The 55,198-nt window shown below is 62.6% G+C and carries 54 protein-coding genes and 3 pseudogenes (1 of these 57 cut by a window edge); 36 read left to right on the top strand and 21 right to left on the bottom strand.

Features of this window, described 5'->3' with window-relative positions:
* The 8 genes from JQ574_RS14875 to JQ574_RS14840 all read left to right on the top strand — a co-directional run.
* Positions 1 to 679 carry the 3' portion of a hypothetical protein gene (locus tag JQ574_RS14875; protein ID WP_212206959.1) on the top strand. 497 nt of this gene lie to the left of the window's left edge, so only the last 679 of its 1,176 coding nucleotides appear in the window; the start codon falls outside the window, past its left edge; the stop codon is at positions 677 to 679.
* Between the two features lie 61 nt (positions 680 to 740).
* Positions 741 to 1,619 (top strand): tetratricopeptide repeat protein, encoded by an 879-nt coding sequence (locus JQ574_RS14870; protein ID WP_212206958.1) that lies wholly within the window; start codon positions 741 to 743, stop codon positions 1,617 to 1,619.
* 409 nt (positions 1,620 to 2,028) lie between these two features.
* The gene (locus JQ574_RS14865) at positions 2,029 to 2,292 is read left to right on the top strand and encodes a hypothetical protein (RefSeq protein ID WP_212001595.1); all 264 of its coding nucleotides are present in this window, start codon (positions 2,029 to 2,031) and stop codon (positions 2,290 to 2,292) included.
* 226 nt (positions 2,293 to 2,518) lie between these two features.
* The gene (locus JQ574_RS14860; protein ID WP_192738016.1) at positions 2,519 to 2,776 is read left to right on the top strand and encodes a hypothetical protein; all 258 of its coding nucleotides are present in this window, start codon (positions 2,519 to 2,521) and stop codon (positions 2,774 to 2,776) included.
* A 106-nt stretch (positions 2,777 to 2,882) separates the two neighbouring features.
* Entirely contained in the window at positions 2,883 to 3,797 is a 915-nt protein-coding gene (locus tag JQ574_RS14855) for a DUF692 domain-containing protein (protein ID WP_212206957.1), read from the top strand.
* Positions 3,794 to 4,573: a DNA-binding domain-containing protein gene (locus tag JQ574_RS14850; protein WP_212206956.1), complete on the top strand. Its 780-nt coding sequence runs from the start codon at positions 3,794 to 3,796 to the stop codon at positions 4,571 to 4,573. The genes JQ574_RS14855 and JQ574_RS14850 overlap by 4 nt, the downstream gene beginning before the upstream one ends.
* A 17-nt stretch (positions 4,574 to 4,590) precedes the next feature.
* Positions 4,591 to 5,379 carry a creatininase family protein gene (locus tag JQ574_RS14845; protein ID WP_212206955.1) on the top strand — a complete coding sequence of 263 codons (789 nt, stop codon included), beginning with the start codon at positions 4,591 to 4,593 and terminating at the stop codon, positions 5,377 to 5,379.
* Positions 5,379 to 6,368: a hypothetical protein gene (locus JQ574_RS14840; RefSeq protein WP_249119372.1), complete on the top strand. Its 990-nt coding sequence runs from the start codon at positions 5,379 to 5,381 to the stop codon at positions 6,366 to 6,368. Before JQ574_RS14845 ends, JQ574_RS14840 begins: the two co-directional genes overlap by 1 nt.
* A gap of 8 nt (positions 6,369 to 6,376) precedes the next feature.
* On the opposite strand, the gene JQ574_RS14835 is transcribed toward JQ574_RS14840, so the two are convergent.
* Together JQ574_RS14835 and JQ574_RS14830 are read right to left on the bottom strand one after the other, a co-directional pair.
* Positions 6,377 to 6,763: a hypothetical protein gene (locus JQ574_RS14835; protein ID WP_212206954.1), complete on the bottom strand. Its 387-nt coding sequence runs from the start codon at positions 6,761 to 6,763 to the stop codon at positions 6,377 to 6,379.
* Between the two features lie 326 nt (positions 6,764 to 7,089).
* Positions 7,090 to 8,502, bottom strand: a complete 1,413-nt coding sequence (locus tag JQ574_RS14830) for an FAD-linked oxidase C-terminal domain-containing protein (protein ID WP_249119371.1) — start codon at positions 8,500 to 8,502, stop codon at positions 7,090 to 7,092.
* A gap of 124 nt (positions 8,503 to 8,626) precedes the next feature.
* Here JQ574_RS14830 and JQ574_RS14825 point away from each other — a divergent pair, with 124 nt between their 5' ends.
* On the top strand, positions 8,627 to 9,112 hold the full coding sequence (locus JQ574_RS14825; protein WP_212206952.1) for a thioesterase family protein: 486 nt from the start codon (positions 8,627 to 8,629) through the stop codon (positions 9,110 to 9,112).
* A gap of 44 nt (positions 9,113 to 9,156) precedes the next feature.
* Here the strand turns inward: JQ574_RS14825 and JQ574_RS14820 are convergent, their stop codons facing one another.
* Positions 9,157 to 9,330, bottom strand: coding sequence for a DUF1328 domain-containing protein (locus JQ574_RS14820; protein WP_192738021.1), 174 nt, complete (start codon positions 9,328 to 9,330; stop codon positions 9,157 to 9,159).
* A gap of 279 nt (positions 9,331 to 9,609) precedes the next feature.
* Here JQ574_RS14820 and JQ574_RS14815 point away from each other — a divergent pair, with 279 nt between their 5' ends.
* The 6 genes from JQ574_RS14815 to JQ574_RS14790 all read left to right on the top strand — a co-directional run bounded on the left by JQ574_RS14815 (position 9,610) and on the right by JQ574_RS14790 (position 18,070).
* A complete protein-coding gene (locus JQ574_RS14815) occupies positions 9,610 to 12,252 on the top strand; it encodes an ATP-dependent helicase (protein ID WP_212206951.1) in 2,643 nt (880 codons plus the stop codon).
* Between the two features lie 381 nt (positions 12,253 to 12,633).
* Complete coding sequence (locus JQ574_RS14810; protein WP_212206950.1) at positions 12,634 to 14,223, top strand: ABC transporter substrate-binding protein; 1,590 nt, start codon at positions 12,634 to 12,636, stop codon at positions 14,221 to 14,223.
* Positions 14,224 to 14,318: 95 nt separating this feature from the next.
* A complete protein-coding gene (locus JQ574_RS14805; RefSeq protein ID WP_212206949.1) occupies positions 14,319 to 15,254 on the top strand; it encodes an ABC transporter permease in 936 nt (311 codons plus the stop codon).
* The gene (locus JQ574_RS14800; RefSeq protein ID WP_212206948.1) at positions 15,251 to 16,072 is read left to right on the top strand and encodes an ABC transporter permease; all 822 of its coding nucleotides are present in this window, start codon (positions 15,251 to 15,253) and stop codon (positions 16,070 to 16,072) included. The genes JQ574_RS14805 and JQ574_RS14800 overlap by 4 nt, the downstream gene beginning before the upstream one ends.
* Positions 16,069 to 17,049 carry an ABC transporter ATP-binding protein gene (locus tag JQ574_RS14795; protein WP_212206947.1) on the top strand — a complete coding sequence of 327 codons (981 nt, stop codon included), beginning with the start codon at positions 16,069 to 16,071 and terminating at the stop codon, positions 17,047 to 17,049. Before JQ574_RS14800 ends, JQ574_RS14795 begins: the two co-directional genes overlap by 4 nt.
* Positions 17,042 to 18,070 carry an ABC transporter ATP-binding protein gene (locus tag JQ574_RS14790; RefSeq protein ID WP_212206946.1) on the top strand — a complete coding sequence of 343 codons (1,029 nt, stop codon included), beginning with the start codon at positions 17,042 to 17,044 and terminating at the stop codon, positions 18,068 to 18,070. The genes JQ574_RS14795 and JQ574_RS14790 overlap by 8 nt, the downstream gene beginning before the upstream one ends.
* A 159-nt stretch (positions 18,071 to 18,229) precedes the next feature.
* Here the strand turns inward: JQ574_RS14790 and JQ574_RS14785 are convergent.
* Both JQ574_RS14785 and JQ574_RS14780 read right to left on the bottom strand, forming a co-directional pair.
* Positions 18,230 to 19,834: pseudogene (locus tag JQ574_RS14785) on the bottom strand (FAD-binding oxidoreductase).
* A 55-nt stretch (positions 19,835 to 19,889) separates the two neighbouring features.
* Positions 19,890 to 20,621: a protein-L-isoaspartate(D-aspartate) O-methyltransferase gene (locus tag JQ574_RS14780; RefSeq protein WP_212206945.1), complete on the bottom strand. Its 732-nt coding sequence runs from the start codon at positions 20,619 to 20,621 to the stop codon at positions 19,890 to 19,892.
* Between the two features lie 372 nt (positions 20,622 to 20,993).
* Here JQ574_RS14780 and JQ574_RS14775 point away from each other — a divergent pair, with 372 nt between their 5' ends.
* Positions 20,994 to 21,989, top strand: coding sequence for an ABC transporter substrate-binding protein (locus JQ574_RS14775; RefSeq protein ID WP_212206944.1), 996 nt, complete (start codon positions 20,994 to 20,996; stop codon positions 21,987 to 21,989).
* Positions 21,990 to 22,231: 242 nt separating this feature from the next.
* Here JQ574_RS14775 and JQ574_RS14770 read toward each other — a convergent pair whose 3' ends face one another.
* Positions 22,232 to 22,459 carry a cysteine rich repeat-containing protein gene (locus JQ574_RS14770; protein WP_212206943.1) on the bottom strand — a complete coding sequence of 76 codons (228 nt, stop codon included), beginning with the start codon at positions 22,457 to 22,459 and terminating at the stop codon, positions 22,232 to 22,234.
* 187 nt (positions 22,460 to 22,646) lie between these two features.
* On the opposite strand from JQ574_RS14770, the gene JQ574_RS14765 reads away from it, so the two are divergent.
* The 6 genes from JQ574_RS14765 to JQ574_RS14745 all read left to right on the top strand — a co-directional run bounded on the left by JQ574_RS14765 (position 22,647) and on the right by JQ574_RS14745 (position 29,362).
* Complete coding sequence (locus JQ574_RS14765) at positions 22,647 to 22,856, top strand: hypothetical protein (RefSeq protein ID WP_212206942.1); 210 nt, start codon at positions 22,647 to 22,649, stop codon at positions 22,854 to 22,856.
* Between the two features lie 139 nt (positions 22,857 to 22,995).
* Complete coding sequence (locus tag JQ574_RS35515; RefSeq protein WP_283813732.1) at positions 22,996 to 23,130, top strand: hypothetical protein; 135 nt, start codon at positions 22,996 to 22,998, stop codon at positions 23,128 to 23,130.
* 302 nt (positions 23,131 to 23,432) lie between these two features.
* A complete protein-coding gene (locus tag JQ574_RS14760) occupies positions 23,433 to 25,334 on the top strand; it encodes a Spy/CpxP family protein refolding chaperone (RefSeq protein WP_249119355.1) in 1,902 nt (633 codons plus the stop codon).
* Positions 25,335 to 25,521: 187 nt separating this feature from the next.
* Entirely contained in the window at positions 25,522 to 27,201 is a 1,680-nt protein-coding gene (locus tag JQ574_RS14755; RefSeq protein WP_212206941.1) for a hypothetical protein, read from the top strand.
* A gap of 10 nt (positions 27,202 to 27,211) precedes the next feature.
* Positions 27,212 to 28,705, top strand: coding sequence for a UbiA family prenyltransferase (locus JQ574_RS14750; protein WP_212206940.1), 1,494 nt, complete (start codon positions 27,212 to 27,214; stop codon positions 28,703 to 28,705).
* Between the two features lie 183 nt (positions 28,706 to 28,888).
* Positions 28,889 to 29,362 (top strand): VOC family protein, encoded by a 474-nt coding sequence (locus JQ574_RS14745; RefSeq protein ID WP_212207163.1) that lies wholly within the window; start codon positions 28,889 to 28,891, stop codon positions 29,360 to 29,362.
* A gap of 52 nt (positions 29,363 to 29,414) precedes the next feature.
* Here the strand turns inward: JQ574_RS14745 and JQ574_RS14740 are convergent.
* Positions 29,415 to 30,343: pseudogene (locus JQ574_RS14740) on the bottom strand (LysR substrate-binding domain-containing protein).
* A gap of 182 nt (positions 30,344 to 30,525) precedes the next feature.
* On the opposite strand from JQ574_RS14740, the pseudogene JQ574_RS14735 reads away from it, so the two are divergent.
* A pseudogene (locus JQ574_RS14735) lies at positions 30,526 to 30,971 on the top strand (ester cyclase).
* A 41-nt stretch (positions 30,972 to 31,012) separates the two neighbouring features.
* A complete protein-coding gene (locus tag JQ574_RS14730) occupies positions 31,013 to 31,612 on the top strand; it encodes an NADPH-dependent F420 reductase (RefSeq protein ID WP_212206937.1) in 600 nt (199 codons plus the stop codon).
* Between the two features lie 212 nt (positions 31,613 to 31,824).
* Here JQ574_RS14730 and JQ574_RS14725 read toward each other — a convergent pair whose 3' ends face one another.
* From JQ574_RS14725 to JQ574_RS14715, 3 genes are all read right to left on the bottom strand, one after another.
* Complete coding sequence (locus tag JQ574_RS14725) at positions 31,825 to 32,058, bottom strand: pentapeptide MXKDX repeat protein (protein WP_212206936.1); 234 nt, start codon at positions 32,056 to 32,058, stop codon at positions 31,825 to 31,827.
* 111 nt (positions 32,059 to 32,169) lie between these two features.
* Complete coding sequence (locus JQ574_RS14720) at positions 32,170 to 33,420, bottom strand: MFS transporter (RefSeq protein ID WP_212206935.1); 1,251 nt, start codon at positions 33,418 to 33,420, stop codon at positions 32,170 to 32,172.
* 113 nt (positions 33,421 to 33,533) lie between these two features.
* Positions 33,534 to 34,025 carry a cupin domain-containing protein gene (locus JQ574_RS14715; protein WP_212206934.1) on the bottom strand — a complete coding sequence of 164 codons (492 nt, stop codon included), beginning with the start codon at positions 34,023 to 34,025 and terminating at the stop codon, positions 33,534 to 33,536.
* A gap of 297 nt (positions 34,026 to 34,322) precedes the next feature.
* Between JQ574_RS14715 and JQ574_RS14710 the strand changes: the two genes are divergently transcribed.
* Entirely contained in the window at positions 34,323 to 35,039 is a 717-nt protein-coding gene (locus tag JQ574_RS14710) for a peroxiredoxin-like family protein (protein ID WP_212206933.1), read from the top strand.
* A 13-nt stretch (positions 35,040 to 35,052) separates the two neighbouring features.
* Here JQ574_RS14710 and JQ574_RS14705 read toward each other — a convergent pair whose 3' ends face one another.
* Entirely contained in the window at positions 35,053 to 35,949 is an 897-nt protein-coding gene (locus JQ574_RS14705; RefSeq protein WP_212206932.1) for a LysR family transcriptional regulator, read from the bottom strand.
* A gap of 168 nt (positions 35,950 to 36,117) precedes the next feature.
* Here JQ574_RS14705 and JQ574_RS14700 point away from each other — a divergent pair, with 168 nt between their 5' ends.
* Positions 36,118 to 36,942 carry a 3-hydroxybutyrate dehydrogenase gene (locus JQ574_RS14700; protein ID WP_212206931.1) on the top strand — a complete coding sequence of 275 codons (825 nt, stop codon included), beginning with the start codon at positions 36,118 to 36,120 and terminating at the stop codon, positions 36,940 to 36,942.
* A gap of 33 nt (positions 36,943 to 36,975) precedes the next feature.
* The gene (locus tag JQ574_RS14695; protein WP_212383630.1) at positions 36,976 to 38,163 is read left to right on the top strand and encodes a patatin-like phospholipase family protein; all 1,188 of its coding nucleotides are present in this window, start codon (positions 36,976 to 36,978) and stop codon (positions 38,161 to 38,163) included.
* Here JQ574_RS14695 and JQ574_RS14690 read toward each other — a convergent pair.
* The gene (locus JQ574_RS14690; protein ID WP_212206929.1) at positions 38,154 to 38,786 is read right to left on the bottom strand and encodes a LysE family translocator; all 633 of its coding nucleotides are present in this window, start codon (positions 38,784 to 38,786) and stop codon (positions 38,154 to 38,156) included. The genes JQ574_RS14695 and JQ574_RS14690 overlap by 10 nt on opposite strands.
* Before the next feature lie 372 nt (positions 38,787 to 39,158).
* Here JQ574_RS14690 and JQ574_RS14685 point away from each other — a divergent pair, with 372 nt between their 5' ends.
* The 7 genes from JQ574_RS14685 to JQ574_RS14655 all read left to right on the top strand — a co-directional run bounded on the left by JQ574_RS14685 (position 39,159) and on the right by JQ574_RS14655 (position 45,819).
* Positions 39,159 to 39,380, top strand: coding sequence for a hypothetical protein (locus JQ574_RS14685; protein ID WP_212206928.1), 222 nt, complete (start codon positions 39,159 to 39,161; stop codon positions 39,378 to 39,380).
* Positions 39,381 to 39,386: 6 nt separating this feature from the next.
* Complete coding sequence (locus JQ574_RS14680) at positions 39,387 to 39,806, top strand: hypothetical protein (RefSeq protein WP_249119352.1); 420 nt, start codon at positions 39,387 to 39,389, stop codon at positions 39,804 to 39,806.
* 571 nt (positions 39,807 to 40,377) lie between these two features.
* Positions 40,378 to 40,863: a hypothetical protein gene (locus JQ574_RS14675; protein ID WP_212206927.1), complete on the top strand. Its 486-nt coding sequence runs from the start codon at positions 40,378 to 40,380 to the stop codon at positions 40,861 to 40,863.
* A 738-nt stretch (positions 40,864 to 41,601) separates the two neighbouring features.
* Positions 41,602 to 42,414, top strand: a complete 813-nt coding sequence (locus tag JQ574_RS14670) for a lytic transglycosylase domain-containing protein (RefSeq protein ID WP_312018266.1) — start codon at positions 41,602 to 41,604, stop codon at positions 42,412 to 42,414.
* An 87-nt stretch (positions 42,415 to 42,501) separates the two neighbouring features.
* Positions 42,502 to 43,485 carry an ABC transporter substrate-binding protein gene (locus JQ574_RS14665; RefSeq protein WP_212206925.1) on the top strand — a complete coding sequence of 328 codons (984 nt, stop codon included), beginning with the start codon at positions 42,502 to 42,504 and terminating at the stop codon, positions 43,483 to 43,485.
* Positions 43,486 to 43,652: 167 nt separating this feature from the next.
* Positions 43,653 to 45,242 carry a M48 family metallopeptidase gene (locus tag JQ574_RS14660; protein WP_212206924.1) on the top strand — a complete coding sequence of 530 codons (1,590 nt, stop codon included), beginning with the start codon at positions 43,653 to 43,655 and terminating at the stop codon, positions 45,240 to 45,242.
* A gap of 19 nt (positions 45,243 to 45,261) precedes the next feature.
* Entirely contained in the window at positions 45,262 to 45,819 is a 558-nt protein-coding gene (locus tag JQ574_RS14655) for a hypothetical protein (RefSeq protein WP_212206923.1), read from the top strand.
* A gap of 122 nt (positions 45,820 to 45,941) precedes the next feature.
* Here JQ574_RS14655 and JQ574_RS14650 read toward each other — a convergent pair whose 3' ends face one another.
* Positions 45,942 to 46,196 carry a hypothetical protein gene (locus tag JQ574_RS14650; RefSeq protein ID WP_212206922.1) on the bottom strand — a complete coding sequence of 85 codons (255 nt, stop codon included), beginning with the start codon at positions 46,194 to 46,196 and terminating at the stop codon, positions 45,942 to 45,944.
* A 157-nt stretch (positions 46,197 to 46,353) separates the two neighbouring features.
* Here JQ574_RS14650 and JQ574_RS14645 point away from each other — a divergent pair, with 157 nt between their 5' ends.
* Entirely contained in the window at positions 46,354 to 48,018 is a 1,665-nt protein-coding gene (locus JQ574_RS14645) for a thiamine pyrophosphate-binding protein (protein ID WP_212206921.1), read from the top strand.
* On the opposite strand, the gene JQ574_RS14640 is transcribed toward JQ574_RS14645, so the two are convergent.
* The 4 genes from JQ574_RS14640 to JQ574_RS14625 form a co-directional block, all read right to left on the bottom strand.
* The gene (locus JQ574_RS14640; RefSeq protein WP_212206920.1) at positions 48,015 to 49,226 is read right to left on the bottom strand and encodes an NAD(P)/FAD-dependent oxidoreductase; all 1,212 of its coding nucleotides are present in this window, start codon (positions 49,224 to 49,226) and stop codon (positions 48,015 to 48,017) included. The two genes, JQ574_RS14645 and JQ574_RS14640, sit on opposite strands and share 4 nt — an antisense overlap.
* 324 nt (positions 49,227 to 49,550) lie before the next feature.
* Positions 49,551 to 50,267 (bottom strand): dihydrofolate reductase family protein, encoded by a 717-nt coding sequence (locus JQ574_RS14635; RefSeq protein ID WP_212383628.1) that lies wholly within the window; start codon positions 50,265 to 50,267, stop codon positions 49,551 to 49,553.
* A gap of 86 nt (positions 50,268 to 50,353) precedes the next feature.
* Positions 50,354 to 50,764, bottom strand: coding sequence for a cyclophilin-like fold protein (locus JQ574_RS14630; RefSeq protein ID WP_212206919.1), 411 nt, complete (start codon positions 50,762 to 50,764; stop codon positions 50,354 to 50,356).
* Between the two features lie 141 nt (positions 50,765 to 50,905).
* Positions 50,906 to 51,301 carry a cupin domain-containing protein gene (locus tag JQ574_RS14625; protein WP_212207161.1) on the bottom strand — a complete coding sequence of 132 codons (396 nt, stop codon included), beginning with the start codon at positions 51,299 to 51,301 and terminating at the stop codon, positions 50,906 to 50,908.
* Positions 51,302 to 51,554: 253 nt separating this feature from the next.
* Here JQ574_RS14625 and JQ574_RS14620 point away from each other — a divergent pair, with 253 nt between their 5' ends.
* Positions 51,555 to 52,448, top strand: a complete 894-nt coding sequence (locus JQ574_RS14620) for a LysR family transcriptional regulator (protein ID WP_212206917.1) — start codon at positions 51,555 to 51,557, stop codon at positions 52,446 to 52,448.
* Positions 52,449 to 52,466: 18 nt separating this feature from the next.
* Here JQ574_RS14620 and JQ574_RS14615 read toward each other — a convergent pair whose 3' ends face one another.
* From JQ574_RS14615 to JQ574_RS14600, 4 genes are read right to left on the bottom strand one after another with little or no spacing between them, the layout of a single operon-like run.
* The gene (locus tag JQ574_RS14615) at positions 52,467 to 52,862 is read right to left on the bottom strand and encodes a putative quinol monooxygenase (RefSeq protein WP_249119351.1); all 396 of its coding nucleotides are present in this window, start codon (positions 52,860 to 52,862) and stop codon (positions 52,467 to 52,469) included.
* Between the two features lie 25 nt (positions 52,863 to 52,887).
* Positions 52,888 to 53,265 (bottom strand): cyclophilin-like fold protein, encoded by a 378-nt coding sequence (locus tag JQ574_RS14610; protein ID WP_212206915.1) that lies wholly within the window; start codon positions 53,263 to 53,265, stop codon positions 52,888 to 52,890.
* Entirely contained in the window at positions 53,262 to 53,654 is a 393-nt protein-coding gene (locus tag JQ574_RS14605; protein WP_212206913.1) for a DUF1330 domain-containing protein, read from the bottom strand. The genes JQ574_RS14610 and JQ574_RS14605 overlap by 4 nt, the downstream gene beginning before the upstream one ends.
* 20 nt (positions 53,655 to 53,674) lie before the next feature.
* Positions 53,675 to 54,436, bottom strand: coding sequence for a carboxymuconolactone decarboxylase family protein (locus tag JQ574_RS14600; protein ID WP_212206906.1), 762 nt, complete (start codon positions 54,434 to 54,436; stop codon positions 53,675 to 53,677).
* Between the last annotated feature and the right edge of the window lie 762 nt (positions 54,437 to 55,198).

The following is a 55,198-nucleotide window of genomic DNA, read 5'->3' as shown; positions in this document are numbered from 1 at the left end:
TTTTTCGAAGATGGCGAAGACCACCGCGATCTATCTTGGTCGTATCGGCGTCGAAGGCACCTCCGGCACCCATCTATCACGCAAGACCCTCGTCGAGCTGCACCTGATGGACATGGCGCTCGAGGCGCTCCGGCAACGCTACCAGTTCGAAGGCTTCCATCTGTTCGGGGAGTCCGGCGGAGGCCGGCTGGTGTTCGGCCTCGCGCAAATGCGGCGCGACGTCGCCTGCCTGATTTCCGGCTCGGGACAGATCGTGACCCGGGGTCCCGCACGGCCCGGCGATCCTGCCAGGACTTATTTCGACATCACGGGCAAGGTGCAATGGCTCGCGCAGAACCGCGCCCTGCGCATGATGGTCATTAGCGACCCGTATGACCAGCAGGTGCCGACAGCCGCTCAGCAGACCCCCATGGTACAGACCCTGAGACAGGCCGGGCACGTGGTCCCCCACCTCCTCGTCGAAGCCACCGACCCGAAGCGTCACGCGGTGCTCGACTATGGCGCGATCGCGATGGGCGGCTGCGTGCTCGGCCGGCACGACGACGAAATCGCGCGGGCAATAGGCACGCTCATACGCCGCAACGCCGAGACCAACCGGCGTCTGCAAGACGAAGCCCGTGCCAAGTCCCCGCCGCAGACGGCTTCCGACACGATCGCGCGCCAGCCGGGACGCTCGTGACATGAAAGCGACGCAGCGGCCCCGATCAGCAACGGGACAGTCTCGAAACACGGAGCGCGCGATGCGGGTTCTCGCCAGTGTCCTTCTCACCGCCGTCACGATCATCCTGGCGCCGGCAGGCGCGCAGGCCGAAGCGCAGCAGCGCATCTGCCTGGACAACGCCACCCCGCCCGCCCCGAGGGCTGCGGCCTGCTCATTCGTCATCACGAATGCGCCGCCCGCCGAGGCCAGGGAACTTGCCCGTGTCTATCTCATCCGCGGCAATGCCAATCTGGCTCTCGGCGTCTACGACCGGGCGGTGGCGGATTTCGACGCGGCGACGAAAGCCCACCCGACCGCCCATGGCCCGTTCAACAGCCGCGGTGTCGCGTTCCTGCGCCAGAAGCAGCTCGATCGCGCCATCACGGAGTTCGATTCTGCGATCCGGCTCAATCCCAACGATCCCCTTGCCTTCACCAACCGCGGCGACGCCTACCGGGACAAGGGCCGCATCGACCGCGCGATGCAGGACTACGACGCCGCGATCGTGATCAATCCAAAGTGGGTCAATGCTTACTTCGGCCGGGCAGCGGCGTTGCAGCAGAAGGCCGGCTCCGATTTCGACGCCTTCGTCAACGAGGGCCGCTTCGAAGAGCTGGCCATCGCGGAATACGGCAAGGTGCTGCAGATCGCGCCGCGACACGCCGGCGCCCTCAGCAACCGCGGCCAGCTACATCATATCTTGCGCAGATACGACCTTGCCATCGCCGACTTCACGCAAGCAATCGAGATCAATCCCGCAAATCCTGCCTTTCTGCGCAACCGCGCGCTGACCTACCGAATGATGCGGCGGTTCGACCTTGCGATCGCGGACTATCGCAACGCGCTCGCGATGACGCAGGATGCCGACGGGCGCAAGCTGATCGGAGAACTGCTGGCTCAGCTCGGCGCCGCCGTCTGAGGCCGTGGCTACACGCCGGCGTCTTACGGAGCACACGCTCGCGCAGCAGCCAACACTCCCGTTGTGCAACGCAACCGGTCATTGAAGCTTCCCGATTATCCCGCGCGGACGGCATCTGTTGCCATTCTGCAGCGCAACCAAATACTCCCATGCATCGGGCTTAGACATGGACGGGTCGTCCAAATCCAAAAAAAGAAAAATTTCTTTCGAAACTCTGTAACCAAATCGCCCGATGCCCCGTAGCTGGTTTCGGATGAGCACTCAAATCGCGGAGGCTAACGGCTTTCGCGAGCCGCCGCGATCTGATTGGCATCCGCTGCTCCCTTAGCGTTGTGCGGGTCGATGATATCAAGGTCATCGAACGCTCACGGCGTCCTATTATCGTCAAGCAATCATCGAGGAGAACGTCATGAAGTTGAATACGAAATCCGGTGCGACGCTCGCGGCCGCCGCTGCCACTTTGTTCCTCGCCGGCGCGGTTGTGTCGACCGGGTCGACATCTGCAAACGCCGCCGCCGGCAAGTGCATGGTCGGCAACGCCTGCAAGGGCCAGAGCGCCTGCAAGGGCGGCTCGAGCGCCTGCAAGGGCCAGAATGCCTGCAAGGGTCAGGGCTTCTCGATGACCACCGAGAAGGCGTGCACCGCCATGGGCGGCAAGTTCGTCAAGGCCTGATCGTCCCGAATTGACGCGAAAAGGGCCCGGCGTCGTGCCGGGCCTTCACGGTTCATTCCAGCCCGGGAATGTTTCACTTAAGCCCGCCGATCATTGAAATAAATTTCGCTCGCCGTGTAACCAAGCCAAATCCGCCGCGTATCTATCCCCGGGTACCATCTGTCGGTCCTGATGTCAGTGGCTTGCGGGTGGTGCACCTTCACACTTCTATCTCGAGGAGACGTCCATGAAGATGACTTCCAAGTCCGGCGCCACGATTGCCGCCGCTGCAGCCACGCTGTTCCTGGCTGGCGCGACGATGTCGACCGTCACCTACGCCGCCGGCGAAGGCAAATGCGTCGGCGCCAACGCCTGCAAGGGCCAGAGCGCCTGCAAGAGCGGCGCGAGCGCCTGCAAGGGTCAGAACGCCTGCAAGGGTCAGGGCTTTTCGGCCATGACCAAGGAGAAGTGCGACGCCGCCAAGGGCAAGTATTCGCCCGCCTGATCGAGGCTATCCGGAAAGGGGGGCGCCGGTGTATGCCGGGCCCCCTTTCCATGATAATTTGAGGCAATACCCATCGCCCGATCGCGATGCGCGAAGCGGAGACGACATGAACGTCGCGAGCAGATTGCCCAACTCCCCGGCGGCGCTTGGGCGTCCGTTGCAGTCGGATAAGCCACCCTTCCTTGGCTTCGGGCTCGGCCTGCGCGCGCAACACTACGACGAGATCCTGAGCGGAAACCCGCCGATCGACTGGTTCGAAGTCATCAGCGAAAACTACATGCTGCCCGGCGGCCAGCCGCTGCGCGTACTTGACCGGATTTGCGAACGCTATCCCGTCGTGATGCACGGCGTGTCGCTGTCGATCGCATCGACCGCGCCGCCGAATTTCGAATATCTGCAGGGCCTGAAAGATCTCGCTGTGCGAGTCGAGCCAAAATGGATCTCCGACCATTTGTGCTGGACCGGCGTCCACGGCAAGAACCTGCACGATCTGTTGCCGATCCCCTACACCAATGAGGCGCTCGACCACGTCGTCAGCCGCGTGCAGTTGGTGCAGGATTTCCTCGGCCGCGCCATCGTGCTCGAGAACGTCTCGACCTATGTCCAGTTCAACAATTCCGAAATGACGGAATGGGAATTCCTCGCCGAATTGTCGCGCCGTTCCGGTTGCTGGCTGCTGTTCGACATCAACAACGTCTATGTCAGCGCCTTCAACCACGGCTATGACCCCATGACCTTCCTGAACGGGATTCCAGCGGACCGCGTCGTGCAGTTCCACATGGCCGGCCACAGCCACATGGGCACCCACATCATCGACACCCATGATCATCCCGTCTGCGAAGACGTCTGGGATCTCTATGTCGCGGCCATCAAGCGCTTCGGCCGGGTCTCGACCATGATCGAGCGCGACGCCAACATCCCGCCGCTCGACGAACTGCTCGTGGAAGTGAACCGCACCCGCGAGATCGCGGAGAAGGTCTTAGCCCAATTGGACAAGAACTTGGGCAAGCAGGCGAGATGAGCGACTTCGCGCGGCAACAGGCGGATTTCCAGCGCGGCATCCTGACCGGCGACGACACGGTGCTCACCGAAATCCTCGACAGCCCCCGCGAGAAACGCGAGACGCTGTACGGCGTCTATCGCTACGCCTACGGCTCGCGGCTGGTGGAGGCGCTTCGTAACGACCACGCGTTGCTGCATTCGTATCTCGGCGATGAGGCGTTCGACGAGATGGGCCATGCCTATGTCAAGGCGCGCCCCTCAGAACATCCGAACCTGCGCTGGTTTTCGCAAGGCCTGCCGGAGTTTTTGAGATCGGCAGAACCCTATTGCAACCATCCTGTTCTTGCTGATCTCGCAGCGCTGGAGAAAGCGCTCAACGACGCCTTCGACGCCGCGGAAGGCCCGGTGCTTGAACTGACCGCCATGGCTTCGTTTGCGCCGGAGCAATGGAACGATCTCAAGTTCCAGCCGCACCTCAGCGCGACCAGGCTCGATTTGTCGACCAACGCCTCCGCGGTCTGGCTGGCGCTCAAGAATGACGAGACGCCGCCGGATGCGGCCAAGCTGGAAGAACCGGCGCGCATCCTGGTCTGGCGCCAGGACACCACGCCAATGTTCCGCGAACTTGCCCCTGAAGAAGCGATGATGTGGGACGAGGCCGCGAGCGGCATTCCGTTCGGCGTGCTCTGCGAGATGTTGGCTACCTATGACGATCCCGATGGCGCGGCGGCACGCGGCGCGGGCTATCTGCATGGCTGGATTACTTCGGGCAACCTGACGGCGGTTTCCACCTGATAACAGAGGCCCGAGACATGGGCACCGATACCGATCACCATTTTATCGAGCGTATGACATGGGACGAAGTCGCGCGGCACATCGCTAATGGTGCTGCGGCGATACTGCCCGTTGGCGCGGCCGCCAAGGAGCATGGTTTCCACCTCCCTCTCAATACCGACCGCATCCAAGCCGAATGGCTTGCGAGCCAACTCGCCGAACGGATCGACGCACTGATCTGGCCGACGCTGGCTTACGGATACTATCCCGCCTTCGTCGCCTATGCGGGCAGCTGCAGTCTTTCGAGCGCGACCTTCGAAGCCGTCGTGCATGAGATCGCGGAAGGCATTCTCGGCAGCGGGTGCCGAAAGCTGTTCGTTCTCAACACCGGGATCAGTACGCTGGCACCGGTCGAGCGCGCTTTGGCGCGGCTTGATGCCGGCAAGGTCACGCATCTGCGCATCCATGAAGGCCCGCGCTATCGCCAGGCCGCCGAACGGCTGGCCGAACAGAGCCATGGCAGCCACGCCGACGAACTCGAGACGTCATTGATGCTGGCGCTGGTGCCACACCTCGTCGATATGGCACGCGCCGAGCCGAGCCCGGCCATCGGAAAGGAGGCGCCCGGCCCGCTGACACCGGTGGATACGAACTCGCCGAATTACAGCCGCTCGGGCAGCTATGGCGACCCGACCTTGGCGACGTCGGCCAAGGGCGAAATCCTGCTCGCCACGATGCTCGACGATCTCAGGGAAAAGGTCGCGGCGTTCGTGACAGACCGAACCGTCGCGCAGCAGCGGCCCGGCACGACCAGAAGCGTGTCGTGATGAAAACCCTCGGCGGCATCGGCTGGATCGTGTTGACCGCCGTCCTCACCGCCATGCCGGCGAGCCTGATTTCGTTCCGCGCCGATGCGCAGTCGGACTATATGCGCGGCGACCGGATGCCGTATGACGCGTTCGACCGGATGCCCAAGACCGACCTCGAAATCGAAGGCGGCACCATCCATGTCGGCTTCGCGCCCGGCGAGATGGCGCTGCCGAGAGAAAAGGTGCTCGACTGGGTCCGGATGTCGGCGAAGGCCGTCGCCACCTATTATGGCCGGTTTCCCGTCGAACAACTGCGGCTGCTGCTGGTGCCGGTCGACGGCGCCCGCATTCGCGGCGGCACGACGTGGGGCTATCGCGGCGCCGCGATCCGCATTCCGCTCGGCCGCGATTCCACCGAGGAGGTTTTGCGGCGCGACTGGGTGATGGTGCACGAGATGGTGCACACCGCCCTGCCCGATCTGAACCATCGCCACACGTGGCTGTCGGAAGGTCTTGCCGTCTATATCGAGCCGGTGGCGCGGGTGCAGGCCGGCGACCTCACGGCAGCGGAAATCTGGCAGGCAATGATGCGCGACATGCCGAAGGGCCTGCCGCAGGCCGGCGATCAGGGCCTCGACAACACCGACACCTGGGGCCGGCGATATTGGGGCGGCGCGATGTTCTGCCTGCTTGCGGACATCGAAATCCGCAAGCGAACGAATAATCGCCTCGGCCTGCAGGACGCCATGCGCGGCGTCCTCGCCGCGGGCGGCAATCATGAAAAGGATTGGTCGCTCGATCGTCTTCTCTCCACCGCCGACAAGGCCGTCGGCGTCGACGTGCTGACGACGCTTCATGGCGAGATGGGTTCAAAGCCCGTGACGCCCGATCTCGCGGGCCTGTGGCGCGACCTCGGCCTGAAGCCGCAGGGCGAAAGCCTCGAGTTCGACGACGCTGCGCCGCTGGCGGCGATCCGCAAAGCGATCACTGCGCCGCGCGCGAAATAGCGCTGCGGCTACGCCGTGCCCAGCGAGGGATGCTGCTTCAGCACGTCGTCACTGATCGATTTGGACTGGATGGCGCGAAACAGCGTTCGCGCGGTCGTGGTGTGATTGGCTTGGAGGCAGAGTTCGAGGATCTGCCGCACGGCGGTGTCTCGCAACAGACCATCGGAAATCTTCATGGCAATTTGCATAGCGGCTTTCGCCGCGCGCTCATAACGTTCGATTTCGGACTTGATTTTCGAACGGTCGGCAGCACCGCTGATCTTTTCCGCACTGCTGGCCGCAGAACGGCAGATTTCCCGTATCTTGTTCGCAGCCTGGAGATCTCCGATCGGCCCCTCGATGGGCTCGTCCCAGATATCCTTGGGTGCGGGAACGTCCTTTTTGAACCATTGCATGGAATCAGCAGCCAGCGCGTTTGCAAGACAAACAATGCGATCGTGCGATCAGCGGCCGCATTCTCATCCGGGAAAATCAATCGATGGTGACATTCCGGCAACAGAGGTTTGCAAATCCGGATCGTTGCTCTTGGCGTGCGGCCGGCCTCCATGAGCTCGGGCGGCCATCTACGAAATGCCCATGGCCTCCGCCGTGACCTCCACGCTTGCCGATCGCTACACTCGAAGGTAGGGCCGCCCAGACGCCGACAGGGAGCAAAAGTTCCACTCGCGAAGCGGGGAGTGCACGGGCCTTCGGGGAATTCGCGGGAGAATTGTGCCCGGCCCTAAACCGTCGGCACGATCTTCCCCGGGTTGAAGATGTTTTGCGGATCGAGCGCCTTCTTCAGCGCGCGCATGGCGTCGATCGCCTCATCACCGAGTTCGGCCTTCAGGTATTTCTGCTTGCCCTGCCCGATGCCGTGTTCGCCGGTGCAGGTGCCGCCCATCGCCTGCGCGCGTTCGACCAGGCGGTGCATGAAATCCTCGCCGCGGGCCATCTCGTCGGCATTGTCGACGTCGCAGACCAGCGAGCAGTGGAAATTGCCGTCGCCGACATGGCCGACGATTGGCGACAGCAGGTTGAGCCGCTTCAGATCTTCTTCAGTCTCGGTGACGCAATCGGCCAGCCGCGAAATCGGCACGCACACATCCGTCGCAACCACGCCGGCGCCGGGACGCAGCGCCTTCACCGACCAATAGGCGTCGTGCCGCGCCTGCCAGAGTTTGGTGCGGTCCTCCGGCTTGGTGGTCCAGGTGAAATCGCCGCCGCCGCATTCACCAGCGATCTCCTTGAAATTCTTCGACTGCTCCGCGACCTCATTGGCGCTGCCGTGGAATTCCAGCAGCAACAAGGGCGTCTCCGGCAGGGTCAATTTCGAATAGGAATTGCAGGCGCGCACCTGCTCGGCGTTGAGCAGCTCGATGCGCGCGACGGGAATGCCGGTTTGAATTGCAAGGATCGTCGCCTGGCAGGCACCGCGCACCGTCTCGAACGAACAGGCGGCGGCCGCGATCGTCTCCGGAATGCCGCGCAGCTTGATGGTGAGTTCGGAGATGATGCCGAGCGTGCCCTCGGCGCCGACAAACAGATGCGTCAGGTCGTAACCGGCGGAGGATTTCTTGGCCCGCGTGCCCGTGGTGATGATCTCGCCGTCGCCGCGCACGACCTTCAGCGCCAGCACGTTGTCGCGCATGGTGCCGTAACGCACCGCGTTGGTGCCGGAGGCGCGGGTCGAGGCCATGCCGCCGAGCGAGGCGTCGGCACCGGGATCGATCGGAAAGAACACGCCCTGGTCGCGCAGATGCTCGTTCAGCGCCTTGCGGGTCACGCCGGGCTGGATCACGCAATCAAGGTCGTCGGCATGGACTGCCAGCACCTTGTTCATGTCGTGCAGATCGATGCAGATGCCGCCGGCCGGCGCGTTGACCTGCCCCTCCAGCGAAGTGCCGGTGCCGAACGCGATGACGGGAACGGTATGCTTGGCGCAGATCCGGACCACATCCTGGATATCGGCGGTTTCCTGCGCCATCACCACGGCATCGGGCGGCTGGGTCGGCAGCCAGGTGGTGGTATGGGCATGCTGTTCGCGCACCGCATGCGAGGTGATCAGCCGGTTACCGAACCGCGCCGCCAGCGCCTCAACGGCGCTTGCCAGCGCCAGCGGTTCCGGCCGCTTCTCATTGCCCGATATCGTCATCGCCACGCAAAATTCCTCCCGGCTTTGAGCGGACCGTGGCAAAGGATATATGAGGGGTCAAGAGAGATCGGCCAAGGGATGGATGATGACGTCAGCTTCAGCCGCCAAAAACAAACTATCCGATATGCCCCTGCCTTCAGCACCGTTCCTGTCGTCGGTGATGCAGATCGAGCCGCAATGGATCGATTACAACGGCCATCTCAACATGGCCTATTACAACGTGATGATGGACCGCGCGATCGACCAGATGTGGCTGCATCTCGGGATCGGCCCCGGCTATTTGAAAGAGCGCCACGGCTCGACCTTCACCGCCGAATGCCATGTGCGGTATTTGCGCGAGATTCACCTCGGCGATCCCGTGCAGGTTACGGTCTATCTGCTCGCGGCCGACGAGAAGCGCATTCACACCTTTGAAGAGCTGCGCCACGCCACCGAGGGCTGGATCTCCGCGACTTCGGAGAACATGACCATTCACATCGACATGAACACGCGCAAGGCCGCGCCGTTTCCGCCCGATATCCGCGCCCGCATCCAGGCGGTGGTGGATAGCCATGCGGCCGTTCCACGTCCTGAGGGCACCGGCCGGAAGGTGGCGATGCCCTCGAAATAGCTTTTGCTATTATGCAGGCGTCATCCTGTCAGGACGACGGAGCGCTAAACCTGTCCCCGTCCGCGCACGAGGCCAACCACCGCCGAGACCAGGAACAGGATGATGGCGATGAAGAAGATCGCCTTGGCAATTTCGACGGAGGCGCCGGCGATGCCGCCGAAGCCCAAAATACCCGCGATCAATGCGACGACCAGAAACGTAACGACCCAGCTCAGCATGACACCACCTCTGTTTGGTTGCGATCGGCGCGGCTAAGAGGATCGCGCCTGCTCATGCCAAAACAATCCGCCCCGGCAGCGATGGTTCCTGGGTGCGAAACCGGGAATATTTGCCAGCAATGCGGAACAAAATCGCGGCGCCTGCGAAATAAGGCGCAGGGATAACGCCGGATTAAACCTGTCAAAACAGCCGGACAGGCCCTATATGGCGCTTAATCCCTGCTAAGAAGGCTCCCCTTCACCGCCTCACGGTGCCATCGTGGGGACAAGACGATTCGCATGACAGAGCCGAGCAAGCTGCCCCATCACGGCGTTCCCGAGCACCAGCCCGCAGCTGGCGGCATCGCCGCGCGTGCGCGCGCCACGGCGGCCCCGCAATATCTCAGCGGGCTCAATCCGGAGCAGCGCGACGCCGTCGTGACGCTGGACGGCCCGGTGCTGGTATTGGCCGGCGCCGGCACCGGCAAGACGCGCGTGCTGACCACCCGCATCGCCCATATCCTGAGCCAGGGCCGGGCGCGGCCGCACGAAATCCTCTCCGTGACCTTCACCAACAAGGCCGCGCGCGAGATGAAGCTGCGGCTCGGCCAGATGCTCGGCCAGGCCGTCGAGGGTATGCCGTGGCTTGGTACCTTCCACTCGATCGGCGGACGCATCCTGCGCTACCACGCCGAACTGGTGCAGCTGAAATCCAATTTCACCGTGCTCGACGTCGACGACCAGGTCCGCCTGCTCAAGCAGTTGCTGCAGGCCGAGAACATTGACGACAAGCGCTGGCCGGCGCGAATGCTGGCCGGGCTGATCGACGGCTGGAAGAACCGCGGCCTGACGCCGGCGCAGGTGCCTGCGGGCGAAGCCGCGGTGTTCGGCAATGGCAAGGGCGGCAAGCTCTACGCCAGCTATCAGGAGCGGCTGAAGATCCTCAACGCCGCCGATTTCGGCGATCTGCTGCTGGAGAACATCCGCCTGTTCCGCGAGCACCCCGATGTGCTCCGGCAATACCAGACCCGTTTCAAGTTCATCCTGGTCGACGAATATCAGGACACCAATGTCGCGCAATATCTGTGGCTGCGGCTGCTGTCGCAGGCGCCGGGTAAACCGGGCGTGCCGTTGTCTTCCGTCATCCCCGGCGCACCTGCCACCTCCGTTATTCCGGCAACCACCTCCTCCGTCATTCCGGGGCGCGTCGAAGACGCAAACCCGGAATCTCGAAGTGAAGAGGACTCATCTCGGGATTCCGGGTTCGCGCCTGTCGGCGCGCCCCGGAATGACGAGGGGACTGCCCTGCCCGCGATGGCCGCGCCGAAAAACATCTGCTGCGTCGGCGACGACGACCAATCGATCTATGGCTGGCGCGGTGCCGAGGTCGACAACATCCTGCGCTTCGAGCACGATTTTCCCGGCGCCAAGGTTATCAGGCTCGAACGCAATTACCGCTCCACCGGTCATATCCTCGCCGCCGCCTCGCATCTGATCGCGCATAATGAAGGCCGGCTCGGCAAGACGCTGCGCACCGAGGATGTCGACGGCGAGAAGGTAACCGTAACCGGGTCCTGGGATTCCGAAGAGGAAGCCCGCGCCATCGGCGAGGAGATCGAGGAACTGCAGCGCGCCGGCGACAACCTCAACGAGGTCGCGATCCTGGTGCGGGCCTCGTTCCAGATGCGCGAGTTCGAAGATCGCTTCGTCACCCTCGGCCTGCCCTATCGCGTGATCGGCGGTCCAAGGTTTTACGAGCGCGCCGAGATCCGCGACGCGCTGGCGTATTTGCGCGTGATCAATTCGCCGGCCGACGATCTCGCCTTCGAGCGCATCGTCAATGTGCCCAAGCGCGGGCTCGGCGATGCCACCGTACAGATGCTGCACGATCACGCCCGCAAGCGCCGCATTCCGCTGTTCGAGGCCGCCCGCGCCGTGGTCGAGACCGATGAGCTGAAGCCGAAGGCGCGCGGCTCCTTGCGCGATCTCATCCTGCATTTCGACCGCTGGCGCGCCCAGCGCGAGGTGACCGCGCATACGGAGCTCGCCGAAATCGTGCTCGACGAGAGCGGCTACACCGAGATGTGGCAGAAGGACCGCTCCGCGGATGCCGCCGGACGGCTCGATAACCTCAAGGAGCTGGTGCGCTCGATGGAGGAGTTCGAGAACCTGCAGGGTTTCCTCGAACACATCTCGCTGGTGATGGACCGCGACGGCGGCGCCGAGGACGAGGCCGTCTCGCTGATGACGCTGCATTCGGCCAAAGGCCTCGAATTCGACAACGTGTTCCTGCCCGGCTGGGAGGAAGGCCTGTTTCCGAGCCAGCGCACGCTCGACGAACAGGGCCGCGCCGGCCTCGAAGAAGAGCGTCGCCTCGCCCATGTCGGGCTGACCCGCGCCCGCCGCCGCGCCAAACTATACTTCGCCACCAACCGCCGCATTCACGGCACCTGGTCGACCACGATCCCGTCGCGCTTCCTCGACGAATTGCCGGCGGACAATGTCGAGATCACGGAATCCAAGGGCGGCTCGGGCTGGGGCGGCAGCGGCGGCTACGGCGCCTCCCGCTTCGACAACGTCGAATCCTTCGGCTCCAGCTACACCACGCCGGGCTGGCAGCGCGCGCAGGCCAATCGCGCCCGCAACAACCAGGGCGGCCGTCACGGCCGCGACGGATTTGAGGAAAGCCAGTCGCCGTTTTCAGATTTGCGCGGCGAAACTGCCAGCGGCTTCTCGCGCACCAAGCGCGGGCCGATGGTGATCGAGGGCGAACTGGTCGCTAAATCCACCGGCACCGTTTCGGAATTCTCGCTCGACGACCGCGTCTTCCACCAGAAATTCGGGTACGGCAACGTCGTGAAGATCGACGGCAACAAGCTCACCATCGCCTTCGAGAAGGCCGGCGAGAAGAAGGTGGTCGATAGTTTCGTGGAACGGGTGTGAAAGACGATCCTTTCCCTTCTCCACTTGTGGGAGAGGAGAGGATTGCCGCCGGTGGCCCGCAAGAGCAAAAGCGACATGCGGGGAACCAGCAGAAAGATCCCGGATATCGCTTCGCTCATCCGGGCTACGACTCCGCTGAAACCCGTTCAAATGCAAACGCTTACCTACCCGCAACTGCGAGTAGAGCTTTCAGATTTCGCGCGCCTGCCCACTTCGTGTGACGCGCATCCTGATCATCCCCCGACGACACTCGGACCGGATAGCGCACCGCACAAGTATTGGTCGCCGACCGCCCATCAGCACGAAACGAAGACCTTGCGCTCGATAGGCCGCGAGTGATCAACTCTCGAACCGGAATGCTCCTGCACGGTTGGAGAAAACATGATGTTCAAGAAGATTGCGATCGTGGCTGGTTTGGGACTGGCGCTATCAGTCACGGCGGAGGCCCAGACACCGCGCAAGGGCGGCACCATTCGGATGACGGCGCCCTATGGCTCGAGTTTCACCAGCATGGACATTCATACGACGCAGCGCGCCCAGGACGAGATCGTCGCCAAGGGCCTGCATCGGTCGCTCTACATTTGGGACTCCGCCGAGGGTAAGCCGGTTCCTGAGCTTGCCAAGGAGGCCATCGTCTCGGGCGGCGGTCTTGTTTATACCTTCAAGTTGCGCGACGACGCTTATTTCCACCATGGTCGCAAGATGACGGCCGACGACGTGATCTGGAGCTACAACCGCATCATGGACGGCGCCAAGGCCTATCCCGGCGCGCGTTTTGTCCGAATGATCGAGGGCGCCTCCGAGGTCGAGAAGGGCAAAGCCAAGGAAATCTCCGGTCTGAAGAAAATCGACGACTTCACGCTCGAAATGAAGCTGACCGAGAAGGTCGATCCAGGTTTCTACTTCTTCACCGCGCTGACTTCGATCTATCCGGCCGACGAGGGCGCCAAGGACAGCTTCATCCAGAAGCCGATCGGCCTTGGGCCGTTCAAGTTTGTCGAGCACGTGCCGGGATCGCGCGTCGTGCTGGAGCGGTTTGACAAGTTCTACAAGCCCGGCAAGCCGTACGCTGACAAAATGATCGTGTCGATCATGGGCGAAGCCGCGGCGCGCGATGTCGCGTTCCGCAACAAGGAAATCGACACCTCGGTGCTCGGGCCCGCGCAGTACGTCGCCTATCAGGCCGACCCCGCCCTCAAGGGTACCATCGTCGAAGTCGCCGAGGTCTTCACGCGCTACATGGGCATCAATCCTTCGTTCAAACCGTTCTCCGACAAGCGGGTGCGGCAGGCCATCAACCATGCGATCGATGCCGATCTGATCATCAGCAAGCTGGTCAAGAACAAGGCCTATCGCGCCACCAGCTGGCTGCCGCTGACCTCCCCCGCCTACGACAAGACCATGAAGCCCTACGCCTTCGATCCCGCGAAAGCAAAGCAGTTGCTCGCGGACGCGGGCTATCCCACCGGCTTTGAATTCGAATGGACGGCGAGCCAGAATGAAAGCTGGGGCCTGCCGATCGTCGAGGCCATCATCCCGATGCTGGACCGGGTGGGCATCAAGGTGAAGGTCAAGCAGGTCGAGACCGCGGTGCTGGCGGAGGTCGCTCGCAAGGGCGAATTCCAGGCCTTCATCTATTCCCAGGCCACCGGCCCGGACCCTCAGGCCGCGCTGAAATGCTTCCACTCGTCGACGCCGCAATCGGCCTGCAACTACACGGCTTTCAAGAACGCGGATTTCGACAAGCTGCTCGATGAGGCCGGGCAGACCGACGACGCCGCCAAGCGCGTCCAGCTGATGCAGAAGGCCAATGCCCTGCTTTATGACGAAGCGCCGGTCTGGTTCTTCAACTACAACAAGGCGGTCATGGCGGTACAGCCGTGGCTGAAGGGGATCCAGTTGAACGCGACCGAACTGACGCACCAGAACGTCGAAGACCTCTGGGTCGCCGAGACCTCGCCCGCCAAGTGACTTGACCTACAAGTGAACTACAAGTGACACGCGCTCTCGCCCTCCCACCATCGTAAAAACGCAAAAAACGATAGAGGGAGGGAGGAACAGGTCTGATGCTTTCGTTCGCGATCCGTCGAATCCTGCAAACCGTTCCGACCGTGCTGGCCGTCGTGCTGGTGATCTTTGTGCTGTTCAGCGTCGTACCGGGCAGCATCATATCGAGCATGAACGATGACGGCCGCGGCCCGACGGACCCGGCGGTGGTGGAGCGCATGAAGAAGCAGCTCGGCCTTGACGATCCCGTCTACATCCGCTTCAGCTCCTACATTGCCAAGCTCGCGACCGGTGATTTCGGGACGTCGTTCCGGACCCGCGAGCCGGTCACGACCATGCTCGCCAAACGAATGTGGCCGACGCTGCAATTGATCTTCGCGTCCATGACGTTTGCGATCGTAATCGGCGTACCGCTGGGGTTCATCGCGGCGCTGCGGCCGGGCAGCTTCGTCGACACGCTCTCGATGGTCCTGGCGGTGTCGGGCCTTTCAATGGCCAAATTCTGGCTCGGGCTGCTGCTGATGTACCTGTTTGCGTTGAAACTCGGCTGGCTGCCGAGTTTCGGCTATGGCGATGGCGGGCTCAAATATCTGATCCTGCCTGCCGTGACCCTCGGCGTCTCGCCGATGGCGCTGCTGGCGCGAACGACGCGCGCCGCGGTTCTCGAGATCATGACTGCGGATTTTGTCCGTACCGCGCGCTCGAAGGGCATGAGCGAGACCCGGGTGGTGAAATGGCATGTGATGCGCAATGCGCTCGTCCTCATTCTCACCACGATCGGCCTGCAATTCGGCGCGTTGATGGGACAGGCGGTCGTTGTCGAGAAACTGTTCTCCTGGCCGGGCATCGGCTCGCTGCTGGTCGACAGTGTGCTGCAGCGCGACCTTCCTGCCGTCCAGGGCTCCATCCTCGTGGTGGTACTGTTCTTTCTGACCATCAATACGATGATCGACCTGCTCTATGCCGTGATCGATCCCAGGATCAGATACGCATGAGGTTAGGGGCCAATCTCGTTATCGGCGGGGCATTGTTCGCGCTTGCGATCTTCGTCGGCCTGCTCGCGCCCTGGCTGGCGCATACCGATCCCGTCATGGATGCCAACCTCTTGAATGCCGAGGAGCCACCGAGCTGGATCTGGTGGTTCGGCACCGATGCGCAGGGCCGCGACATTTATTCCCGCGTCGTGCACGGCGCGCGCATCTCGCTGACGGTCGGCATCGTCTCGCAGCTCGTCAACAGCGTCATCGGCGTGACACTGGGCCTGACGGCGGGCTATTGGGGCGGCTGGTGGGACGATTTCGTCAATGGGCTGACCAATCTCATGCTCGCGATCCCGTCGCTGATCTTTGCGCTGGCCATCATGGCGGTCCTTGGACCCGGCCTGACCAGCCTGCTCATCGCGCTCGGCTTGACCAACTGGTCCTTCACCTGCCGGATCGCACGGGCGTCGACGCTGTCGCTCAAGAGCCAGGGCTATGTGCAGGCCGCAAAAGTGCTCGGCTACGGCGATTTGCGCATCATGATCACCCAGCTACTGCCGAACATGGTCGGCCCGATCATCGTCATCGGCACGCTGGGCATGGGCGGCGCAATACTGGCCGAAGCCGCCCTTTCGTTCCTCGGCCTCGGGGTCCGCCCGCCCTATCCAAGCTGGGGCAGCATGCTCTCGGAAGCCCGCGACCAGATCACGACGGCCCCGTGGCTGTCGATCTTCCCCGGCCTCGCCATCTTCCTGACGGTGCTCGGTCTCAATCTGCTCGGCGACGGCTTGCGTGACGTTCTCGATCCGCAGTCGCGGAGCCGGCGCACATGACGGGGCCCCCTCTGCTCGAAGTCGAGGATCTGCGCATCGATCTCAACTATCGATCCAGCCAGGTTGCGGCGGTCGAGGGCGTTTCGTTCCGCATCGACCGTGGCGAGACTTTTGGACTCGTCGGTGAATCCGGCTGCGGCAAGAGTATTACCGCGCTCGCCTTGATCGGCCTGTTGCGCCAGCCGCTTTCGATCGGCGCCGGCGCCATCCGATTTGACGGCCGGGAAATCCAGAGCCTTTCGGCGGCCGAGCAACGCGCACTGCGCGGCAACCGCATCGCCATGATCTTCCAGGAGCCGATGACGGCGCTCAATCCGGTCTCGCCCGTGGGCCGGCAGATCGCCGAGATGTTCGTGCTGCATCAGGGCAAGGACTGGCGGGAAGCCAACCGGCTGGCGGTGGAAGCGCTGGCGAGCGTCCGCGTCCCCGCACCCGAACGACGGGTGAAGGATTATCCGCACCAGCTTTCGGGCGGCATGCGCCAGCGCGTGATGATCGCCATCGCCCTCGCATGCGGGCCGGATCTTCTGATCGCCGACGAGCCGACCACCGCGCTCGACGTCACCGTACAGGCGGAGATCATCGAGCTGATGCGCAATCTATGCGCCGAGCGAGGCACCGCCATCTTGATGATCAGCCATGATCTCGGCCTGGTCGCCAATGTGTGCCGCCGCGTCGCCGTCATGTATGCCGGCCGCATCGTCGAGGAGCGCGGCTCGGACGACATCTTCCGCGCCAGCGCGCATCCCTACACGCAAGGCCTGGTCGACTCGCTTCCGCGGCTCGGGAGCCGCGCGGCGCTTGGCCGGACACGGCTGACGGAGATTGCGGGCGTCGTGCCGGCGATCACGGATTTCCCGGACGGCTGCCGGTTCAATCCACGCTGCGCGCGGGCGACCGACGTTTGCCGGACCACCGAGCCGGCGACGACGTTGCTCGGTGCGGGCGGGCTGGTCAGGTGCCATCACCATGCATGAACCGGCGGTAAGACCCGGCGACGATGTCATCCTCAGCGTAGAGGATCTCGCGGTCCATTTTCCCGTTGGTGGCGGCTTGCTGGGCGGCGGCCGGCGGCTGCTCCGTGCGGTCGACGGCGTCGATCTCGAACTGAAGCGCGGCGAGTGCCTCGGTCTTGTCGGCGAATCCGGATGCGGCAAGTCGACTTTGGCGCTTTCGATACTGGGCCTGCAGGCACCGACGCGGGGCCGCATCGTGCTGGACGGACAGGTCGTAACGGGAGGGCGATCGGGCGATCGAAAGGCGCTGGCCCGTATCGTGCAAATCGTGTTTCAGGATCCCTATGCCTCGCTCAATCCGCGCCAGACCGTTCGCCGCACGCTGGAAGACCCGCTGCGCCTGCACGGCGTGACGGCCAAGAGCGAGGTCGACGACCGTGTCGCGGCGATGCTCCGGCATGTCGGCCTGCGGCCCGAACAAGCCGGCCGCTACCCGCATGAATTCTCGGGCGGCCAGCGTCAGCGCATCGGCATCGCCCGCGCGCTGATCCTCAATCCCAGGATTGTCATCTGTGACGAACCCGTATCGGCGCTGGATGTCTCGATCCGCGCCCAGATCATCAATCTGCTGCTGGAACTGAAGGAAACGCTCGGCCTCTCCTACATCATGATCAGCCACGACCTCGGCGTGGTCGAGCACATGAGCGACCGGGTCGCCGTCATGTATCTCGGCCGCATTGTGGAGAGCGGCCACTGGCGCGAGATCTTCGAACGGCCGGCGCACCCGTATACGCAGACCCTGATATCCGCCATTCCCGATCCGCTGCGCCGCGCGCCGCTTGCTACGATACCGGGTGAGCTTCCCAATCCGCTCAATCCGCCGGACGGCTGTGCGTTCAGTCCGCGCTGTCGTTACGCCGAAGCCGTGTGTCGTCGCGAGCCCCGGCCATCGCTCGAAACGCGCCCCGACGGACACGCGGTCCGCTGCTGGCGAGCCGACGAGATTGCCGGTGAGACGGCGCTGGCCGCGACGGAAAACTGAAATACCCAGGACGGTGAGCACGTGACGCTATGAGTCCAAAAACGGGACTTTACCGGAAAACCAGCCATGTCGGTTATTTGCCAGCAACGGACTCGTGCACCGCAGCGGATGGCACAATCATTCGACACACCCTCGCAGCCAACCCCGCTGGCGCGTCGATCAGCCTTGCGGATCGATGAGCACTCCCGGGTTGAGCATGCCTTGCGGATCGAGTTCTCTTTTTGCTGCCCTAAACGCGGCCGCGAAAAGTCCCGGGCGCTGCCGATCGTACCAGGGCCGATGATCACGGCCAACAGCGTGATGATGCGTGATAGTACCACCCGCCTCAATCAGCGCATCGCTGGCCGCATTCTTGATCGCCTGCCACTGCTCCAGAAGAGCACCGTGGCGGCCGAGTGCGTGGAAGGAGAAATACGGTGCGGGCCCGTCCGGATAGACATGGGTGAAGCGGCATGTGACCTCGCCTTTTACGCCAGTCGCCTGGAGGATCGCACGCTCCGTCGCCGCCTTCACTTCATCGTGGAAACTTTCGAACCGATCCCAGGTGATAGCGGTCTCAAAGGTGTCATTGATGAGACCGGCCGGCGTCAGAAACTCGCGCGCATAGGGCATACGAATGAATGCATTGCGCCAGATTCCTGCCGTGCCTTCGAGATGTGCATCGCCGGCCTTTGCGACCTCCGGCGTCCCGCCATGGTCGGCGCAGCATTCGAGCGCGCGTGCCATCCAGGCGTCCGGTGAATGGTCGCCGGATTCAAAGCCCAGCACCATGATCGCGACGCTGCCATCGGCGGCGCCGGTGTTGAATGCCTCTTGCGCGTCAAGGATGCGGCAGTTCGATGGATAGAGGCCGGCCTGTGCGACGGCGCGCAGCGCGCGCGCCGCACCGAAGAACGAATGGAAACGAACCGATGCGCCGGCACGGAATTTCGGGCGTGGCTGCAATCGCATCCAGGCGCGCGAAATCACCCCGAGCGTGCCTTCCGAGCCGATGAACATGCGGTCGGGGCTCGGTCCGGCACCCGATCCCGGCAAGCGGCGCGTTTCCAGCACGCCGCGCGGGGTTACGACGCGCAGGCTTTCGACGAAATCGTCAATATGCGTGTAGAGACTAGCGAAATGGCCGCCCGATCGCGTCGCGATCCACCCGCCAAGGGTTGAATATTCGAAACTCTGTGGAAAATGCCGTAACGTGAGCCCATGCGGCTTAAGCTGGCTCTCCAGGGATGGACCATAGGCACCACCTTCGATCAGTGCGGCGCGCGATATCTGATCCACCTCGATAACCTTACCGAGATTACGGAGGTCAAGAGTGATCGCTGCCTTATAGCGAAGCCCGTCGACTCGCGACTCGACACCGCCGCAGACACTCGACCCGCCCCCGAATGGCGTAAGCGAGGCGCTGGCACCACCGGCCCAATCCATCACAGCGGAAATCTCTGCTTCGTTGCGTGGATAGGCGACCACGTCGGGCGCGCTGTCGTAGTCGCCGAGCATGGCTCGCACGTAGTCTGGATAGGATTTGCCCTACGCGTGCGCGACGCGATCGTAGCGTTCGCTCGTGCAGAAAGCGGCAAGCGAGGCCGGCGGCGCCACGCGCGGCGCGCGTAGCGCCAGGTCCTCGAGACGCGGGACAGCTTTTGTCTCGAATGCATCGCGTGCAAATTTTGCGCGGTAACGGCCGAGCACAAAGGCCTGCTCCTCAGCAGTCATGCCTTCGTCTTCGCGGCCCCAACCGTAATGTTTTAGCCTCGCATCGCTCATGGCTTCCTCGTTCTGTTTTCAACTGTGAGTTTGGAGTTAGCCGCCATACCGGCTCTTAATCATGTGAACGCGTAAAGGGCACAAAGCGCACGAGAGCGACGGCGCGCGTTGTCGTCTTGTCGGGGGCAATTTTTTCGACGACCGTGAGGTGCTGAGTGGTGTAAGCGGGCCCGACCGGCATGACGAGCCGACCACCCACTTTAAGCTGCTCAATCAGCGGCGGTGGTGGCTGCCCGAGCGCGGCGGTCACGACGATGGCGTCAAACGGACCGCATTCGGGCCAGCCACCATAACCGTCGCCAAGCCTGACGCTTACGTTTTCATACGCGAGGTTTCTCAGTGTTTTCGCAGCCGTCTCGGCCAATGCCGGGATAATCTCGATTGTGCAGACCTTTCGCGCCAGGTGCGCAAGGATGGCGGCCTGATAGCCCGAGCCCGTACCGACTTCGAGCACGACATAATCCGGAGCGATGCGGGCTAACTCAGTCATCAAGGTGACGACGAACGGCTGCGATATGGTCTGGCCGAGGCCGATCGGAAGCGGCCTGTCTGCGTATGCGATGGAGCAAGATCGCTCAGGGATGAACAGATGGCGTTTCGTTTGCCCCATGGCCTCGAGGACCCTCTCCGACAGGGCCTGCTGTCCCAAACCACTGGCGTAGGACCGGGCGTGGGCCCGGATGGTTTCGACCATGGCGGCGCGTTCGCGGACACATTCGGTGTCCTGTGCGGTCGCTTCCCGCGCGACGGCAACCATGGAAAGCACGAGCAGCAGCAAGTTCTTCATGATGGTGCGGTCTCCAGTCGGTCCACGATTCGCGTCGACCGCTTGAGGGCAACGAGTGGATTCGACCCATCAGCCGCGAAAACACGGCGTCCAGCGACTGACCGTAATTCGGCAAGCCCTGATACCATGACTGCATTTGGCCGGTAAGTTGACTTCTCCGCACACATCGCCGCGGAAATGCGCGCAAAGCAACGTCGCTTGTTGCGATCAAGTATGACAGAGGACCTGACCGAACTAACGCCCCTCATCGGATTCAAGGTCCGCAAGCGCGGTGCAGCCCAATAGGCGATTCGTCACAGCTGGTCGCGTCCGGTAAGTTCGCTCGTGAAGAGATCTTCAGCGGCCGGCTCAGATCCAGTGAGAGGTCATCGAATGAAACGGCGCGAGTTCATTGGAACCATTGGTACGGTCGCTCTGCTTCCGTTGATGGCACGGGCGCAACAATCGAAGAAAGTATACCGGATCGCGATATTGCATCCATCGCACCCGGTAGCTGAGCTGACCGAAGTCAGCAGTTTCCGGTACTGGCGCGAATTCTTCCAGGAGCTTCGCCGGCACGGCTATGTCGAGGGACAGAATCTGACAATCGAGCGCTATTCCGGCGAAGGGCGTGTCGAGAGCTACCCTAAACTCGCCCGTGATGTCTCAACTCGCAGTCTCGATCTGATTTTTGCGATCACGGTGTGGATGGTGGCCCCTCTCAAAGATTCGACCCGCACCACCCCGATCGTTGCGATGACCAGCGATCCGGTCGATCTGGGCCTTGTCTCAAGCATGGCACGGCCGGGTGGCAATATCACAGGTGTCAGCGTCGATGCCGGACTGGAGATTTGGGGCAAGAGGCTTCAGCTTTTCCGGGAGGTCGCCCCAGCAATATCGAAGCTGGGAATTCTGGCTTTGCGACGAAACCCCGAAGGAGCTGCAATGCAGGCGACGGCGGAGAAAGCAGGCATCAGTGTAGTGGGCTCCTCTTTTCTCGATAGTGGGAGCGAGCCAGAATATCGTCGTGTCTTCGCCCTCATGTCACAGGAAGGCGCCGACGCGCTCTTTGTCGATGGCAGTCCGGAACACATTACGAAGCGACAACTAATCGGCGAGCTGGCTGAGAAGTACCGGCTGCCGGCCATTTATCCATTTCGTTCATTTGTGGAGGCCGGCGGGCTCATGGCCTATGGCATCGACTTTCTGGAGATTTTTCGCCAAGTCGCCCGTACGATTGATCAAATCCTCAAGGGTGCGCAACCCGGTGATATTCCGTTCCAACAACCTACGAAATTCGAACTCGTCATTAACCGCAAGGCTGCGACCAACATTGGGTTGATGCTTCCAGAGCCGTTGCTCGCTCGCGCCGACGAAGTAATCGAGTAAGCGGATTGTGACTTTCGTTGTTCGTCAGAATAATCGGGCTCGAACGTCCGCTTTTCGGCAACGATGCTGATCGAGGGCGAACTGGCCCGCCAAATCCACCGGCACGGTTCGGAGTTCTCGGGACGATCGCGTGTTTCATCAGAAATTCGGCTACGGCACGCCGTGGAGATCGACGGCAACAAGCTCACCATCGCGTTCGGAATCCGGCGCGTTGCAACGCGCCGACTCAAGAAAAGAGCGCCTCACATGCCGCGGCTGGCAAATACCTTTTGGCAGCTCGAGCTCAGCTTGGCCCTGTTCTGTTGCAGGCATGTTTGAACCGCTCCATCATCGCCCAATTGCTTTCGGCAAAAGCGCTGTGCATCTCGTGTGCAGGCCTGCTGTTCTTGCGGTGTACCCTTGTGACCCTGTGCAAAAGACAGCGAGGTCTCGGTCAGCAGAATGACCAGAACCAGGACGATTGAACGCATAACGATGCTCCCTATGTTGACCGGAATAAACGTTGCTCCCGGTCTGCGGTTCCTCGATCGACATAGCCCCGTGGCAGCGCCGGCCTTTGATCCGATCCGCCGGGATGAAACATATTCTCGGGAAAAAGTGGCAACTTTTGTCGCCCGATCGAATTGAATGTAAGCGCGACAGATTTTGGAGTTCGAAATGGACGACGATTTTCCGCTGAAGACTGCTGTCGATCGAGCCTGGACAGTGCACTTGGCCACGCACGATGATGTGGACGCGGCCGATCCGCGTCGTTGCTCGCTTGAGAGGTACCTGAGCGGAAAATGGCAGGCTGGTGAAAGCGATCCCGAAGAACTGACATGCTCCGGCCTTTCGTATCTGGATCGCCTGGGATCCGAGAGTTGGTGATGGCAAGCTTTGCAAAGGCCCTGACCGGCCTCGCAATACAAAGCGCGCGACCGGATTGGACGCTGGCCGCCATTGCAAGTCTCATGGCAGCCGGCGTCGCGACGTCGCTTCGATATGCGTTTGGATAAGGGTCTGACCGATGGCGGATACGCGCGGCTTGAGATTCATCGGACTTGCCTTCGCAATCGTGGCCCTGGCCGTCACTGCAACAGCGGCGGTGGTTGCGACCGCTGAGGCCGAGCGGCTCGACGTGCAATCGACCCGCCAACCGTAAAAAGTCCTGCGCCGATTTTGAGTTTCGTCCGGTCTTGAGTTTCGTCAGGCTTGCGCGCCGCCAGCCTGCGTCGCAAAGCCGCAATGGCGGTCATAGACCGATTGCCGCGCTCGCGCGTTGAGCGTGACGGGCGACTAACGAGCTGCCAGGTAGCGACGATCATGCTTGCACCCAGCCTTCGCCTTTCAGCATTTCTTCTCGGCGTTTCGATGGTCGCGGCGAGCGTCGGCTCATCCGCGGCTCAGGAGAAAAGGCATGGTCCGCCTGCGGGCGCGGGCGGGCCCGCGGGTCCGCCGCCCGGCATGGCGCGGCCTGCCGCCCCGCCACCCGCCATGGCCCGTCCTGCCGCCCCGCCACCCGCCATGGCGCGGCCCGCCGCCCCGCCACCCGCCATGGCGCGGCCCGCCCCACCTCCTGCAATGGCCCGCCCTGCACCGCCGCCTGCCATGGCGCGGCCCGCCGCGCCGGCAATGCGTCCGGCTCCGCCGCAACAGCGTCCGGCCATGGCGCCGCGTCCGGCGCCGCAGATCGCGGCGCCACCGCGCCCGGCCGCTCCGAGGATCGCGGCACCACCGCGCCCAAGCGCACCAGCTGCCGCGGCTCCATCCCGGCAGGATCGGATCGGCCAGCGCGAGCAGCGCATTCAGCCGCCACAGCAGGCGATTCAGGAGCGGCAGCGCGACGGGCTTTCGCCCCGCAACGCGCCGCGCCAGGAGCGCATCGACCGGCTGCAGCAGCGCGTGCAGGACCTGAAATCTCAACAACCGCAAGACCAGCGCGCCCAGCGCGCCCAGCAACGCTTGCTGCAGACGGAACAGCGGCAGCTCCAGCGCGAGGAGCGACTGCAGCGGCTCCAGCAAACCGCGCAGGAACGGCAGCGCGACACGCTCAACCGGGAGAGCGCGCAACGCGAGCAGCGCATCGACCGCTTGCAGAAGCGCGTGCAGGAGCTGCAGGCGCGCCAGCCGGATGGCGTGCGGGCGCAACGCGTGCAGCAACGATTGCTGCAAACCGAACAGCGGCAGCTCCAGCGCGAGCAGCGCCTCCAGCAACGTGATGTGGCGCGCCGGCAGGAATTGGGAATGCCGCCGCCTTCCGGCAGGCAGGCCGAGACCGTCGGTGCAGCCGTGCAGGCCGCCGCCCGCGGGCGGTTTGCCGAACGCTTCCGCAGCAATCCTGATCCGCAGGTCCAGGCGGCGCTCGAGGGCGGGCGGCATGGCTGGGCTCCCCGCCACGCCTGGAAGCGCGGCCTGCGCGCGGCATTCGTGCCGTGGGCCGGCCACGTGTTCTGGCCCTATGCCTATTCCGACATTTTCGAATACACGTTCTGGCCCTCCGGCTACGACGTCGGTTATTGGGCCTACGCCTATGATGACTTCGTCGATACCGTGTTCTGGGGCGCGGACAGTCCGTATTCCGCCTACGCCAGGCTCAGCCCGACCGGGCGCCAGGAGAGCGACGGCGTGATCGGCGGCTCCCGGCCGCGCGACAGCTCGGGCATGAGCCAACAGGCTCTCAGGCAACTGTGCGAAGCGCCTGAAAAGGGCATCACCGCATGGCCGATTGCTTCAATCGAGGAAGCGGTGCGGCCGACGTCCGAGCAGCGCGCATTGCTCGACGAGTTGAAGGACGCAGCTGCAATGGCCGCTGCCGCGTTCAAGGAATCCTGCGGCGATCAGTATGCGATGACTCCGCCCGGCCGCTTGCGGTCGATGACGAACCGCATCAGCGCCACGCTCGAGGCGGTGCGGACCGTGCGGCCGGCCCTGGAGAAATTCTATGGCGCGCTCAGTGACGAGCAACAGGCTCGCTTCAACGCGCTCGGTCCTGATATCGGCGATCGTTCGAAACCGCAGCCGCAGCAGGAAGCAAACGCGCAGGATACTTGCGGCGAGCCGAAGCCCAGCCTGACCAACCTGCCGATCGAACGGATCGAGACGGTGATACGTCCGGCGGGCAAGCAAAAGGAAGCGCTCGACCGCCTGCGCGACGCGACGGAGAAGGCCGTTCAGACGCTGCAGGCGGCTTGTCCGGTGGACGTGCCGCTCACGCCGGTCGGACGCCTGGAGGCGATGGAGAAGCGGCTCGAGGCCATGCTGCAGTCAGCCAAGCTGGTGCAGCCGGCGCTCGACGATTTCTATGCCACGCTGGCCAGCGAGCAGAAGGCGCGCTTCAACACGCTGGGACGGTTCGCGGGCCGCTGATTGCAAGCGATCGATCGCCGAAATTGTGTGCCAATGATCGACATTGTTGTGTCAACAGCGTCACTCTGAGACGCCGCAAAGCAGTGCGATGAGCGTTCATCTTAAATAGTTACCGTAAATCTTAAATCGAGTTTGCTCCCGCTCCAAAAGACCATATCGACCGAAGCGCGATAGCTGAGGGTTCGATATGTCGGAAGCAAGTTATGACCTCATCAGGTCCCGGGCAGCACCTTTCAATTGGCGGATCGCCGCGATTGCAGCCTTCACGGTCCTGGTCGTGGCAGTTGCGGCCATGGTCCACGTCGTTCCCTACGGCCGCGCGGTGTGGGATTTCGTCTTCATCCTCGATGGCGCCTATCGCATCGGCCACGGCCAAATTCCGCACGTCGATTTTTCTTCGCCGATCGGCGCGCTCACGCTTTATCTGACCCATTTTGCCGAACGCCTGTTTCCCGGCGGGCAGCCGTTCATCGGCCTGCACGCGCTGGCGTGGCTGATGGTGGTGCCGCCGTTCGCCGTCATCGCGTCGCGCATTCAATCGCCCTGGGGTTTTGCCGCCAGCTTCGCGGTTCTCGCCGTGGTGGTTCTCGTGCCCTACACGCTCGACTCCACCATGCTCTCCGAGATCAGCTATTTTGCCACCTATAACCGTTTCGCCACCGCGATCCTGTTCCTGGCGGCATTGTGGTATGTGCTGCCAAAGGCCCGTGGCGACGGCGTGTTGCTGGGTTACCTGCTGACCGCCCTGATCTTCATCAAGATCACCGCCGCTATCGCAATGCTCGGCCTCGTCGTTACGGCCGTGCTGCTCGGTCGCGCGCGAGCCGCCGCGCTGTTCGCCATGCTGTTCGTTGCCGCAGCGTTGGCGGGACTGGTCGAACTGGCGACCGGAGGGCTCGTCTCCGGCTACCTGCACGACATCGTCTCGATGAGTGCTTTGAACCGGGGCGGCGCCGCTTTCCGGCTCGCCGCCTCCGCGGCTCGCAATTGGCTGCCGCTTGTGGTCACGATCACGATCGTCGTGCTCGCGGCCCGCGAACTCGATTTCACCGCGGCGGTTCGGCGTCCGCTCAATTTCGTGCGCGACACCCTCGCCCGCGAAGCCTTCGTCGTGGACGCAGCGCTGCTGGTCGCGGTCGCACTGGCCGCGGAGAGTCAGAACACCGGCGGCGTCGGCTTGATGGCCGCCGCGGCCGTCCTTTTCCACCCGAGCCTGCGCACGACCCGTGGCTGGCGTCTGATCGCCGCGGCGGTCCTCGGCGCGACGCTGGTGCTGCCAGTGGCCGATGTCGTCGAAAAGCGCGTCGTTTCGACCTTTGTAAGGGAAAAGCAGGGCACGACCGACCACGGCTTTGCGACGTTCCTTCCGGGCATGCGCGTACCAACAGCCACCCTCGCCGGCTCCCGGCTGATGACGCGCCTGCAATCCGAATGGCTGCCTTTCCTCGACGAGACCGCCAACAACGGCTTCGATCTCGACGGCGATCCCGGCAGCACCAGCCCGGCCACGCGCGCGGCATGGGCCATCAGCGTTGCCGAGGCCGGCGCGAACTTCCAGCGGCTTGGCTACGCGACCAAGGCGCAGCGCTATACGACCATCGATTTCGCCGAATCCTTTCCGCGGCTTCTCGGCCTGACACCCGCGCGCGGCACCACGCTGGCGATGGATTTCCGCCGAACCGTGCCGGCCTTCTCCGTAGCCGACGCGTCAGCCTATCTGGCGGACGCGGACGGTGTGTTCTTCCGCACCTGCATTCTCCCGGGCGCGACCGACACCAATCCTGCGACCTTCCGCACCGTGCTGGAACGGGAGTTCACGCGACACAGGCTGCATCCCTGCTGGGATTTCTACAGCCGTACCCGCTGAAAGGGCCCGCATGTCTACCTTACCCCTGCCGCTTGCACTCTCCGATTCGCCACTCTCCGATCCGCGCGAGGCACCGCAACCGCGGCCGCTGATCCTCGATCTCGATGGCACGCTGGTCCGCGCGGACATGCTGCTCGAGACCGTGCTCGCGCTGCTTCGAGCCGCGCCGTGGCGGTTGTTCGAGATCGGCCTGTGGATGCTGCGTGGCCGCGCCTATCTCAAGCGTCGTCTCGCCGAAGAGACGAACATCGAACCGGAAGTTCTGCCGTTCAATGAAGAACTGCTCGCCTACGCGGCCGATATCGCGGCGAGCGGACGGCCGGTCTATGTCGCCACCGCCGCCGACGCCAAGGTCGCGGAAAAGGTTGTGCGGCGGATTGCTTTCATTCGCGGCGTCATCGGCAGCGACGGCTTGCGCAACCTGAAGGGCGAAGCGAAGGCACAGGTTCTCGCTGAACGATTTCCTGATGGATTCGACTATGCCGGCGATGCCCGCGCCGATATTCCGATCTGGCGCCGCGCCAACAATGCCATCGTCGTCGAAGCGGCAAGTTCGGTAGAGCACGCCGCCGCCAGCGTCGCGACCGTCGCCAGGGTGTTCCCGCGGCCGTCCCGGATCCGTGCATTGGTGCGCAGCATGCGCCCGCACCAATGGGCGAAGAACGCGCTGGTTTTCGTGCCGCTCATCCTCGCCGGACTGGTCTCCCACGTCGACGCGGTCTACGCGACGACATGCGCGTTCCTTGCGCTCGGTCTGGTCGCCTCATCCACCTATCTCGTCAACGACATCTGGGACCTGACGGATGACCGCAGCCACTGGTCGAAGCGAAACCGGCCGCTGGCGAGCGGACGCCTGCCGCTGGCAACGGCGATCGCCGCCGTTCCGATCGGACTGTTCGCCGGCATCGCCGTGGCGGCGCTGGCCGGGCCGGCCACCGTTGCCGTCGTGCTGCTGTATCTGGCCGTAACCCTGCTCTATTCGTTCGCGCTGAAGCGCATCCCCATTCTCGACGGTTTTGTTCTCGCCGGATTGTTCACGCTGCGCCTCGGCGCGGGCATCGTGGCGTCAGGGGCGCCGCCGTCGCCCTGGCTCTTGGTGTTCGCGATGTTCCTGTTCGCCTCGCTCAGCTTCGCCAAACGCCACACCGAGGTCGCCCGCGTCATCGAGCGCGGCGGAACCGAAGTCCGCGGCCGCGGCTACAAATCCATCGACTTGCCGCTCATCATGGGCATCGGCATGGCGACGGGGGTGGCCGCCGTGCTCATCATGGTGCTCTACATCATCAACGACGCCTTCCGGCAGAGTTTTTATGGCAACACCGCCTGGCTCTGGGCCTTTCCGGCCATCCTGTTCCTGTTCGTCTGCCGGATCTGGCTGAAATGCGGACGCAGCGAGTTGCACGACGACCCCGTGGCGTTTGCCGTCACCGATCGGCCGAGCCTGGCGCTCGGCGGTGCCCTGATGGTGTGCTTCGGACTGGCTTGGTCGGGCGTGTTCGGCTGATACCGCCACTTGCGCAGGACGCGCGGAGGTTCCGCGTTGGCGCCCCGCAAAATAACCAAAAAAAGCCGCAGGACGGTGTCGGATTCGGCCGACCCCGTTCGTCGTTTCGCCGGGCCGATCAGGCCGGCTGGATACCGCAAGCGGCAGCCAAGCGAACCGAAAGGATGTGAAATGGCCAAGAAGATTGCGAAAAACACGATTTGCGTCTGGTACGACAAGGACGCCGAGGCGGCCGCCCGCTTCTACGCCGAAGTCTTTCCCGACAGCGCCGTGCACGCCGTCCACCGTGCCCCCGGTGACTACCCGTCCGGCAAAAAGGGCGACGTGCTGACGGTCGATTTCACGGTTGCCGGCGTCTCCTGTATCGGCCTCAACGGCGGCCCTGCGTTCAAGCAGACCGAAGCATTCTCGTTTATGATCACCACCGAAAACCAGGAAGAGACCGATCGCTACTGGAACGCCATCGTCGGCAATGGCGGCCAGGAGAGTGCGTGCGGCTGGTGCAAGGACAAATGGGGCGTCTCCTGGCAGATCACGCCGCGCGTGCTGCTGGAGGCGATGGCGGCCGGCGGCGCTGAAGCCAAGCGCGCCTTCGATGCCATGATGACCATGAAGAAAATTGACGTCGCCGCGATCGAGGCCGCGCGGCGCGGCTGATGTTCCCGGGATAGCCCTGGCTTGGCGCGGCTCAGTCGTCGCGCCTGCCCACCTAACCAATGCTGCCGGCAAACCGCTCGGCAAACCGCTGACGTCGAAATGCTTCCGCTACGAAATCGACGAAGAGGCGCGTCTTGGCCGGCATCAAGGTGCGGCTGACATAGTAGACCGAGATTGCGCCCGCGTCGGCATACCATTGCGGCACCAGCCGCACGAGCGCGCCGCTCTCCAGATGCCGCAGCGCGTGTGCCACCACGATCTGCGTGACGCCCATGCCGAGCACCGCAGCCTGGCACATCGCCTCCGGATCGTCGAACGTGATGGTGGGCTTGAGAGGGACCGTCATCTCGTCGCCCGCTGCGTTGCGCATCGGGCGCTCACGAACACGCCGGGTTTTTGAGGAGCGCATGACAATGCCATCAAGCGCGGCGAGTCCCGACGGATCGGCGGGCGGGGTCCTTCCCTTCATGTAAGACGGCGAGGCCACCGCGATGATGTGAGCGGGCGCAAGGACCCGCGATACCAGACCAGGCGCGAGATCGATCCCGCCGCCGATCGCAGCATCGAAGCCTTCAGCAATCAAATCGACTTGCCGGTTCTCGAACTGCCAGTCGGCGCGAACGCGCGGATAATTTTTCAGGAACTCCGGCAGCAGCGGCAGGATGTATTCGACGCCAAACGTCATGCCCATGCTGACCCTGAGCACGCCGGCCGGTTCGCCGCGGTCCGTTGCGACGCTCGCAATCGACGCCTGCAGCTCGTCGAGATTGTTTCGGATGGCGTGGAGGAAGCGCTCGCCGGCCTCGGTCAGCGTGAGCTTGCGCGTGCTGCGCTGAAAGAGACGAATTCCGAGATTCCGCTCCAGCATTGCAACGTTGCGGCTCACCGCGGCCGGGGTGAGCGACAGGCGCCGCGCGGCAGCGGAAAATCCGCCTGTTTCGGCGCTTCCACGAAGGATTCGAGATTTGCCAGCGTTTCCATACGACACTTTCAAGCAATCATTGAAAGTAAGTATAGCAATTACCGGCTAATCACGCAGCAATAAAAGTGGCGGTATGGGCTTCCGAAGCGGGGGTACGGCACCGCGCTCGCCCGGGAGCCCCAGCTTCCCGGTCAGCGGCAGGCGCCGGAGCACCGAAGGCAAAACCCATTTGGAGCAAGTCATGACCACCAACGACATCAGCGAAGCCGCCAAGGCCGTCATCCGCCGCAACACCGAAGAGGTCCAGGGCGGCGGGAATTTCGAAGTGTTCGAAGAACTGTTCGCCGACGATTTTCTTGATCACACGCCGCAGCCGGGACGCACGCCCGATAAGGACGGTGCGCGGCAGCTCTACAAAATTCTTCGGGCCGCGTTTCCCGACTTTCACGCCGACATCCATTGGCAGATTGCCGATGGAGATCGTGTGACGACCTACAAGACCTATCACGGGACGCACCAGGGAGACTTCCTTGGCGTGGCGGCGACGGGCCGCAAGATTCAATTCGAGACCGTCGACGTCATGCGTGTGCGTGACGGCAAGATCACCGATCACTGGGCGTGGCCAATCTTTTCTCGCTCATGCAGCAACTCGGCGCGTGGCCGCCCGCAACGGCGGCTCGCTCCTGATCCTGTTCGTCCATCACATACGACCCTGACAGGAACATTCCATGTCAATTGGCATCATCGGTTCAGGCGCCATCGGCGCAGCCTTTGCGCGGGTGCTGGCTCGGACAGGCACCGAGGCGACAATCTCCAACAGCCGCGGCCCGGAGTCGCTGAGTGAACTCGTCCGGGAAGTTGGACCATCGATCAAGGCCGGATCACGCGAGGAAGCCGCACGCGCCGACATCGTCTTCGTTGCTGTCAACTGGACGAAGTTGTCGGCGGCGCTGGCGGGTCTGCCGGAATGGTCCGGGCGCATTCTCATCGACGCCAACAATCCGATCGAGGCACCCTTGTTCAAGCCGGTTGACCTCCACGGCCGGGTATCGAGCGAGTTGGTCGCCGACCTCGTACCCGGAGCACGCGTCGTCAAGGCGTTCAATCATCTCCGTGCAGAAGTGCTCGCCGCGGACCCGCGATCGGGCGGAGGACGGCGCGTGCTGTTTTATTCCGGCAACGACGGCGCCGCGAAGGCGGAGGTGGCAGCGCTCATCGAGAGGATCGGCTTCGTCGGAATCGATCTTGGATCGCTAGCGGTCGGCGGCAAGCTTGCGCAATTTCCAGGCGGTCCATTGCCAAATCAAGATCTCATCAAGATCGCCTGAAAGTCCGCTATTCGCCAGGCGTCCTGACGCGGACAAAGGTAATCGACGCCGAACCGGCGCGCCCCAGGCGGGTCATTCTCCCGGTCCGTGTCAGGCGTGACGCCGGTGAACAACAACAGGCCGCCCATCGGCGCCTCGCCCATGCCATGACAAGGGAAGAATAGCAGGCTCGCTTCACCGAACCGAGCCTGCAGCTTTCTGGCGACCGGACCTTACTTCTTCATTCCGTCTTTCGACATCGCATCCTTCGACATGCCGTCGTGCTTCTTCATCGCGTCCTTGGACATCGCATCGTCCTTTTTCATGCCGTCCTTGGACATCGCATCTTTCGCCATCCCGTCCTTGCCCATCTTGTCCTGCGCGTAGGCCGCGGGCGCGGAGGCAAGCCCGACCGAGAGAGCGAGAGCGGAAATCGAGAGCAAGGTGCGCAGATTCTTGGTTGTCATGTTCAGTACCCTTTGTTGTGCGTGTTAGCGGTGAGCCGCTGTTTCGATTACGTTGATCGATCGGCCTTCGTTACGAATGACGATCGAACGGTGGTGAACAAATCGCTGTGATCAATCAGCCATCATTGCCGGCATCATTGGCGTCTCTCCTCTGTTAGATGGAAGTTTGAGTTGTGTGGTCATCATCGCCGCGATCGCGAGCGACGCTCCGACGCCCACGACGCAGGCGCTCCAGCCAAAACGGTCGAACAGCTGGCCGAGCACGGCGCTACCCGCCATGCCGCCGAAGAAGTAACAGGCGAGATAGGTCCCACTGGCGACGCCGCGGTTGTCCTGCGCGGCCTGACCGACGAAACCCGTCGCCGCGGCCTGCGCAAAGAAAGTGCCGACGCCGACCAGCACCATGCCGGCGAGTACGTACGGAAGATGCGATGACAACATCATGGGCAGGCCGACTGCGGCGAGCGCGAGCGCACCAGAGATCACCTGCCGGGAGCCAAACCGTGCGACGGCTCTTCCGGCAAACGGCGTCGTGATCACGGAGGGTGCAAAGACGAGATAGACGAGCCCGAGGTCCATTCGTCCGAGCGACAGCGGCTCGCGGACCAGAACGAAGTTGACGAAAGTGAAGGTGCCGATGAAAGCGAACAGGATGCAGAATCCGATCGCGTAGGCGGCGCGCAGCGACGGGTTGCGCCAATGGGCGATGCTTGCCTCGAACGGAGACAGCGCCGCCGGCATCGCATGCATCGGCCTGGCGCGCGACACCGTGAAATACACCAGCGCCGCACCGGCCAGATTGAGCAGTGCGAAGAAATAGAAATTCGACGCCAGCCCGAACGTATCGACCAGCGCGGCCGACAACAACCGGCCGATCAGATTGCTGGCGACATTGCCGGCGATATAGGCCGCGAACGCGCCGCCGGCGTCCATCGAGCTGCATTGCTCGCCGAGATAGGCCAGCGTCAAGGCAAAGGCCGACGCCATGCAAAGTCCCTGCAACACACGCAGGATGGTGAACGCGGTAAGATCGGGTGCGCCCGCCAGCAGCGTCGTGGGAACCGCGAGCAGAACGAGGCTCACGAGGATGCCGAACCGACGGTCGATATACCGGCTAAGGGAGCCGACCACGATACTTGCGACTGCCATGCCCAGGGTGCTGGCATTGACCGCAACACCCATCGCGGCCGGGGTTACATCATAATGCTTCGTCAGGGAGGGCAGGATGGCCTGTGTCGCGAACAGGTCGACCACGGTGAGAAAGGCCGTGAGGCCGATGACGAGCGAGCGCAGCACCACGCCCGGCGAGGGGTCGCGCATGTTTATGGCGTGCATTTTCATTGGCACGGAGGTATCGGCCATGGCGCGTCTCGCTGGGTGATGGAAGGGATGTGACGCCTGGGCGTGCGGGGCAACACGGGGGATCCTAGGACGTCACATCGGCAACGGGCGCCGGAAGCGCGCGTTACATCCGGTTACATGTGGTGGTCATGCGGATCCTTGCGAACGTCGCCGACATAGAGAATGACCGTCTCTTTGCCGAGATTCTTCCACCAGTGCGACACGCCGGCGACTTCGGGTCTGATCTCGCCGGCCTTGTGCACGATCGGTTCGGCGCAGTTGCTGGCGTATTCGACGATTTCGCCCTGCTGCACGAAGATCAGCGCCGGACGGTCGTCATGGCTGTGCCACGGCACGATGCCGCCGGGCTCGATCGTCAGCTTGCGGAAGCGCAGTTCGCGATCCCTGATGTTGGCCGGCTGTTTCTCGAGGTTGATCGCGCCGAGCGTGACGTCGGTGACGCCGACCGCCTTGTGGTCGACCTTGTCGCGGACATTGGCCTGCATCTTGCCGGCAGGACATTCGCCGGCGAAAGCCGCCGGTGCGGTCGCGAGCGAGCCCGCGAAAATGCCGGCAAGCGCGAGGCCGTGCCAGCGCGTGCGGGATGTGACGTTGGATGTGGACATGTCGTTGTCTCCTCGTTTGCCTTTACGTTGCCTTTACGTTGCCTGGGGCCCGGATGATCTGGCCGGCTACGTCACGACATTCGTTGAAACCACTTGAGGAATGAAATGCCGGTTGGCTCTCGACTCGATAGCGCGGCGCTATGCGTGCCCGGCTCGATACGCCGCGGCTATCAAACCCATTGGGCGACGGCATTTCATACGCGGGGCAATCCACCCTCTGATGGGTCAGCGCCACCCCTTGCGGGCAGCCCGCGCTGGAAAATAGTATCAAGTCAAACCGACCGGCCGGAGTACGACATGACCCAGCTTTCGCCTGCCAACGCCGAACGCCTCCGGCAGGCCTTTCAGCGCTGCCGCGACATGGAGGGTTCGCTCGGTAACCGATTGCAAGCCTATGCCGCCGCCGGTCGCGATTTCTTTCCTGCCTACAGCGAGGCGGTCGATCGTCTGGTCGCGCGAATCCACGAGAACGGCGGCGGCGAGAACGCGCCGCAGCCGGGCGAGGTGATGCCGCCGTTCATGCTGCCGGACGAGACCGGCCGGCTTGTCAGCCTGACATCGCTGATCGGCAACGGGCCGGTCATCGTCATGTTCTATCGCGGCCATTGGTGTCCCTACTGCCGGCTGAACGTGATGGCGATCATGCAGGCTCAGGACGAGATCAGCGCGCTGGGCGGACAGATTGTCGCGATTATGCCGGAAACGCAGAAGTACGCCGAGCGCTTCAAATCCGAGGCCGGCGCCCCCTTCCCGGTGCTGACCGACCTCGACAACGGCTATGCATTGTCGCTCAATCTTGCGATCTGGCTTGGAACGGAGATCCAGCAACTGCTCTCCTATCTGGACCTGTCGGATTTTCACGGCAATGACGGCTGCATGCTGCCGATTCCCGCGACCTTCGTGGTCGGCCGCGACGGGCTGGTGAAGGCCCGCTTCGTCGATCCCGATTTCCGCAAGCGAATGGAGATCGACGAACTGCTGGTTGCGGTTCGAACCGCCAGCGAGGATCGCTAAGACATCGCTAAGCTTAGGCGATCCTGCTCAGGAATTGCTGCCAGTCCGAACCGCGCAGCATCCTCATGACGGCGGACGCGACCGCCGTGCGCTCACGCCCGGCGACACCATAGAGATGAACCGTGCGGCGCGATTCCAGTCCCTCGACCGGAGCGCGTTTCAAGGTGGTTGGAAGCGAAGCGGTGTGAGGAACCACGGCGACGCCGATATCGGCTTCCAGGAGTTCAATCAGGTCGCGCTCCGACGAAATCTCGTGGTTGCGATCAACCGCAACCCCATGCTCGCGAAGCGACCGGCTTAGCGAAGCGGAATGTTCGCAGTAATTTCGCGACAACCATTGCTCTGCCCGCAGGTCGTTGAAACTGATTGTGTCGCGCTCCGCCAGCGGATGCCGCCGGCTGACGACAAGATCGAAATCCTCGGTGAACAGCGGCCAGGTATCCAGCCGGTCCCAGTCGCCGCCGAGTTCGGCAGCGATGCCGAGTTCGGCGTCGCCCTTCTTCAGATACTCGCCTACTTCCTCGCTGTTGCCGCGCAAGAAACGAAATTCGAGTTGGCTGAACTGCCGCCTGATCTGGTCGAGAAACGGCACCAGAATCGACAAATCGACCGAGTGGCTGAGCGCAATCCGAAGCGCCCCGATTTCACCGCTCTTGAACGACGACGCCAGCATGCGCGCGCCGCTGGCGGCGTCATAGCATTGCTGTAGCAGCGGGTGCATCCGCAGGCCGAGCTCGGTCAATTGCGCGGCCGGCCGTTCCCGGCGGAACAGGTCGCCGCCCAATTCGGCCTCGAGCTGCTTGATCGCCCGCGTCAGCGATGGCTGTGTGACGTTGCACTCGTCAGCGGCGCGTGTGAAATTCAGCGTCCGCGTGACGGCGAGGAAGTATCGTACCTGATGCATTTCCATGATCGTGCTGCCGCGATCTATCTGGCACGCAGACTAGCCGATCAAGGCTCCTAATGACACTCAAACCGCGATAGCGGGAGCCTATGGTGTAGGAAGCCAAAGGGCATTTCAAAACACGGCGCCCATCCTGCAGGTTTCAGCCCATCAGGCCGCAGGAAAGGGACCGTCATGAACATTCAGGTAAAGGCGCGGGATACCAAGGCCACGCGGCCGCTCGCCGGGAAGGTCTCGCTGGTCACGGGGTCAACCAGCGGTATTGGCCTCGGGATAGCGCGGGCACTCGCCGAGGCCGGATCTGAGGTGATGCTGAACGGTCTGGGGGTCGCCTCGGAGCTCGCCAGGACCAAAGACCAGATCGAGGCGGATTTTGGCGTCCAGGTCAGCTATTCCGCCGCCGACATGACGAGGCCGGAGGCGATCGCCGAGATGATCGCGGCTGTCATCGCCGGGCACGGCCGGCTCGATGTGCTCGTCAACAATGCCGGTATCCAACATGTCGCGCCAATCGACCGGTTTCCGGTCGAGAAATGGGACACGATCCTGTCGATCAATCTGTCATCCGCGTTTCACGCCATTCGGCTCGCCCTGCCGGCGATGCGCCAGAACAGGTTCGGTCGCATCATCAACATCGCCTCCGCCCATGGACTGGTCGGATCACCCTTCAAGGCGGCCTATGTCGCCGCCAAGCATGGCATCGTCGGGCTGACCAAGGTCGCCGCGCTGGAGACCTCCGAAGAAGGCATCACATGCAACGCGATCTGTCCGGGTTACGTCTATACGCCGCTGGTTGAAGCGCAGATCGACGGCCAGGCCAGGGCGCACGGCATCTCCCGCGATCAGGTAATCCATGACGTGCTGCTGGCACAGCAACCAAACAAGCGCTTCGCGACAGTCGAGGAGTTGGGTGCGTTGGCCGTCTTCCTCGCCAGCGACGCCGCGGCATCGATCACCGGCATCGCGCTGCCGGTTGATGGCGGCTGGACCGCGCACTGACGTGCCGAACATAACCAAGCAAAGGAGCGTGACATGAACGACGTCCGGGACGGTTTCTCAACGCTGAAGTCGCTCGCGAAATCCGAGCCGGGCCAGGTCGTGCTGGTGTTGCAGGGCGGCGGCGCGCTAGGCTCCTATCAGGCCGGCGTCTATCAGGCGCTGCACGAAGCCGGCATCGAGCCGGACTGGATCATCGGGACCTCGATCGGCGCCATCAATGCCGGCCTGATCGCGGGCAATTCACCGCAGAAGCGGTTGCCGCGGCTGCGCGAATTCTGGAAGGAGATGGAGCAGAACACGCTCTGGCCTCTTCGCGACATCTTTCCGGGCTTCAACGAAAAGCTGTCCTATTGGTCGACCGTGACCCATGGCATTCCCGGCTTCTTCAGGCCGAACCCGCTGGCGCATGCCGGCGACCTCTATCCGCTCGGAGCCGATCAGGCCGGCTATTACTCGACCGCGCCGCTGGAGCGCACGCTGACCGAACTGGTCGATTTCGACCTCGTCAATCAGTGCAGGCCGCGGCTGACGGTCGGCGCGGCGCATGTCCGCACCAGCCAGATGCGTTATTTCGACAGCCGCGATGGCAAGCTCGGCGTCAAGCACATCATGGCGTCCGGCGCGTTGCCTCCGGCGTTCCCGGCCGTTCGCATCGACGGTGAGTTATATTGGGACGGCGGCATTCTATCGAACACGCCGACGGAGGCCGTGTTCGACGACAACCCGCGCCGGAATTCCCTGATCTTCGCCGTACACCTCTGGAATCCGACAGGCAGCGAGCCGACCACGATGGCGGAGGTGTTGAATCGGCACAAGGACGTGCAGTATTCCAGCCGCATCGCCAGCCACGTCGCGCGCCAGCAGCAGGCGCATCGGCTGCGCCACGTCATCAATCAGCTCGCCGCGCGCCTGCCGGAGTCCGAGCGCAACAGCGAAGCGGTGAAGGAACTGGCGAGCTATGGTTGCCCGACCCGGATGCATGTGGTGCGGCTGCTCGCTCCGCAGCTCGCCCGCGAAGACCACACCAAGGACATCGACTTCAGCCCATCCGGCATCCTGCAACGCTGGGACGCCGGCTATCGCCACACAAGGGCGGTGCTCGAACACAAGCCGTGGATCGGCGAATTCGATCCGCTGTCGGGCGTTGTCCTGCACGAGCAGACCTGTTGGCGGAGGCGGCCGAGTGACGGCCTGACACCGAATTTTCGTTGTCAGGCGTGACGCCGGCTGAATAACAACAGGCCACCCATCGTCGCGAACAGCCCACCTGTTACCTTGTTGATCCAGCGCATGTGCCAGCTGGAGCGCAGGACGGGCGCGATCGCGGAAACGCCGAAGGCGCACATCGCCAGCACGCTGAATTCGCATGCGATGAAGGTAAGGGTGAGGATGGAATATTGCGCGGCGAACGGCTCGGCCGGGTTGAGGAACTGCGGGAAGAACGCGGTGAAGAACAGGATGGCCTTGGGATTGCTCGACCCGACCAGGAGGCCCCTGACATAGTGCGTGCGCAAGCGCCGGCCGCTGTCCGCCGGAGCGCTCTTGATATCGACGGCTTCCGCGGTGTTGCCGAACGTCTTGATGCCGAGCCAAATGAGATAGATCGCCCCGATCACCTTGACCACGGTGAAGGCAAGCTCCGATGCCGCGAGCAATGCACCGAGGCCCAGCGCCGAAAGCGCCATGACGCCGAGGACGGCGCTGATGCTGCCAGCCGCGGCCGCCAGCGCGCCTGACTTGCCTTCGTTCAGGGCCGTCGTCATGCAGGTGAGCATGGTTGGGCCGGGTGACAGCACCAACACGGCCACGGCGGCCAGGTACAGCAAATAGGTCGTCAAGGTCATTATTCGCATCCATATGCGTAGTGAGGTCCAAGCGTGCGTAGTGAGGTCAAGCGACACCCTGTCGGGTGTGCCAGCCGGTGATGGCTATGACGGAGGCAGGCCCATTTCATTAGCAGTTGGGTAGCCGCCCACCCAGCCTCTACTTGCACCAAAAGCGACGCGAATTACCCTGAGGGCCCGCTCCCCGTTCGGAATGTGAACAATTTCGACCAGCGCAGCGGAAAATTGCTCCCTGCCCGCATTTCGAAAATGAATCGCCCATTTCTGAACCGGCCGGCGGGCGACAATTGTATTTTGGCGAGCCTTTGGAACTTTTCGGAACTTCTGCCATTGCAGATTTGCTGATGGTGCGAACCCCAAGGAGTGTTTGCAATGGCAACCCAAATCGTTATGGACCACACCGGCGATACCCGCCATGAATTTGATGCGAACGACGCGAAGGCGTTGCTTGAAGCGGAAAGGCGCTTCGAACAGCTCACAGGCGCCGGCTTCACAGCGGCAATCAGAACTTCCTCTGGCGATCCGACGATAACCCGCAGGTTCGATCCGAAAGCCGAAGAAACCCTGTTTTATCCAAGGCTGGTCGGCGGTTAGCGTCTCATGTTGCAGACAACGCTACGTAACGCGGTCCGTAACATCAGGCAATTGCTGGCGGATAGCGCGAACCGCTGGCAATTGCTGCGGGCTCAATATCGGGAATTGGGCTGCCCTCAAAGGGAGGTGCGCGGCATAAGGTTGCTGCAAGCATGGCTATCGCCTGAACAACTGGTTCAGTTCAACAAATACGGGTATTTCGAGGTCACGGGCTGCCAAAGCGGCAAGCGATACCGGATCTGTTATGGCACCGCGACAAATATTCATGAACTAGACCAATATGGGCGCCCGAAAGCCGGTTGGTGTTTTGTGCCAAACCAGCCACTGGTGCCCGGCGACGTCATGCTGGCACAGAAAATTGCTTTGGAAACCGACGAGTGGGCTGCGCTGGCGGTGGCTAAATCGTTCAGGCCGACGTGGCATTGAACAGATTTGCCCCAAGTCCTTGGCCTAAGTCCTCCTTGGCCTAAGTCCTTGGCCCACGGTCCACTGCGCCGCGACAGGAGAAGCGCCAGCGATCCTGATGCGGCGCGGCGCGGGCTGCGCCGCTGCACAGCGGCGCATGATGTGCACTGCGATCGAGCTTTGTCACGATTGTGGCAGCCTTGCCCATATCAAGGCCGCGCCGACCGATGTGGCTGGGCGAACGGAAAATGGATGCAAGCAGACTGTTTACCAACTCGATCAAGGACGTGAAAACCACCTTCCCTAAGCCGTCCGAAACGAATCCGTCCTAGGCTGCCTCCAACAAGAAAGAGGCAGCAAATGTTCACGATCATCAGGGCGCTCGTCATCGCGGTATGCGCGTATGCCGGTTCATCGGTAGCAGGCAGTCAATTCCCGGACCTGCCGAACTCCCATCAAATCTACACCGAGTAGATCACAGAAGTTTGTGATCGAACTCGGCAACAGCAATTCCGGCAGTAACCACGTTCAGTTACGGACTGTCAGGAATTACGGCGTTTGCTCTCCGTCAGGTTCTGTGGCGGAGATGGTTATGCCTCTCGGACGATACATTGCCTGGGTCGGCGCATCGTTGCTTGTGTTGCTGTTCGTGGCCAACTGGTTCTTTCCGCAACCTTTGGCGGAGCCGGCCGGTGACGAAGTTAACAGGCCGGTCATCCGGATCGCTTCTCTGCAGCAGCCGCCGGAACGGATCGTCATCGACACCAACCTTCCGACGATCGTTCCGCCGCCAGCGCCGGCCGCCGAAGCCATACCGGACGCGCCGCCCCCGCAAGCACAATCATACGCGCCGATAACTTCTCATGCGTCGGTTACCGGCGTGGAAAAAACCAAGCCAAAGGCCACGAAGAGGCTGGTGAAGGAGGCTGCAGCCAGACAGCCGTCGTCGCCCCATACGCAAACCAACACGCCTGTGGCCCCGAGTAGCAGCCCGGCACCGGCCGCACCGCCTACCAGGTTGTCGTTCGCGAATATCATTTCCGGGCAGCTGGTGAGAGAGCTGTTCAACCTTCATTGAGCCTCAGCGCAGCGACACCATCGCCGTGCCCCCATGCCGAGCACACGGGCCCGCCCCCGGCGCCTCTAAGTTCCCAAGATGAACGCGGTGATCTACGCCGGGCAACGGCTGGATCATTGCCACGGCCAATGGATCGATCGCGCGTCTACTCGCGCCTCCGCGTATTAACCCTGTTGTCAGACTTACTTCGCCGCTGCTGCGCGCAAGTCAATTCTGCCGCTAACCCGCCGCATTGGACCTTAGAAATCGTTCTGCGACGTTGGGCAGATTATTTCCCCGGCTCGGGGCAAGCATCTTCGTCCTGGAACAGTAGATCATGATGAGGGCAGGTCTCATCGTTGTTGGCCTCAGCGCACTGACCATCATGGAGCTGGGGACACCGCGACGCACGAAGACAAGTGCGCCAGATCGGTTCGAGCAAGTGACCATCGACGTCAGCGTAACAGGCGACACCCTGGAGACGGCTGACCGGCGCGAGATCCACCGTTTGCAGCATGAAGCACCGGTTCAGCCGATCTCATCGGTCGAACCAACACCGCCGCCGGCTACGACGGCGGCCTTAACTCCAGAAACCAATCCGGGCACCGTTGGGAGCGCTGCAGGCGGCAAGAAGCACGTTGCCGGAAAGTTGCGACCTCGACCCAAATACACGGAGCCTGACAGACCCAGGCCTCAATCCACAAATCCCAACAAGGCGGCAAGGATGGCCCGGCCGAAACCGATCGGCGAGGCCAGGCCGTGTCGTCCGAACGCTTTCGATGGTCTGCTGCAAGCATTGAACTTGTCTTCCCGATGCCAGACCTAGCGCAATGGCCTTCGTTCAATGTCGTGTTGGCCGGCGCCGAACCGGCCGACCTCGCTCCTACGCCAACGAGGGTAGCGCGTGTGGACGAAATCAGGCCGCCGCGCCCGGACGAGCGGGGCGCTCCTGACAGATCGCGAGATTCGTTCAACTTGGCAATCATCGCCATCTTGTTAGCGGTGGCGATTGCGTTGGCCGCAGTCGCAGGCCCCTACATTTTTCGCAGTGCGCATTCAAACCGGCAGACAATCGAGTCAATCGACGTCAAGGCTCTGGTGGAACGCATCATCAAGGTCGAATCGGCGGGAATTGCGACTAAGAAGAACAAGCTTTCCAGCGCCACAGGGGCTGGTCAGTTTCTCGATGACACATGGCTCGAAGCCATCCGAAAGCATCGCCGCGATCTGATCAAGGGCCGCAGCGACAAAGAACTGCTGGAGCTGCGGCAGGACGTCGAGCTTACGCGGGAGATCATTGCGCGGCTGCTCGAGCAATATGCCAGGACACTGAATAAACGCGGTCTGCCCCTCACCTCCGGTTCGCTTTATCTGGCCTATTTTGCCGGACCGGCTGGCGCCGTGGCTCTGCTGTCCGGCGCCGAACATGCCGACGCCGCGTCCGTCATGGCCGCCGCTGACGCGACCGGTCGAACCACGCGCCAGAAACTTGTCAGGGCTAACCCGTTCCTCGCGGTACTGACGGTACGCGATCTCAAGAACTGGGCCGATCACAAGATGCGCGGCATCTAGATCGCTTTCCCGATAGCTCCGGCCGCTCTTGGACCCCCGCCGAAAAGTGCTTACCATCGGGTGAAACCATCGAGCGCGGGGCCGGCCATGAAGCGACGCGAGTTCATCCGGCTGGTCGGCGGCGTGGCGGCCTCTTGGCCGCTGGCAGCGCGGGCACAGCAGCGCATTCCGATCGTGGGCTTTGTCGGATTTGCCAATGCCGACGTCGACGACGTGACGGTCGGCGCTTTTCGCAAGGCGCTGGTTGGGCTCGGCCACGTCGAAGGACGCACCATCATCGTCAATGCGCGCAGCGCCAACGGCGACGTCGCGCGAGGGCACGCCATGATCGACGAGCTGGTGGCGCTGCCGGTGAATGTGTTTCTTTCGCCGGGCCAGGCCGCGGCGCGGGCCATCGTGCGCAAGACGAATATTCCCGTGGTCGCGGTGGCATTGCCGGCGGTGCAGAGCGACCCCGAACTGTTCCAGAGTCTGGCCCGGCCCGGCGGCACCGTGACCGGCTTCTCGGCGTTCGGCGAGGAGATTTCGGCCAAGCGCATCGAAATGCTGAAGGAGATCCTGCCCGGCCTGAAGAAACTCGGCGTGATGCACAACGCCACCGATCCCACCTTCAGCGCCTGGGGCTCGCAGACCATGGCGGATGCAAGGAGCGCCGGTATCGAGCCGGTACGCCTCGGGCTCAGTGCGCCGTCCGCCGTGCAACTCACCGAGCAGATCAAGAAGCTCGCCGACGACGGCGGCACAGCCATGATCGTCATCCGCGATTTCCTGACGGTGGCCATGATGGCGGACATCTGCCGGATCGCGGCAGACCTGCGCATTGCCGTGATCGGCGAACATGCCGAAATCGCGCGGGCCGGCGCGCTTTTCAGCTATGGCGCCGATCTCGCCGACCTGTTCCGTCGCGCTGCAAGCTATGTCGACAACATTCTCAAGGGCCAGAAGCCGGCGGAGATGCCGATCCAGTTGCCGACGAGGTTCGAGCTGATCGTCAACGTCAGGGTTGCCCGGACGCTCGGGCTCACATTCCCGCCGACAATCCTTGTGCTCGCGGATCAGCTGATCGAGTGAAGCCCAACAGCGTCTCGCCGAGGCCCATCCAGGCCCATTGCCCGGGAGGGGGCCCGAAAGGTCAATTGCGCTGCCATGATGCGGTGGTTACGGCAAAGTGTTACGGCAAAGGGATGAAAGTCGTATAGTACAGCCATTCTTGCCAGATGAGCCAGGGGAGGAAATCCATGCGGAAGTCTCCATTCGGTATCGCCGTCGCGGCTCTTATGCTTTCAACGTCTCAGCCGCTGGTCGCCGCGCAAGACGACGTCGATCAGCAGCTCGGCAACGTGAACTTCAAAACATCCTGCAACGATGTTGCGCAGCGCCGCTTCGATCGCGCGATGCGATATCAGCACTCGTTCTGGTACACCAACGCCAAGGAGATCTTCGAGGAGGCCATCAAGGCTGATCCGTCATGCGCCATGGCCTATTGGGGCATCGCGCTCACGATGATGGACAATCCGCACGCCGCAATTCCGCGGCCGAATCTTGCGCCCGGCCTCGCCGCGATCACCAAAGCGAAGGAGATCGGGGCCAAGACCGAGCGCGAACGCGACTACATCGATGCGATGATGGTGATGTATGCGGACCACGAAACGATCCCCCATGCCCAGCGCATGCGCGCGCTGCGCGACAAGCAGGCCGACATCGCGGCGAAATATCCAGACGATGACGAGGCTCAGATTGCCTACGCCATCACGCTCAACACGTCGGCGGATTTGAAGGACAAGACCTACGCGCAGCAGTCCAAGGGCGCCGCAATCCTGGAGCCGATGTCGATACGGCTGCCGCAGCATCCGGGCGTGACGCACTATTTGATCCACCTCTACGACTATCCGGCGACCGCGCAAAAAGGCCTCGACGCCGCCAACCGCTACGCCAAGATCGCGCCGGCCGCGCCGCACGCCCAGCACATGCCGTCGCATATCTACACCCGCGTCGGCTATTGGAAGGAATCGATCGCCTCCAACGCCGCCTCCGTGAAAGCCGCGAAGTCCGAGAAGTCCGTGGGCAACTACCTGCACGCGCAGGATTACATGGTTTATGCCCATCTTCAGCTCGCCCAGGACCAGCAGGCGCGCGCCGTCATAGACGACATGATCAAGGAGACCGACTTCAAGGCGACGGTCGCGGCCGCCGACTACGCGCTGGCGGCCTCGCCAGCCCGCTATGCGATCGACCGCGGCGACTGGGACGCGGCCTCGCAACTATCGGTCAGGCCGAGCGGCCTGAACTACGCGATGGCGATCTCGCATTTCGCGCGCGCAATCGGCGCGGCGCGCTCCGGCAAGCCGGAAGCGGCCAAGGCCGACGTCCAGAAGCTCGCGGAATTGCGCGATAAATTGCGCGACGCCAAGGATAATTACTGGTCGCAGATCGTCGACATCCAGCATCAGGTCGCCGTTGCCTGGGTGCTTCACTCGGAGGGCAAATACGACGAGGCTCTCAAGGCCATGAGTGCGGCAGCGGACGCCGAGGACCTGACCGAGAAACATGTGGTGACGCCAGGTCCGCTGGCACCGGCGCGCGAGCTCTATGGCTTCATGCTGCTCGATCGCGGCATGGCCAAGGAGGCGCTTGTGGCATTCGAGGCCACCAAGGCCAAGGAGCCGAACCGCTTCCAGGGCTACGCCGGGGCTGCCAAGGCGGCCGACACGCTCGGTGACAAGGCGGCGGCGCGGCAGAACTATCAGCAGCTCATGGCGCTCGCGGCGAACGCCGACACGGAGCGGCGCGAGGTAGCGGCGGCAAAGACCTATCTCGCCGGCAACTAGCGAGCAGAACGGTGGTGCAATGAAAAGGGTAGCTATCGCCGTCGCAGCAGCCTCGCTGGGGTGCGTACTCGCGGCGGCGTTGGCGTGGTCCGGTCTGCCACGGCACGCCGCCGCAACTGCGACCGCGCCGGTATGGACCGAGGTGGCCTGGCCATTCCCCATCGATCAGTGGGGCAAGGGAAAGGCGTTCCGCTGCAAGGCGGCTGACTGCGGCGCCGAGGTGAGCCTCTATCTGCGTGCCAAGATCGGGTTCTGCAATTGCACGACCGGCGTCGCCGATGATGAAGATCTGGACCGCATGGGCGATCTTGTTCTCGTCGGCGACGTTGCGCCGCTCGGTGCCGGTCGTCCGGTCAGCATTGCGTGGATGAAAGGCCGCAGCCGCGCCTACGCGCTCAACGCCCGCAATCCGCCCGGCAAAACCGCGATATCGGTCGTCTTCAACGAACGCTGCGACATGATCGCCGCAACCGCCGTGCTCGGCCACGACCGGCCGGCGGCGACCGAGCCCAGCGTGATCGAGTTTCTCAACGGCGATAGGGTGATGCGCTGGGCCGAGGTCACGCTTGGCCTTTGATGCGAGATAGTACGTAGGATGGGTTGAGCCCTTCGCGAAACCCATCTTTTCTTCGCGGACAGCAAATGATGGGTTTCGCGAAGAGCTCAACCCATCCTACATGCTGCGGGACTGGTCCCAGCTTAGTCGCGAGTCATTGCGATCAGCTTGAAGTCCTTGTCGAGCTTGATGTCGTACTGCCCATCCCTGCATTTGGCGTCATCGACTTCAAAATAGCTGCTGGCCTCGGTTTCCTTTTCCATCTTGCCGCCCGTGCAGCCAAGGCCTTCCAGGACAGCCTTGATTTTCTCGGCCTCGGCCGGTGTCACGGGGGTGTCAGCAAGCGCAAAGGTGCTGCTTGCAAGTGCAGCAGCGAACGCCGTCACGAACAGCTTCATCGGTGCGTTCTCCAGTTGAGAAAACGAAACCAGCCTGACCCAGGTTAGTTCCAAAAACAAGCGCGCCGCGAGGAACCCACATGCGCGCCCGGGAGCTCGCTCACGATGCTGCCGGCGTGTTATCGTCCAAAAAAATGAACCTGAAAGGAAGCAAGTAATGCGCGGACGGCGTGTAGTGATGGATTCGCTGGTGTCGAATGGCGTGAGCCACATCTTCGGCAATCCCGGGACGACAGAAACGCCGTTGCTGGACAGTCTGGTGAGCTATCCGCAGATCGAATATGTCATGTCCCTCCATGAGGGCGTGGCGGTCGGCGCGGCGAGTTTCCATGCGCAGGCCACCGGCCGCGCTTCGGTTGCCAATCTCCACGTAGCTCCCGGCCTCGGCAATGCCATCGGCGCGATCTACGGCGCGCTCAAGGCCAATTCGCCTGTCGTCGTGACCGCCGGCCAGCAGGATACGCGCATGCGGCTGGCCAACCCGGTGCTGGGCCACGACCTCGTCGCCATGGCGGCGCCGGTCACCAAATGGAGCGTGCAGGTGGAGCGTGCGGATGAACTCGCGCCCGTGCTGCGCCGCGCCTTCAAGGTTGCGACCGATGCACCCAGGGGACCGGTCTTCGTCTCGCTTCCGATCAACGTGCTGGAGCAGGAAACCGACGTCGAGGCGATCGCACCAGATAAATTGTGGCGTTCGTCACAACCGGACCCTGCCGGGATCGAGGAATTCGCCTCGCTTCTTTTGAAATCAGGGCGGCCCACCATCGTTGCCGGCGATGACGTCGCCCGATCAGGGGCCTCCCAAGCGCTCGTCGCACTGGCGGAGGCGATCGGTGCGCCGGTATGGTTCGAGGGGTTGCGCGCCCATGCGCCGTTTCCGACCGGCCATCCGAACTACCGCCAATCGCTCCCGGCCGACGCCGCGCAGGTTCGCAAAGCCTTGTCGGATGCCGATCTCGTCTTGCTGCTGGGAGGTCCGTTCTTCGAGGACATCTGGTATGCGGAAGGCAGCCATTTCCCTGATGGCGCCGTCGTCGTCCAGATCGAGGAATCGCCCGAGCGCCTGGCGTTCAATCACCGCCTCGACGGCGGCATCATCGGCGACATGGCGGCCAGCATCGCCTCGCTGGCAAGGATTGTGAGCGCGCGGCAAAGCGCCGAATTCAAGCTCGCCGCAGCGCGCCGCAATCAGGCGCTGGCCGAGTTGAGCGCCCGCGATCGGGAGGCGCACCGGGCGCGGCTGGAGAAAGCCTGGAACCGCGAGCCGAGTTCGATGGCGCGGGTGACGGCCGAACTCCGGCGCGGCCTGCCTGACAATGTCGTCATCGTGGATGAAAGCATCACCGCCAGTCTCGACCTGGCGCGGTCGTTCGATTATCGCGGCTTCGGTGATTATTTCGGCGGGCGCGGCGGCGGCATTGGTCAGGGATTTTCCGGTGCGATCGGGGTGAAGGTCGCGATGCCGGATCGCCCGGTGGTCGCCGTCTCCGGCGACGGCTCGGCGATGTACAGCATTCAGGCGCTATGGACCGCGGCACACCACAAGCTGGCGATCGTGTTTGTCATTCTTTCAAACCGGCAATATCGCATCCTCAAGCACAATGTGGACGTCTGGCGTCAAAACTTCGAGGCGGGCACGCAGCATCCCTATCAGCAGATGGACCTGACGGGACCGGACCTCGATTTTGTGCATCTGGCGGCCGGCATGGGCGTCGAAGGCGTCAGGGTCGAAAAGGCCGGTGACATTGCCGCGGTCATGGAGCGAGCTGTGGCGGGAAATCGGCCTTATCTGGTCGAGATCGCCATCGAAGGAAAGCGCTAGCGCACGGCCGGCGGCTTCTGCACCGTCGGCGCGGCGGCAGCCAGAATATCCGCCCTTACACCGCTCCGCGGCGGATAGATCCGCTGCCGGTTGATGATTTGCTTGGTCGCCTTGGCGGCGGCGCCGGAGGCATGAAGCTGGCAATCCCATCCGACGGTATGCAGCGCGCCCCAGGCGCCGAGATCGAGCACGGTGACATACCAATCGATGTCAAGGGCAAGCATCGGCTGCCCAAGCAGATCTGCGACAACGTTGTTTCCGGCAAAGCGGCCCATCGGCCTCGCGAACTGGCAGGACATCACGGTGGCATGTTCGCCATCCACGACGCAGGAAGCCACATCGCCGGCGGCAAAGATGTTTGCCGCACCGGTGAGGCGCATGAACTGATCCACATGGAGGCGGCCAAGCCGATCGCGCTCGACATCAATCGTTTGAGCCACCGGGCTTGCCCTCATTCCCCCGCACCACACCACCGTCCGCGTCGGGATGACTTCGCCGGAGCTCAGCGTGACGGTATTCGCATCGATCGCCCTGACCCTTGCGTTGAGCCGCGTTTCCACACCGAGCGCCGCCAGCGCTTCACTGACGATCGGGCGCGCTTGTTCTCCGAGCGTCACGCCAATCACCGGATTGGGATCGACGAGAATAATGCGCCGCTCGCCGGTGAGACCTGCCTTCTCAAGCTTGCCCGGCATCTCGGTGGCGACTTCGATGCCGGTAAAGCCCGCGCCGACGATGACCACCGTGGCACGGCCTTCGGCACTCGCCTGCCCGCCCAACGCGGCGAGATGCGCCTCGAGCCGGACGGCCGCCGCATAACTATCCACATCGAAGCCACAGGCCGCCAGCCCCGGTATCGCGGGGCGCGCGAGCTGGCTGCCGAGCGTCAGCACCAGCCGGTCGTAGTCGATGGTCTCGCTGCCGCTATTCGTGGTGACGCTCACCTGCTGCCGGGCGGGATCGACCGCCCGCACCTCGGCAACCCGGTGTTCGACGCCAACCGGGTCGAGCAATTCGGCAAGCGGTATCGCCGCTTCGTCGATGTCGACCTCGTAATTGCGAACCCTGACGTTGTGGTAGGGGTTGCGGTCGACGACCAGTATCTCGACATCCGCCGCCGGCGCACCGATCTCGTCGCGCTTGCGCGCAGCACCCAGAGCGGCCCACAGCCCCGCAAATCCAGCACCAAGAACAACAATGCGCGGCATGTGATTCTCCCGGACGTTCGGCGGGAGCTAATCGCGTGAGAGAAGCGGAATCAAGGGCCAAAACTCGTAGGGTGGGTTAGCGCAGCGTAACCCACCATCTTCGTTCACCAGGCGGTAGGTTACGTGGAATATATCATCGGACGCGCATTCGCGCGACCTCTCTCCGTCATTGCGAGCGTAGCGAAGCAATCCATATTGCTTCAAGCCGAGGCATGGATTGCTCCGCGGAGCCTGTCATCGGGCCGCGCTTTGCGCGGACCCGTTGGGATCAATCCACCCTACGAGTTGAAGCACAAGCTTTGCCGCGCATCCTGAGCGGGGCCCTTACCCGGGCGCGCGTTCCACTGCGTGACGTAGCCAGACCATTCCGCCATCAAGCGCCTCGCAGTGAGTCAACCGCAACGCCTGCCCGGCACCGGGACGGTCGCCCTCCGGCCCGCTGTAATCGACAATGCTTTGCGTGCCGGCAACGCCATCTACCGCGGGAAAGATCAGTGTGCTGAACTCGTCGATAAGCCCGTGCTTGAGGAATGCACCATTGATCTTGCCACCGCCTTCGAGCAGCAGCTTCCTGGCGCCGAAAAGCGAGGCCAGCTGCTCCATCGCCCGTGACAGCTCATCGCCTTTTTCGCCAGCGAAGACATATGAAACACCATCTTCACGAAGTTCGGCGAGGTAGGCGTCGGAGACCTGCTCACCGAGTACCGCAACGACGTGGTCGCCGCCGACATTGTCCTTGCCGTAGTGGACATGGCCCGATGGGTCGATAGCGACGGCGAGCTTGCGGCCATGGCGTTCGGCGATATGCGCTTCACGCGGCACCTTCGACGCTTCGGCAATGCTCCGTTCGGCTCCCTTGGCCATTTCACCCATGGTTTTGCGGCCAACGATCCATCCATCAGCCTCGAAGCGTTCATGCATCTTTTCGTGGTACGCGCGCAGAACATCCCACGAAATGCCCGGCGCCGCCCGGGTGAATCGGCTGGGATGCAGGCGTCCATCAATCGACGTGCTCATGTGGCAGATGATGTAGGGTCGCATGAATCGCTTTCTTGTTGAAGGGTACCAACGCCGAGATAGACATAGCCGGTATGTTCGCGCTCCCATCGAGCCTCGCAGGGCCGCTTCTATTGCGCACGCTCAATCCGAACAGTGACGGATCCGGGTCGGTCGAACATCGAAACGTCGCCGGCCACTTGTCCAAGGATGATGATCCCGGGCTGAGGAACCTGACCATCGCTATAGTAGATGACGAAGTGATCCGAAGTCCAAAGCCCAAGCGTCCCCTTGGAGAACCGTGTTTGGCGCACCGACTCCTGTAGGGGCGCAGGCAGATTGCCGGTCTTCTCCTGGCGCAAATGATCGCGCATCTGGATCGTAACCGGCAACATGCGGACGAGCGATCTGGCAGCGTCGTTGTCGGCCAGATCGGCAGTGACTTTGCCCCACTCAGAGGAAATCAGAATGCGCTCCTTTGCCATGAGAGGTCCTGTCAGTCCGAGGATGGCGACGATCGTTGCCAGGGTCGCCACGATCATGGGGTGTGCTCTTGTGATCATCGGCGGCTCCTCCGTTTGGTTGGCGCTTCCCCGGCCACGAGATACCGATCGAAGAACGCCTGAAGCTTCTCCCACGGATTACGTTTCACGGGGACACAAAGATCAACGTGCCTGGCACCGCTATTTTCCGTATTGCGCATCACTCACCTTTTCCATCCAATCGACATTCTTGCCGTTGAGAGCTTCCTGAACCGCGATATGCGTCATAGCGGTGTTGGGCGTCGCGCCATGCCAGTGTTTCTCACCGGGCGGAAACCACACCACGTCACCTGGCCGGACTTCCTCGATCGGGCTGCCCTCGATTTGCACCCAGCCGAGACCGGCCGTGATGATGAGGGTTTGGCCGAGCGGATGCGTATGCCATGCGGTACGCGCGCCGGGCTCGAACGTTACGCTACCGGCGTTCAAGCGCATCGGATCACCGACTTGAAAGACCGGTTCGACGCGGACCGAACCGCTGAAGTAATCCTGCGCCCCTCTTGTCGATGGGCGCGAACCATTGCGTTCAATCCTCATTGCCGTTTTCCCTTCCATCGATTGCTGCATTGGCTGCTGAGCAAGGGCGGGCGGATACCCGACCAGCACTGCCAACCCGCCGACGAGGCGAAGCAGATGCCTGCGCGTTAACTCCAAGCCGGTTGAATCCCGTTCCATTTGCTCATCCCCGCTCAGCCACGCGAATACGCGTCGTTTCGTCCACGGATATAAGCCGTGCGTGTCTTTCGACTAGCCGCTATAATCCGAAAGGACTTATGATGAGGAGCGATAAATGCAGCGCGGCTACCTCGATGACCTTCTCGCCTTCTCGGTCGTTGGCAGGGAACGCAGCTTCACGAGGGCCGCCTTGCAGTTGGGCGTGTCGCAATCCTCTCTCAGCCACACCATCCGCGAGCTTGAGGCGCGCCTTGGCGTGCGGCTTCTTACCCGCACCACCCGCAGTGTAGCCCCGACAGAGGCAGGTGAGCGCCTGCTGAAAAGCATTGGTCCCCGCTTCGAAGAGATCGACGCCGAGCTCTCAGCGGTGCGTGAGTTGCGTGAAAAGCCGGCTGGCACCATCCGAATCACCGCGACGGAATATGCCGCCGACGCGATCCTGTTGCCAAAACTCGCTTCGCTTCTACCGAAGTATCCCGACATCAAAGTCGAGATCGTTGTTGACTACGGCTTAAGCAATATCGTTGCCGATGGTTACGATGCTGGCGTACGAAGCGGCGAGCAGGTTGCCAAGGACATGATCGCGGTGCGCATCGGGCCGGATTTGCGCATGGCGGTCGTCGGAACGCCGTCTTACTTCCGCAAGCGGCCCGAGCCGAAGAAACCGCAGGATCTCATCAGCCACAATTGCATCAATCTGCGTCTTCCTTCACATGGCGGGTTGTACGCATGGGAGTTTGAGAAAGGCGGCCGGGAGCTGAAGGTGCGCGTGGACGGCCAAATGACCTGCAACGGCGCAATCCAAACGCTGAATGCCGCTCTGGCGGGGCACGGCCTGGCCTACATTCCCGAAGAGATGGCGGAGGCGTATCTGGCGAACCGCCGCCTGAAGCGCGTCCTTGGCGATTGGTGCCAACCATATTCGGGTTATCACCTGTTCTATCCCAGCCGCCGACAGTCGTCCGCAGCGTTCAACCTTGTAGTGGATGCGTTACGGCACCGAAGCTGAGTCGCAAGCCATCGCCTGTTACTTCGCCTGGCTGCCGAGCACGACCGGGTCCACCGGGATCAACTTCAGCGATTTGACCATCTTCTCGACGGTCGCCTTGTACTTCAGGAAGTGAGGTGCTTGCAGGTGAGCAAGATAAGCTTCGCGGTCCCGGTAAATCTCGAACACCGTGATCTGGCTGGGATTATCCTTGTTGGATACCGAATAGAGAACAAGCACACCCGGCTCCAGCCGGATGGCGGCTTCGATCTGTTCGGCCACGGCAGATTTGTAGCTATCGAGCTGGGCCGGATCGACGACGATTTCGGCGATCTGGATATGTTGCTTTGATTTTTCCTCACTCATGGCGGACGCTCCCGACAGCACCAACAGCAGGGCCGTCACACCAAAGATCAGGGATTGCTTGACGCTCATTGTTCACCCCTCCCACACGCTTCACTCATGACCGTTTGATGGTGGCACTTATCGCGCCTCGCACAGAGAGAGCTTCCACTCCCGCCTTGACCTTGCCAATAACGATCAGGCCGGGCGCCGGAATGCGTTCTCCATCATGGCGATAGAAGATCGCCACGTCCGGCCCGGGAGGCCAATAGCCAATGGTCCCCACCGCGTAATCATGTGTGCGCTTGCCTCGTTCGGAAATCGCCCTTGGCAACGCTGCAAACTTCTCGCGCCGGAAAAGATCGTTCATGGAAAGCGTGAGCGGCAACAGGGATGCGAAATCCCGCGCCGCGTCGCTGTCGGCCAGGGTTGCCTCAATCGACGTGTCGCCAATGATGATGCGCACGCAGGCTTCTGCGCTTGTATCTTTGCTCATCGCACCTCCGGCGCACCCTCAACGATATAGACACGGGATTTCGCCGATTGAAGACGGATCGGCCTGATCGCACGATAGGCCGGCGAGTCATACCAGGCTTGTGCCAGTGCCATGCTGTCGAAGGCGATCATGACAATGCGTTTGGGCTGATCGCCTTCCAGGGACGCGGTTTGTCCGCCGCGCACGATATAGCGGCCAGTAAACGGCGCAAACGTCGCTTCTACCTGCTGGCTGTAGGGTTTGATGCCTTCGGGATCGCTGAGCTCGAATTCGGAAATGTAAAAGGCAGGTCGCTTGGGCTGGCTTTGCGTTTGAGCAAAGACCGCTCCGAATGTGCCGATCGCTACGGAAGCGACGGCCGCAAGCAGCGCAGTTGTTCTCGTTGTCATGTCAGCTCTCTTGCAACGCGTCAGCGCGCTCGCTTTTCAAACACGTCCTTGGCCACCGGCATCGCAGAGAACACGTTGGGCCAGCCCGCATAAAAGGCGAGATGCGTCATGGCTTCTGCGATCTCGGCCTGTGTCAGCCCGTTGTTCATCCCTATGGTGACGTGGCCGGTGAGCTGGGCGACCTGTCCGGAGGCAACCAGCGAGCTGATCGTGACAAGGCTCCGGTCGCGCGGCGCAAGCCCCGGCCGCAGCCACAGATCGCGGAAGAGGACATCGGTGGTGTACTGCGTAACACCCGGGAAGACCGCGCCATAAAGCTCGCCAACGCGTTTCGCGCGATCCGCTTCGGCAGCTTCGTTGAGGGCAAGTAGTTTTGGCATTGCCGGGGAAAGCTGCTCTGTTGCGATTTTCCGAACGGCAAACACTTCCCTGGCGACCGCGACCGCCTGCATCGCGTTGCCCCAGCCCGCGTAGAATGCCAGATGGGTCACGATTTCGGAGATTTCAGATGGCTTGACGCCGTTATCGAGCGCGAAGCTGAGATACTCCGGCATCTCGGTGGTTTGATTGCGCGCAATCAGTGCGGCAAGCGTTGCGATACTGCGATCACGGACGCTGAGGCCGGGACGCTTCCACAAATCGCCGAATAGCGTTTCCTGCCGGTATTTTTCAAGCGCAGGCGCTACAGACGCCACATCAGCACGCGCTTTGGTCGGGTCAGCTACTGCCATGGATGACGCAAATAAGGACAGTGACGCAAGTGTCATGGCAAGAACCTTCATATGATCTCCTGTGGTTGTCGGGATTTCGTGCGTTCACGCACGTTGAATTACGAAGAAGCATGGCGGCGGCCCGCCGCGCAGAGAACAACCATCGCGCGAGCGGTGATGGCTGTGTGATGAAGCATGGACCCAATCTAGGGCTTCCGACACCATGCGATTAGCCTGCTAAATGTGCATGGACTTATCGGTCCAGCGCAATAATCAGCGTAGGCTGAGGATGCCTGTCTCTGTTCCTTCGCGCCGCGAACTGAGTCGCCTCGCGCGCAACCACGATATGGATGCGGTGGGTGCGACAAATCAACCCGACGGGCAAATCAGTTCTGATTTACGGAAATCATGTCAAGTCGAAAATTTACGAAAATCAAAAATATTTCGCTTTCCTTCCACCCAAATCACCGGCACATTCTCGCCATCCCGTCCCACTCAGAGGGGCGCGTTGGCCATCGTCACAACGAGGGGCGGGTCGCGGTGGACGCCTGGTTCACGTCTGACGACGGCGTGGATTAAGCGTACGGCAAAACCGTGTGGTCCTGGCGCCCGTTGCAGGCGTCAAGCTGTCGGAGAAGCGTGAGCGGAAACGGCAGTGACGGAGTCAACCAAGAACTCGTCTCCGGGGAGAGCACGGCATAAGCCGTAAAGCCATTGCGCAGGGAATGTCGGAGTGCCTCCGCTGCCCTGTATGCTCGTGTGCAGCTTTCTTTGCACTATTCGCACACGAGACCGCGGGTGCAGCGCGCACCCGGCATTCCCTGCGCCCTCTCA

This window comes from Bradyrhizobium sp. AUGA SZCCT0158 (genome assembly GCF_018130065.1).
Taxonomy (GTDB): domain Bacteria; phylum Pseudomonadota; class Alphaproteobacteria; order Rhizobiales; family Xanthobacteraceae; genus Bradyrhizobium.
Note: the sequence above shows the minus strand (reverse complement) of the source record. Positions and strands in the feature narration are given on the sequence as shown.

What these genes read in the sequence shown, in the direction of transcription:
- JQ574_RS14845 (WP_212206955.1), top strand. Translation starts at nt 4,591, where the DNA reads ATGGGCACCGATACCGATCACCATTTTATCGAGCGTATGACATGGGAC.
- JQ574_RS14700 (WP_212206931.1), top strand. Translation starts at nt 36,118, where the DNA reads ATGAACATTCAGGTAAAGGCGCGGGATACCAAGGCCACGCGGCCGCTC.
- JQ574_RS14600 (WP_212206906.1), bottom strand. Translation starts at nt 54,436, where the DNA reads ATGAAGGTTCTTGCCATGACACTTGCGTCACTGTCCTTATTTGCGTCA.
- JQ574_RS14720 (WP_212206935.1), bottom strand. Translation starts at nt 33,420, where the DNA reads ATGGCCGATACCTCCGTGCCAATGAAAATGCACGCCATAAACATGCGC.
- JQ574_RS14770 (WP_212206943.1), bottom strand. Translation starts at nt 22,459, where the DNA reads ATGCGTTCAATCGTCCTGGTTCTGGTCATTCTGCTGACCGAGACCTCG.
- JQ574_RS14815 (WP_212206951.1), top strand. Translation starts at nt 9,610, where the DNA reads ATGACAGAGCCGAGCAAGCTGCCCCATCACGGCGTTCCCGAGCACCAG.
- JQ574_RS14615 (WP_249119351.1), bottom strand. Translation starts at nt 52,862, where the DNA reads ATGAGCGTCAAGCAATCCCTGATCTTTGGTGTGACGGCCCTGCTGTTG.
- JQ574_RS14800 (WP_212206948.1), top strand. Translation starts at nt 15,251, where the DNA reads ATGAGGTTAGGGGCCAATCTCGTTATCGGCGGGGCATTGTTCGCGCTT.
- JQ574_RS14870 (WP_212206958.1), top strand. Translation starts at nt 741, where the DNA reads ATGCGGGTTCTCGCCAGTGTCCTTCTCACCGCCGTCACGATCATCCTG.
- JQ574_RS14730 (WP_212206937.1), top strand. Translation starts at nt 31,013, where the DNA reads ATGTCAATTGGCATCATCGGTTCAGGCGCCATCGGCGCAGCCTTTGCG.
- JQ574_RS14715 (WP_212206934.1), bottom strand. Translation starts at nt 34,025, where the DNA reads ATGTCCACATCCAACGTCACATCCCGCACGCGCTGGCACGGCCTCGCG.
- JQ574_RS14820 (WP_192738021.1), bottom strand. Translation starts at nt 9,330, where the DNA reads ATGCTGAGCTGGGTCGTTACGTTTCTGGTCGTCGCATTGATCGCGGGT.
- JQ574_RS14725 (WP_212206936.1), bottom strand. Translation starts at nt 32,058, where the DNA reads ATGACAACCAAGAATCTGCGCACCTTGCTCTCGATTTCCGCTCTCGCT.
- JQ574_RS14665 (WP_212206925.1), top strand. Translation starts at nt 42,502, where the DNA reads ATGAAGCGACGCGAGTTCATCCGGCTGGTCGGCGGCGTGGCGGCCTCT.
- JQ574_RS14865 (WP_212001595.1), top strand. Translation starts at nt 2,029, where the DNA reads ATGAAGTTGAATACGAAATCCGGTGCGACGCTCGCGGCCGCCGCTGCC.
- JQ574_RS14765 (WP_212206942.1), top strand. Translation starts at nt 22,647, where the DNA reads ATGGACGACGATTTTCCGCTGAAGACTGCTGTCGATCGAGCCTGGACA.
- JQ574_RS14805 (WP_212206949.1), top strand. Translation starts at nt 14,319, where the DNA reads ATGCTTTCGTTCGCGATCCGTCGAATCCTGCAAACCGTTCCGACCGTG.
- JQ574_RS14840 (WP_249119372.1), top strand. Translation starts at nt 5,379, where the DNA reads ATGAAAACCCTCGGCGGCATCGGCTGGATCGTGTTGACCGCCGTCCTC.
- JQ574_RS14825 (WP_212206952.1), top strand. Translation starts at nt 8,627, where the DNA reads ATGCCCCTGCCTTCAGCACCGTTCCTGTCGTCGGTGATGCAGATCGAG.
- JQ574_RS14650 (WP_212206922.1), bottom strand. Translation starts at nt 46,196, where the DNA reads ATGAAGCTGTTCGTGACGGCGTTCGCTGCTGCACTTGCAAGCAGCACC.
- JQ574_RS14760 (WP_249119355.1), top strand. Translation starts at nt 23,433, where the DNA reads ATGGCGCGGCCTGCCGCCCCGCCACCCGCCATGGCCCGTCCTGCCGCC.
- JQ574_RS14660 (WP_212206924.1), top strand. Translation starts at nt 43,653, where the DNA reads ATGCGGAAGTCTCCATTCGGTATCGCCGTCGCGGCTCTTATGCTTTCA.
- JQ574_RS14705 (WP_212206932.1), bottom strand. Translation starts at nt 35,949, where the DNA reads ATGGAAATGCATCAGGTACGATACTTCCTCGCCGTCACGCGGACGCTG.
- JQ574_RS14860 (WP_192738016.1), top strand. Translation starts at nt 2,519, where the DNA reads ATGAAGATGACTTCCAAGTCCGGCGCCACGATTGCCGCCGCTGCAGCC.
- JQ574_RS14810 (WP_212206950.1), top strand. Translation starts at nt 12,634, where the DNA reads ATGATGTTCAAGAAGATTGCGATCGTGGCTGGTTTGGGACTGGCGCTA.
- JQ574_RS14630 (WP_212206919.1), bottom strand. Translation starts at nt 50,764, where the DNA reads ATGATCGTGGCGACCCTGGCAACGATCGTCGCCATCCTCGGACTGACA.
- JQ574_RS14635 (WP_212383628.1), bottom strand. Translation starts at nt 50,267, where the DNA reads ATGCGACCCTACATCATCTGCCACATGAGCACGTCGATTGATGGACGC.
- JQ574_RS14780 (WP_212206945.1), bottom strand. Translation starts at nt 20,621, where the DNA reads ATGAAGAACTTGCTGCTGCTCGTGCTTTCCATGGTTGCCGTCGCGCGG.
- JQ574_RS14850 (WP_212206956.1), top strand. Translation starts at nt 3,794, where the DNA reads ATGAGCGACTTCGCGCGGCAACAGGCGGATTTCCAGCGCGGCATCCTG.
- JQ574_RS14625 (WP_212207161.1), bottom strand. Translation starts at nt 51,301, where the DNA reads ATGAGGATTGAACGCAATGGTTCGCGCCCATCGACAAGAGGGGCGCAG.
- JQ574_RS14685 (WP_212206928.1), top strand. Translation starts at nt 39,159, where the DNA reads ATGGCAACCCAAATCGTTATGGACCACACCGGCGATACCCGCCATGAA.
- JQ574_RS14675 (WP_212206927.1), top strand. Translation starts at nt 40,378, where the DNA reads ATGCCTCTCGGACGATACATTGCCTGGGTCGGCGCATCGTTGCTTGTG.
- JQ574_RS14645 (WP_212206921.1), top strand. Translation starts at nt 46,354, where the DNA reads ATGCGCGGACGGCGTGTAGTGATGGATTCGCTGGTGTCGAATGGCGTG.
- JQ574_RS14695 (WP_212383630.1), top strand. Translation starts at nt 36,976, where the DNA reads ATGAACGACGTCCGGGACGGTTTCTCAACGCTGAAGTCGCTCGCGAAA.
- JQ574_RS14775 (WP_212206944.1), top strand. Translation starts at nt 20,994, where the DNA reads ATGAAACGGCGCGAGTTCATTGGAACCATTGGTACGGTCGCTCTGCTT.
- JQ574_RS14855 (WP_212206957.1), top strand. Translation starts at nt 2,883, where the DNA reads ATGAACGTCGCGAGCAGATTGCCCAACTCCCCGGCGGCGCTTGGGCGT.
- JQ574_RS14640 (WP_212206920.1), bottom strand. Translation starts at nt 49,226, where the DNA reads ATGCCGCGCATTGTTGTTCTTGGTGCTGGATTTGCGGGGCTGTGGGCC.
- JQ574_RS14690 (WP_212206929.1), bottom strand. Translation starts at nt 38,786, where the DNA reads ATGACCTTGACGACCTATTTGCTGTACCTGGCCGCCGTGGCCGTGTTG.
- JQ574_RS14830 (WP_249119371.1), bottom strand. Translation starts at nt 8,502, where the DNA reads ATGACGATATCGGGCAATGAGAAGCGGCCGGAACCGCTGGCGCTGGCA.
- JQ574_RS14610 (WP_212206915.1), bottom strand. Translation starts at nt 53,265, where the DNA reads ATGAGCAAAGATACAAGCGCAGAAGCCTGCGTGCGCATCATCATTGGC.
- JQ574_RS14795 (WP_212206947.1), top strand. Translation starts at nt 16,069, where the DNA reads ATGACGGGGCCCCCTCTGCTCGAAGTCGAGGATCTGCGCATCGATCTC.
- JQ574_RS14755 (WP_212206941.1), top strand. Translation starts at nt 25,522, where the DNA reads ATGTCGGAAGCAAGTTATGACCTCATCAGGTCCCGGGCAGCACCTTTC.
- JQ574_RS14835 (WP_212206954.1), bottom strand. Translation starts at nt 6,763, where the DNA reads ATGCAATGGTTCAAAAAGGACGTTCCCGCACCCAAGGATATCTGGGAC.
- JQ574_RS14710 (WP_212206933.1), top strand. Translation starts at nt 34,323, where the DNA reads ATGACCCAGCTTTCGCCTGCCAACGCCGAACGCCTCCGGCAGGCCTTT.
- JQ574_RS14750 (WP_212206940.1), top strand. Translation starts at nt 27,212, where the DNA reads ATGTCTACCTTACCCCTGCCGCTTGCACTCTCCGATTCGCCACTCTCC.
- JQ574_RS14790 (WP_212206946.1), top strand. Translation starts at nt 17,042, where the DNA reads ATGCATGAACCGGCGGTAAGACCCGGCGACGATGTCATCCTCAGCGTA.
- JQ574_RS14605 (WP_212206913.1), bottom strand. Translation starts at nt 53,654, where the DNA reads ATGACAACGAGAACAACTGCGCTGCTTGCGGCCGTCGCTTCCGTAGCG.
- JQ574_RS14620 (WP_212206917.1), top strand. Translation starts at nt 51,555, where the DNA reads ATGCAGCGCGGCTACCTCGATGACCTTCTCGCCTTCTCGGTCGTTGGC.
- JQ574_RS14680 (WP_249119352.1), top strand. Translation starts at nt 39,387, where the DNA reads ATGTTGCAGACAACGCTACGTAACGCGGTCCGTAACATCAGGCAATTG.
- JQ574_RS14655 (WP_212206923.1), top strand. Translation starts at nt 45,262, where the DNA reads ATGAAAAGGGTAGCTATCGCCGTCGCAGCAGCCTCGCTGGGGTGCGTA.
- JQ574_RS35515 (WP_283813732.1), top strand. Translation starts at nt 22,996, where the DNA reads ATGGCGGATACGCGCGGCTTGAGATTCATCGGACTTGCCTTCGCAATC.